Origin of the sequence: Micromonospora sp. NPDC047738 (assembly GCF_040642675.1) — a bacterium.
Taxonomy (GTDB): domain Bacteria; phylum Actinomycetota; class Actinomycetes; order Mycobacteriales; family Micromonosporaceae; genus Micromonospora.
Genome location: NZ_JBEYSO010000029.1, coordinates 1 through 57,671, shown reverse-complemented (window position 1 = coordinate 57,671; position 57,671 = coordinate 1). Strand labels below are relative to the sequence as shown.

Genomic DNA, 57,671 nt, shown 5'->3' with positions numbered 1-57,671 from the left:
GGACGTTGGGGTAGAAGGTCCCGGGTCCGTAGGACTGGCCGTATCGCAGCACCACGCCGCCGGAGCCGAGAACGGCGTCCTCGAGAGCCCGGACCGTGTTGGCACCGTTGCAGGGTGGCAGTTCCCAGGCGACGCTCTGTGCGAAGAGTCGCCCGCAGTCAGCGGCGGTGGCGGCAGCGATGAGATTGCGTGTCCCGGCGATGCGGATGTGTGGGTTGTCGGTCCGCCGTACCGGCAGTTCCTCGACGGTGTCGGGGAGCTCGGTGAGCTCGTGAAGGATGAGGTCGGGTCGGAAGTAGCTTGTGGCAGTCGTGAGCGCCGCTGCATCGTAGACATCGCACAGCACCGGCTGCGCACCGAGCGCCTGGACCAGCTCGGCCTTCGCTGCGGTACGGGTCATCCCCGCCACCGTGTGGCCGCCTGGGTGAGCAACGGTAGAAGGCGAGATCCGATCGCTCCGGTCGCGCCCGCGACGAAGACGCAGAGTCGCAGAGTCGCGGAACTTCGGAGGCAGCACTGGCCCGTTCGTCGTGCATGACGAACATCCTACCTGTCTGCCTGTCTACTTGTCTGAGGAGTTGTGTTAACGTGATGGCGTGCTGATCCCGCAGGTACTTCTCCTTCGCCGCCACGGCGGGGCCTAGTCGAACCGGCTCCCCTCCGTGGAGTCGACGAACGCGCCGGTTCACCCAACCAGGAGAAGGAACCGCAGCATGCCCACATTTCCCGGCATCAGCACGCCAGCAGGGCCGGTCCCGTCTGACGCACCCGCATGGAACCGCCAGCGCGCCTCCCAGATGCCTTCGCACCGCTACCGCGACGTCTACACGCGGGTCGAGGTCCCACTCACCGAACGCGACTGGCCCAGCCGCCGCCTGACCCAGGCGCCCTTGTGGGTCCCGGTCGACCTGCGTGACGGCAACCAGGCCCTGCCCGAGCCGATGGACCCTGCCCGCAAGCGCCGGTTCTTCGAGCTGATGGTCGCGATGGGGTACAAGGAGATCGAGATCGGCTACCCCTCGGCGTCACAAACGGACTTCGACTTCGTGCGTCTCATCGCACAGTCGGATATCGCCCCTGACGATGTCACGATCGTGGTCTTCACCCCGGCCCGCCGCGACCTGATCGAGCGGACCGTCGACTCGATTCGCGGCATCCCCAACCCGGTCGTCATCCACATGTACACCGCGACCGCTCCGACCTGGCGCGACGTTGTGCTCGACAAGGGACGCGACGAACTGCGTGAGCTGATCCTCGCCGGTGGCCGCGATGTGCTCGATCTCGCGGGTCACCTGCCGAACGTACGGTTCGAGTTCTCCCCGGAGGTCTTCAACCTCACCGAGCCCGAGTACGTCATCGAGGTCTGTGACGCCATGACCGAGCTGTGGGACGCGACTCCGGAGCGTCCGGTGATCCTCAACCTGCCGGCCACCATCGAGATCGCCACCCCCAACGTGTACGCCGACCAGATCGAGCACATACACAAGCACGTCGCCCGACGCGACGCGGTGATCCTCTCGGTCCACCCCCATAACGACCGCGGTACCGGCATCGCCTGCGCCGAGCTAGCCGTCCTCGCGGGCGCGCAGCGCGTTGAGGGATGCATCTTCGGCAACGGAGAGCGCACCGGCAACGTCGACATCGCCGCCCTGGCTCTGAACCTGCACGCCCAAGGGGTCGACCCGATGATCGACTTCTCCGACATCGACGAGATCCGCCGCACCGTCGAGTACTGCAACCGCATCGAAGTGCATTCGCGGCACCCTTACGTCGGCGACCTCGTGCACACCGCGTTCAGCGGTACCCACCAGGACGCGATCAAGAAGGGCTTCGCCGAACACCGCAACCGCGCAGCAGCCGAGAACCGCCCGGAGCGAGACATCGAGTGGCGGGTGCCCTACCTGCCCATCGACCCCGCTGACATCGGGCGGAACTACGACGCGGTCATCCGCGTCAACTCCCAGTCCGGCAAGGGCGGCATCGCCTACCTGCTGGAGACCGAGTTCGGGATCGAGCTGCCCCGCCGTCTCCAGATCGACTTCGCCCGCCGAGTTCAGGAACGTACCGACACCACCGGGCTCGAGATCGAGCCGCCACAGCTGCTCGAGCTGTTCGAATCCGTTTACCTGACCTCCGACACCGATGGGATCGAGCTGGTCGACCTCGAATCCGTGAGCCACGACGGCATGAGACGTACGACCGTCAGCCTGCGCATCGACGGAGTCGAGCACAAGGGCATCTACGACGACATCGGCCCCGTCGAAGCCACCACCCAGTTGCTCGAGGAGCAGCACATCGGCGTCGAGATCCTCTCCCTCCACCAGTCCTCGCTCACGACTGGGAGCGACAGCGAAGCGCTGACCCTCATCGAATACCGCAACAGCTGCGGCCCCCACTGGGCCGCAGGGCGAGACCGGTCGGTCCTCACCGCCAGCGTGAACGCTGTACTCCGCGCCGCGCGCTCGACCGCGGCCACCCTCGCGTCAACCTGAGCCCCGCCTGCCCGGAAGGTGCGGGCTTGGCCGACGGGTCGGCAGGCGTAGACCGGGGTCGGCCTGCAGATCGGCGAGGGTGACACCGAGGTGAGCCAGCAGCTGCCGGGCGGCGGCGACACGGGCAGGATCAGCTGTCATTGGGGACTCCGATCACCTGGGCATGCAGGTCGGCCAGCAGCCGCGCGACGGTCCTGGCCGGGTGGATCACCAGCAGGTCATGGGCGAAAAGGGCGGCGAGCAGCAGCGGCTGCCCAGGCGCGATGGCGCACATCTGCCGTGCGCTGGCCGGTAGCGGCAGCTCCCCCCGGCTGCCCACCACGTGCGGCCCGGCCAGCGCCGAGGCGACGACCAGCATCCCGGCGTGCGGATCGATGCTGATGCGGTGACCCAGGTCCAGCCCAGCGCGCGCAGCAGCCCGCGTTCGGTCACCCGGCCGGAACGGTCCGGGCAAGCCATACCGAGCAGGCGCCTACGGAGACGACATGGTGCGGGTCGGCTTCCTCCAGCATCCTGAAGCCGTCGTCGGTCAGGTGCAGGATGCAGCCCCGCGCGTCCTGCGGATCGGGCTCCTTGTCGATGAGTCCCCGGCCCTGCATGCGGGCCGCGTGGTGGGACAGCCGGCTGCGCGACCACTCCATCTTGGCGGCGAGGTCCTTGAGCGCCCACCTACGGTTTGGCTTCTCCGACAGGATGCTCAGCACCTCGTAGTCCGCCGGTGACAGCCCCGAGTCGCGGGCCAGGTCCCGGCCGAGCCGTGCCGGCAGCGCTATCAGCAGGCGCCGGAAAGACACCAGCATTTCCGGGCCCGTCGAGGGACTGAGGCTGACCGCTGCCCGACCTGACGACCTGACGACCTGGCCGAACTGCTCGTGCTCTAGCGGTGATGTTGGGTGCAGGAGGCCATCGCGAACCACACCCTCGACCTGCAGCCGCTACGGGAGACACTCGATGACCTGCTCGCATCGATGTCTGGCAGCCCGCATGACCTATTTGCGCGACCTCCTAGGCGTTTGGTTAGACGTTTGCAATACGTTCAGCAAATCGATCGGGTCAGGTCGTCTGGGCTCCTTAGGTTCGCCGTCGAAGGAAGTTGGAGTTGGCAACTGTTTTTGGCTGCTCGCGGCCGGATGGGACGAGATCCCGATGCAACCAGCTGCTGCCGTTCGTGCGCGCGGCATCACCAAGACCTTCGGCGACGTCATCGCCCTCGACGGGGTCGATCTCGACCTCCCCGAGGGGCAGATCCACGGGCTCGTCGGGCCCAACGGCGCCGGCAAGACCACTCTCCTGGGCATGCTGCTGGGCCTGGCGGTGGCCGACGGCGGCTCGCTGGAGATCCTCGGCTCACCGGTCGGGCGCATCCTGTCGGTGCCCGGCGGCGTCACGGGCTTCGTGGACGGCCCCGGTCTGTATCCCGAGCTGACGGCGCGCCAGAACCTTGCGGCCCTGGTCTCCCTGCGGAGCGGCGCCGGCCGCTCCGCCGACGTCGACGAGCTGCTCGACCGGGTCGGGCTCACCGAGGTGGCGGGTGACAGCGTCCGCGGCTTCTCGCTCGGCATGCGGCAGCGCCTCGGGCTAGCCGCCGCCCTGCTCGGCGAGCCGCGTCTGCTGGTCCTCGACGAGCCGGCCAACGGCCTCGACCCCGCCGGCAAGCGACAGGTCCACCAGGTCCTCACCGACCTCGCCGAGGCCGGCGGCACCGTGGTCCTCTCCAGCCACCGCATGGACGACCTCGCGGCGCTCTGTGACGACGTCACCCTGCTGTCCACCGGCCGGGTCGTCTTCTCGGGCCCGGTGCACAAGCTGGCCACGGAGAGCGGCGAGCTCGACTACCGGCTCGTCACGACCGACGCCGACGGCGCACGCCGGCTCGCCGACGACATCCCGGGCCTGAGCCAGGTCGCGGGCCGGAAGTCGCAGTCGCAGTACGACGACCAGTCGGTCGTCGTGCGGGGCCCGGAGCCGGCCCTCGACGACCTGGTCGCCCGGCTCGTCGGCGCGGGCATCGCGATCCGCGAGCTCGGCCCCGTCGTGCCCCCTCTGGAGGCCGCTTTCCTGGCGCTCACCGGCGCCGACACCGACCCCGGCCCAGACGCCGACATCGGCCCTGGCTCCACCCCCGACCTCCAGGAGACCTCCCGATGACCGCGGCCATCGTCGATGCCCCCGTCCGCACGCAGCCACAGCCCGTGGCGGTGAGCCGCTGCTACACGTTCGAGCTGGTCAAGCTGGTCTCGCAGTGGCGCGTCCGGCTGGTCTTCCTGGCGTGCCTGCTCGCCCCGGCCATCTACACGGCGGTGATCAGCCAGCAGACCTCCCTTCCCGCCGACGCGGTCTACGGCCGCTGGATGAACCAGTCCGGCTGGGCGGGCTCCCTGGTCATCCTCGACGTCATGGGCACGTTGGTGCTGCCCCTGCTCACCTGTCTCGTGGCCGGTGACGTCTTCGCCGTCGAGGACCGGCTCGGCACGTGGCGGCACCTGATGGTCGCGGTGCGCTCGCCGCGCCGGATCTTCGTGTCCAAGGCGATGGCCGCGCTCACTGTCACCCTGGCGCTTCTCGCCGCACTCCTCGTGTCGTCGCTGGCCGGCGGCCTGCTGGCGCTCGGCACCCAGCCGATGCCGGGACTGGACGGGCACATCATGGACTCCGGTGAGCTCACCCGGACGGTCCTCCTCGGCTGGCTGGCCATCGTCCCGCCCACGCTCGCCTTCTCCGCGGTCGGCCTGCTCGGGTCGGTCGCGCTGGGGCGCTCCCCGCTGGGCCTACTGATGCCGGTGGTCATCGCGCTCATCCTCGAAGGTGTCCAGCTGATGCCGGTCCCGGTGGCGCTCCGGGTGGCGACGCCGATGAACGCCTTCATTACCTACCGCGGCCTCTTCACGGCCCCAGGTCAGCTCGGGTCGCTGTGGATCGGGCTCGCCGTCAGCCTGGCCTGGACGGCCCTGGCCACCTACCTCGCCTACCGGCTCTTCGTGCGTCGCGACTTCACCGACCTGGCCTACGACGGCATGGGCCGCCGCTTCCTGGTCGCGGGTCTGGCCCCGCTGGCGGGCCTGGCCGCGGTCACGACCGTGGTCGTCGCCGTGACCATGGGTGCCAACGGCACGGGCATCGAGCGGCCCAAGCTCGAGGCCTCGCTGGCGACGTCGTTCTCGCACCTGTACGTCCTGCAGACCGAGCAGCTCAACCGGCGGGCGGTCACCGAGGAGCAGCTCCACGCCACGGCCAAGTGCGACAAGGCCGGGGAGCGCGTCGAGGACCACGGTCCGGGCGCCGACTGGCGCTGCGTCGTGACGTGGACCCTCCCTGGTGCGACCGCGACCGGCAACGCGATCTACCAGCTCGATGTGACCGCGGACGGACGGTATGTCGCCGACGGCGACGGGCCGAAGGAGGTCAACGGGTTCTTCCAGGTCGCCACCCCCCTGGGTGACCGACCGAACCCGCTGTGGCAGTTCGACGGAGTCGTCGACCTGCTGGCAACTACAAAGTGAAGGGAAACCAGATGAATGTAAGGCGCAACCGCGTCGTGAAGCGGCCTCGTCGTCGCCTCCTGCGCTCGTTGCCCACCGGCCTCGTGGCTGGCGGCGTGGCCCTCGCGGTCACGGTCACGGGTGGTGTTGCCTACGGTTCCACCAGGGGTTTCGGTGAGAATCTGGTCGGCGAGGAGTACACCGACGGCCTGCAGATCTCCTCCAACCAGATCATCAAGCCGCTCGGTGAGCGGCTCGTGACCAACTACGGCAAGTTCATGGGCTCCACGATCAGCCCCGACGGCCGCTTCCTGGCCGCGACCGCCAACGACCGGTCGATCTCGCTGCAGATCTTCGACCTGGAGACCTACCAGCTGATCTTCCGCGCTGGCACCGCCTCGGGCGCCAACCTGCGTCCCTCCGACAACACCGTCGGCCAGGAGAGCCCCCTCTACTCCCCCGACGGCAAGTTCCTCTTCATGCCGAACGCGACCGGCATCACCCGGTTCCCGGTCAACGCCGACGGCACCCTGGCGGCCGGCACCAAGATCGCCATCCCCAACCTTACCGGCCCCACCCGTCAGGCGCTCACCGGCGGCATGACCTTCTCGCCCGACGGCAGCACGCTGTACGCCGCCGTCAACGGCCAGAACACCGTCGTCGCGATCGACCCGGTCGCGGGCACCATCAAGGCGACCTACCCCGTCGGCATCGCGCCGCGTCAGCTGAAGTTCGTCGGCACCAAGCTCTACGTCAGCGACGAGGGCGGCCGCCTGGCTCAGCCGGGTGAGGACACCATCAAGTCCTACGGCACCAACGTCCCGGCGGACCCGGTGCTCGGCACCTCGACCACCGGTGTCCTCAGCGTCATCGACACGGCCAACGCCGCGGCGCCCATCGGCCAGATCGAGGTCGGTCTCCACCCGACCGACATGCACCTCGAGGGCAGCGCGCTCTACGTGGCCAACACCAACGACGACACCATCTCGGTGGTCGACACCACCACGGACAAGGTCGTCCAGACGATCGAGACCAAGCCCTGGCAGAGCTCGGAGGTCGGCTACGAGCCCGACGCAATCGCCGTGTACAACGGCCGTCTGCTGGTCAGCCTCGGCCGTGCCAACGCGATCGCCGTCTACAAGCTCGGCGAGAGCGCGCTCGACCCGGTCAGCTACGTCGGCCTCGTCCCGACCGACTACTACCCCGAGGACGTCTTCTCGGTCGGCGACCAGGTCGTCGTGGCTAACCGTCGCGGCATCGACGCCCGGGGACCGGCCATCACCTACAACCAGGGCTTCGGCACCACCCCGGCGACCGGTCACGGCACCCACGCCACGACCGCCTCGCTGACCCGCTTCACCCTCCCCTCCGACAGCGAGATCAGGGACACCTACACCCCGCAGGTCTTCAAGCAGAACGGCTGGGGCGGTGCGGACAGCGACGTCAAGCGCGCCGTCCGCGGCAGCAACGTGGCGCCCCTGCCCGTGCCCCGGCGCATCGGTGACCCCTCGCCGATCAAGCACGTCTTCATGCTGGTCAAGGAGAACCGCACCTACGACCAGGTCCACGGCGACATGCCCGAGGGCAACGGCGACCCGTCGCTGGCCCAGTTCGGCGAGCAGGTCACGCCCAACATCCACGCGCTCTCGCGGCAGTTCGGTCTCTACGACAACACCTACGACGTCGGCACGAACTCCGCCGAGGGTCACAACTGGCTGATGCAGGGTGACAACCCGGAGTACACCGAGTCCAGCGCGGGTGAGTACGTCCGCAGCTACGACACCCAGGAGGACGTGCTGGGCCACCAGCGCTCGGGCTTCCTGTGGACCGCCGTGATGGCCGCCGGCCACTCCGCCAAGAACTTCGGCGAGTTCGTCTACTCCTCCAGCGGCAAGCCGGCCGGCTCGACCTGGCAGCAGTACTACTGCGCCGCGCAGAACGTCGACCAGGGCGGCGACCCGGCGCAGCTGACCAGCCCCGCGCTCAGGGGCAACTACGGCTCGCCGATCCCCTCGCTCAACAACATCACCGTGCCGACCGCACCCCCGTTCGACATGCAGATCCCCGACCTGTACCGCTACCAGATCTGGAAGGACGACTTCCAGAAGAACGGTCCGGCGGAGTTCAACATGGTGTGGCTCTCCGACGACCACACCGGTGGTCCGGTGTCCCAGCGGTCGAACGTCGCCGGTGGCGACCTCGCGCTGGGCAAGATCGTCGAGACGATCTCGCACAGCCCGTACTGGAAGGACTCCGCGATCTTCGTGGTCGAGGACGACAGCCAGGCCGGCCCTGACCACGTCGACGGCCACCGGGCCCCGATCCAGGTCATCAGCCCGTACGCCGTCCACGGCAAGACGGTCTCGACCTACTACTCCCAGATCAACATGGTCCGCACCATCGAGCAGATCCTGGGTGCGGAGCCGCTCAACCAGAAGGTCGCCGCGGCCACCCCGATGTACGGCGCCTTCACGCCCAAGGCCGACCTCACGCCGTACACCGCGAAGGCCAACAACATCTCGCTGACCGAGAACATCAAGACCGCGCCCGCGTGCGGCCTCGACACGCCGACCGGCGCCAACGCGGCCGCCCTCCAGGGCCCCGTCCCGACGAGCTTCGTCTCCTACTCGGAGGCGTGGGACAAGTGGGCCTCGAAGCAGCGCCTCACCGGCAAGTGGGCGCAGGCCGACTACGCGAACCCGGAGCTGATGAACCGGTACACGTGGTACGGCGCCCACAACTGGGACCTGCCCTACCCGGGTGACGCCAAGATCTACCTGCCGAAGGACGTGCCGGGCGCAGCCCTGCCCGGCACCGACGTCGACTGACCTTGCGTCACACACGGATCCCATGACGGAGATTCAGGCGGCCCACCGGGAGATCCCCGGTGGGCCGCCGTTCCGCACGCCGGCCACCGCCCCCGGCCGGCCGGCCGAGCTCGCGCTGGTGACGGGCCCACGGTCCTCCGCCCGCCCGGGTCGCCCGTTCAGCCAGCGCACCGTGTTCACCGCGCTGGGCTGGGTGCAGCTGGTCGCCGGCGCACTGTTGTTCCCCCTCCCCGGGCCGGGCCTGCTCCTGCTCGCGCTGGGGATGGCGACGCTGGGGGCTGCCGGAAACCTATGGGCCGGTGGACTTCGACAACCCGCGACAGCTGGCGCTGCTGGACCTGCTGGGCGTGCACTCCCAGCGGGAGGTATCGCGAGCGCGGCACCGCACCATCGCGGCCAAGTAGAAGGCGCGGGCGGCGGCGATGACATGCTCGCCGGCATGCCGACCGTTGCGGCTGTTACGCCGCGATCGCGCCGTAGCGATCATTTCTTGTTTCATCGCCTCGATGTCACTGGCCGCGACGCGGTTCAGGGGCCAATCACCCCACGCGGCGGCCATGCGCTCCCAGTACGTGCCGTAGGTCCGTCTCGCACCCGGGCCCGCCGCCGCGATAACGCGCGGCAGATACTCCGCGACCGTCGGCAGCGACACCAGCACGCCGGCGTCGGACTCCAGATCGGCCAAGGTGACGCCAAGGTGGGCCAGGACCTGCCGGGCTGCGGCAACAGTGGCGAGATCAGCAGACATGGTCGCCTCCCGCCACCTCGGCGTGCAGTTCGACGAGCAGGCGAGCGACAGCGCTGATCGAGTGCACAACGATCAGGTCATGGGCGACAAGAGCGGCCAGCAGTACCGGCTGGCCGGACTCGATCCGGCACATCCGCCGTGCGGAAGCCGGAAGGGGCAGCTGCCCTCGGCTGCCCACCCCGTGCCGACCCATCGTTTGCCGAGGCGATGACGAGCACCCCTCGGTGTGGCTGGATGTCGAGGCGGTGTCCCGGCTGCCAGCCCAGCCCCTGTAGGAGGTGCTGCGCGGTCTTTCAGCAACATCCATGTCACGCCAAGGCCGCTTGCTGTCCACAGTGCGCAGCCTGATCCCGAGCCAAACTCGCAGCTCATCGGGACGGCAGGTTAAACGACAAGCTTAGCGCTCGCTGAGCGCTTGCGTCTAGCGCTTCTAGAGCGTCGTGATGGCGGCTCATCGCGAGCCACCCAGAGAGGCCGCCCCGGACACAGACCAGGTCACCTCGTCTACCGATTGCACATCGAATCCGGCCGTCGTGCTGCAGAAGACGCTGTACATCCGCCGGGCCGGCCTGGCCGGAGCAAAGGTCTGATCGCCGGACGGCGACGACGACAATGCCACGTTGACCAGGACGATCTCGGCCTCACGACGCGGTAGCCGCACCTCGCGGCCCCGCGCGCCCCTGCCGCCCCATCCAGCAACCCCAGCGGCACGTCGCCGACGGATCCCCTCGGCCGGCGACGGGCCGGCGTCGTCGGTGCGGTCGCCGCAGGTGCGACTGACGGACCGGTCTGATCGTTCAGCCCTATGTGATCGCCGCAAGCGGGAGAGTCGGGGTAGCGCCGCCTGCACTGGAGGAGGGCTCGTGCGACCAACGCACCGACGACTGCTGGCGCTGCTCGGGATCACCGCGGCGGTCCCGCTGGCCGAGGTCCTCGTGCTGGTGCTGGTCGGGTTCCTCTCAGCCGAGGGGCTGGCGCCGCAGAGCACTGCGGTCTGGCCATACGACTCCTACCACGACATGCGCTGGCTGCTCGTCTACCACAACACCTGGCTGTTGTTCGGCTCCGGCCTGCTGGGCCTGATCGCGCTGCGTGGAGTGCTGACCACGGCGATCGTCAGCCTGGCCTGGCCGGCGAACAGCCCACGGCCGCCGCGCCGGGCGCTGCTCCGGCGCAACGTCGGGGTGGCCGCGTTCGGGGCGGTCCTCGTCCTGCCGTTCGCCGCCTACGCGGTCGCCGCTTCAGTGCTCTCGCTGTCCTGGTTCCTGTTCGCCTCACTGATTCCGATGCTGATACTCGCCCCCTTCCTGCAGCGGATGTCGGTGGGCCGAAGCCTGTGGCGCGGACTGCCATCGGCCGAACTGGTCGGCTGGTCGCTACTCGACTTCGCGGTGATCACCGTTGGCGGCGGGCTGGTGTGGACCACGCCGGAAGTCTGGACGCCACTCGTCACCGCGGCCGTCGGCGCGCTCAATGGCCTGCTCTGGCGGCAAACGGTGCACGCGGCCGTCCTGCAGAAGCGCGTACGGTGGCCGCGGATGCCGGTCGTGCCGATCGTCGTGGTGCTCGCCCTGGCCGTTCCCCTGGCGTCGCAGGTGCTCTCCCAGCCCGGCAACCAGGCCAACACCTTCACACCGCCGATCTTCACCCGGCCGCTGCCGCCGCAGGTTCCCTACGCGGTGATCCTGCTGGCCGGACACGACTCCGCGTACGACGGCCGGCCCGCAGCGGACCCGAACGTCCAGCTGTTCTCATACGTCGGCCTGGACCCGCACGGCCACCCGCTGCCCTACCGGCCGAACGCCACCCACCGGTCGTTGGAGTCCAGCGCACAGCTGCTCGCCGCGCGGGTCGAGGCGGTACACCGGCGGACCGGCCGACCGATCGCCCTGATCGCACAGAGCGAGGGAGTGGTAGTGGCGCTCACCTACCTACGGAACCGGCCTGGCTCTCCGGTGCACGCGCTGGCAATGTTCAGCCCGCTAACCCGCGCCGGCCGCACCTACTATCCTCCGCCGGACGCCAGTACCGGTTGGGGGCTGGCAGCCGGGTGGCTACTGCGGGTGATGTTCCAGGTGACGAAAATCGGCAACCGGGCCAGCAGCACCCCCGACGAGCCGTTCGTCCGCTCACTGCTGGACGGGGCGCCCTTCTACCGCTTCCAGATCCTGTGCCCGATCCCGGGCGTACGCGTTGTCGCCTTCCTGCCCACCGTGGCCGCGGCCGAGGCCCCGCCCGGCCAGAAGATCAGAATTCCTGTGGTCGAGGTACCGACCTTCCACGCGGGAATCATCGGCCGGATGAGCGCCAACGCCGTCCTGATCAGCTTCCTCGCCGGCGCCGAGGTCAACCACCCCCGCCGCGAGTTCGGCCCCCTCCAGAAGCTGGGAGATGCCTGGCTTGCACCCGCCCTGGCGATCACGCTGAACCCGGTCTGGCGGCCCACCGCGCAGCCCGGCCCGCCCTTCACGATGGCCCGGTTCTGCCACCAGTGAGCGTCTCAGGCCTTCTAACTCACGGACATCGACGCGCTGAGCCGTGCCCGGGCTGCGGGGCCGAGCACGACCGGGACATCAACGCCGCCAAGAACATCCTCGCCGCCGGGCTGGCGGAGAGGTAAAACGCCTGCCGAGCTGATGTAAGACCTCAAGGGAAACCTCCCGGAAAGGCAGTCGGCGATGAAACAGGAAACCCCACGGGCAACCGTGGGAATCCCGGCCCCTTCAGGGCCGGGAGGATGTCAAGACGTCGCTCGCCCAGGTTCCCGGCAGCCACGGGAAGTCGCTGTGGCCCGCGCGGACGTCCTGAGACGACGCGTCGCCGTGACGGTGGAGGTCACCGCCACGGCGACGCTCCGGCGTCAGTCGCGGATCGACTCGCTCAGCACCCGACCCTGCGCGCCCGACGGCGGCTGGATGCCGAGCAGCGCGGCGATCGTCGGAGCGATGTCGACGTGGTGCGGGTCGACGGGGTGCACACCGGGCAGGACGCCGGCGCCGGCGAGCACCAGCGGGATGTGCAGCTCTGTCGTGGCGCCGTGACGGCCGGCGACGCCGCCCGCCGGGTCGCCGCCAATCGACCAGCCGGGCTCCGGCTCGATGACGAGCTCACCGAAGCGGGGGCTCATGTGCATCGCCTGCTGGGCGGCCTTGTCGAACACCTGGCTCACGTGCGGGGTCGCCTCGAGCGCGGCCTTGATCTTCGCGACCGCCTGCGGGTCGTTCTTCGCGGCGCCGACCAGGTGCAGGCTGCCGATGCCGCCGACGACGATGACGGCGTCGGTGTCGGGCTTGGGCGTCTTGCCGGTCCCGAGGAGCTCGGCCTTGTAGCCGGCCTTGGCGATCGCGTCGATCACCTGCGTGCCGAAGCCCTTGGTGAACGTGGTCATGCCGTGGTCGCCGGTGATGACGAAGGTGGTGCGGCCGAAGATGTCGGCGTCCTTGGTGGCCTGCACGATCCGGCCGATCTGGGCGTCGAGATCCGCCAGAGTGCCCGGGATCCGCGGGTCGTGGTCGCCACCCTCGTGGCCGATCGCGTCGAGCGCGTCGCAGTAGACCGCGATGAGGTCGGGGATCTTCGGGGCCGTGACCATGGTGGCGCCGCTCTTGACGGGCTCGCCCTTGATCACCTTAACGATGTCGTCGACGCGACGCGAGCAGTCACCGCCGGGCTGGGTGTAGATGCCCTCCGGGTCGCCGTACGCCGTCCCGTGGTTCTGCACGATGAACCACTGCGACGACATCACGGTGCCGCCCTGGGCGCGGACCGCCTCCGCGATGGTGGGCACCGCGAGATCGCGCTCCTGGCCACGGGCTGTGTGCGACGCCGGGTCGTAGACGTAGGCGGTGTTGAGGTGCCGCTCCGGCCAGGCGCCGGTCGCGACCGAGGACCAGGACGGGTTGGTGATCGACTGCATGACGCCGGTCGACTCGGTCACGCTGCCACGCTTGACGAGCCGGTCGATGTTGGGCGTCGGCACCTCGCCCAGGTAGTCGTAGTCGAAGCCGTCGAGGCCGATGAAGATCACGTGGTCGGCCGCCGGCGCCGCCTGCGCCGGTAGGGAGTCCGGCACGGCGGCGTACGCCGGCAGCGGGGTGAGCAGAGGGAGGGCGAGGGCCGCGTGACGCGGCCCAGGGTGCGGAGAGTTCGGATCATGGGGTGCACTGAATCGGGTCGGGTTGGCGCCCCCGTGAGCCCACGGTGGCGACGTCGTGAACGTGCAACGTGGTTTCGCGTCGTTCACACCTCGTCGCCCGGGAGCTTCGCCGGGCGCCCGGTCGGCAGGCCGCGGGCCTGCTTGGCCGCGCGGGCGCCGACGGCACGCTCCAGCCGGAGCCGCCCGGCGGATCAAGGACGGTGCGATCCCCGAGCAAGTCGCCGCCGGCCTCGGCATCAGCCGCTCCACGCTGTACCGAGAACTCCGCAAACACCGCGAAGGCCCCGCTACCGAAACCACCGCGGATCCGAGTCCACCGCCCTGCCGAGCGCCCGCGCGGCCTGGGCTCGCAGCAGCGGATCCTCATCGCCGGCGATCAGCAGCAACACGTCGACCGCAGCCGCCCCGCCGACTGAGCCAAGGGCTTCGAGGGCGTTCTCGCGGACGTGCCGATCGGGGTCGTGTCGCAGCCGCAGCAACGCCGGGGTTGCCTCGACCTTGCGGAGCTGGCCGAGTGCGTACGCGACCATGGACCGCACCCGCGGCACGGGGTCCGGGGCGAGGGCGGCGAGTGGCGCAACCGCGTCGGCCCGGCCGGTGTAGCCGAGCCTGCTGACAGCCGAAATGCGTACCTGATCGTCGAGGTCACGCAGCGCCATGACGAGCACCTGGAATGCTCGGTCATCGCCAGCAGGGTCGGGAATCGAGCCGATCGCCACGGACCTGACCCGCGGGTCGACGTTCGCCGCGGCTGCGGCCAGCAGTTCGACATCCTGCGCTTCGACCACGAATCCAAGCGCCCACAGTCCTGCCCGGCGTAGTTCGGGGGTGCCACCAGTGGCCAGGTCCAGCACCGTGCGACGCGCGGCTGCATTGTTCATACGCAATAGGTCGATGATCTCGCCAGTCAAGCTGTCCTGGTCGTCACCGAGATCGCGGGCCGATGCGCGCAGCAGCGCCGGGAGCGCAGCCACACCCTGGACGCCGGCCAGAATGCCGGCGATGAGGTCCCGACCGTAGAAGTTCCGCTCGTCGAGGAACCGGTCGAGCGCCTCATGTAACCGGGGCGTTCGAGGGGACGGGCTCAGCAATGATGTCGAAGCCTTCGCATCTGCAGTTGGTCGCCCGTGTCATCGAAGAGGCGATTCACGCGGCACGGATGACGGCGCCTGACGCGCTGCCCGTTCTCGTTGCGAAGGCGTTGCGCCCGGCCGGCGTCGACATGGTGCGCGTGCGGGCGGTCGACTTCGGGCAGCGGGTGCTGAGTGTCGTCGGCGCGTACACCCCGTTGAGAAGCCGCCCTCGGCGATGTTGTCGAGGATCTCCACGCCGCGTGGGCCGATCAAGCTGGGGTGCTCGACCCCTGAGGCCTCCGAGACGTTCAACAGATCGCGGCGCGGGGTCTTGATGTAGTTCGCGACACGGACTGCCTTGAGGTCCGGAGCCAGACCATGGGCGAGCCAGGGTTCTGCGTCGCAACCTCACCATCCGCCGCAGGTGTCAAGGGACATCACCGGCTGTGCCGGCGGCGAACGGCAGGCCCCGCCAGCATCAGACATGCGTGCGGTCGGCGCGTTCGGGAACCGCGAACCGCTCCGGCACCGCCTGTGCCAGGTAGCGCCAGCTCGCGAGCGCCGCGAGCAGCGAGATCGCGGCACCGGTGCCGATGGCGACCCTGGCGCCGTAGGTCTGCGACATCCACCCGATGAGTGGCCCACTAATGGGTGAGGTGCCGTTGATCGCCATGATCAGCAGTGAGACCACCCGGCCGCGCACCACCGCTTCAGACTCCAGCTGGACGAGCGAGGTCGCCAGCGCACGGAACGTGGTGGCGACGGCCCCGAGCACGAACATCGCCACCAGCGCTGCCCACGTCGAGGGTGCCAGCGAGACGACTCCCAGTGCCGCCGCGAACGCTGTCGCCGCACCTAGGAACGCCCGCGGCGCCGCGACCAGGATCCCGGCGAGGGACAGGCTGCCGGCGATCGCACCCGCACCCATCGCGGCGAAGAAGTAGCCGATCATCGCGGCGTCCGGGGAGAACTCCCGAGCCAGCAACGGCACCGCGGTGTTCCACTCGTAGGCGACAAGACCAGTGACAGTCATCAGCACCAGGGCCGTGGCGATCACCGGCGTACGACGGGCGTAGTCGACGCCCTCCCGCAGCGCGCCGCGTTCCTTCGGGCGGATGTCGCGCGGCCGGATCTCGTCGGGTCGGATCCGGGTGAGAGCCACGATCATGACGAGGAAGGAGAAGACGTTGAAGAGGAAGGTCACCGCAAGGCCGGCCGAGCCGATCGCCACGCCTGCCGCGGCCGGCCCGAGCACCTTGCCCGCGTTGAACATGGTCGCGTTCAGCGCGACCGCGTTGGTGACGTCCTCCGTCGGGACGATGTCGGCGGCGAAGGTGTGGCGCACCGGCTTGTCGAAGGCCTCGACGATGCCGATCAGCACAGCGAGCAGCATGATCGCGGGGACGGCGGCCCGGTCGAGCAGCACCAGGACACCCATGGCCGCCGCCGGCACCGCGGCCGCCCAATTGGTACAGAGCAGCATCCGTCGCCGATCGATCCGGTCGGCGATGATCCCGGCCCACGGCGTCAGGAAGAGGGTCGGGGCCTGCTGCAGGCCGACGGTGACCCCGAGCAGGGTGCCCGACCCGGTGAGTTCGAGGACCAGCCAGGCCTGGGCGACCTTCTGCGCCCAGGTCCCGACCGTCGAGACGATCTGACCGGTGAAGTACAGCCGGTAGGCCCGGTGCCGCATGGACCTGAACGTCGCCGACAGGTATCCGCTCACCGCGCAGCACCGAGCTTGGCCAGCGCACCGACGGCGTCGAAGAGCCGGTCGGCCTCGGCCGGGTCTAGCTCGGCCACCCGGTTGCGCAGGTAGTCGTTCGACCGCTCGGCGAGGCGGACCAGCAGACGGCGGCCGGCGTCGGTGATCGCGACGATGCTGCTGCGCGCGTCGAGCTCGTCGACGGTGCGGCTGACCAGGCCCTTGCTCTCCAGCGTCACTACCAGGCGGGTGACGGTCGACTTGCCGATCTGCTCGCGTCGGCCGAGCTCGCCGAGCCGGAAGGGCCCGTGCCGATCCAGCGCGAAGAGCGCCGAGAACTGCGACGGGGTGACCTCGCCAGTCCCGGCGCTCTTGCGCAGCTTGCGCTCGAGCCGGACGACCGCGAGACGGAGAGCGTCGACCTCCTCGGGTCCGTGTGATGCCATGGCGCGATAGTACGCACTGCGTACTAACTACGTTCATCGGTCTCATGGTTTAATGGTCTGACCATCACGAGGAGCGCACATGACGGATCCCGGAGTCCTGATCGTCGGAGCCAGCCAGGCTGGCGCCCAGCTCGCCGCGTCGCTGCGCGAGTTAGGAGCGACGTGTCCCATCACGCTGGTGGGCGCGGAGGAGCACCTCCCCTACCAGCGCCCGCCACTGTCGAAGTCCTACCTGTCGGGCAAGGCCGAGGCGGAGTCGCTCCTGCTCCGTTCGGCGGACTACTACGCCGACCACGGCATCGGCGTCGTCACAGGCGAGTGGATCGACCGCGTCGAGTTCGGCGCGTCCGGGGGTCGTGCGGTCAGTGCGACGGGCCGGACCTTCGACTTCGACCAGCTCGCCCTCACGGTCGGAGGCACGCCGCGCCGGCTCGACGTTCCGGGCGCCGACCTCGGCAACGTGTTCTACCTGCGCGACCTCTCCGACGCCGCGGCGCTGCGCGCCAGCCTCGACGACGCGCGACGAGTCGTCGTCGTCGGCGGCGGCTTCGTCGGACTGGAGGTCGCGGCCGTCGCCAACAGCCTCGGCAAGGAGGTGGTCGTCGTCGAGGCCCTCGAGCGGCTGATGGCACGCGCGGTCGCCCCGGTAGTCTCGCAGTTCTACCTCGACGCGCACGAGCAGCGCGGCGTACGGGTCCTCCTCGACACCGGCGTCGTCGGGTTCCTCGGCTCCGGCACCGTCTCCTCGGTCGAGCTCTCCGACGGGACCAGCCTCCCCGCCGACGTCGTGCTGGTCGGTATCGGCCTCGTCGCGCACACCGCGCTGGCCGAGCAGCTGGGCCTCGAGGTGTCATCGGGCGGCATCGTCATCGACGCCCATGCCCGCACGAGCCTGCCCGGGGTCGTGGCCGCCGGTGACTGCACCGCGCTGCGAGCAGAGAACGGGCTGCTGCGCATCGAGTCCGTCGCCAACGCGATCGCCCAGGGCCGTGCCGCCGCAGCGACCCTCGTCGGCGTCCATGACCCGCTGTCCGTCGTCCCGTGGTTCTGGTCGGACCAGGGCGACATCAAGCTCCAAATCGCCGGCCTGAGCTTCGGTTACGACGACGTGGTGCTGCGCGGCGAGCCGGAAAGCCAGCAGTTCTCCGCCCTGTACTACCGCGGCGACCGGCTCATCGCCATCGACTCGATAAACGCGCCCCGCGACTACATGGCCGTCCGCAAGATCCTCGAGGGCGGCGCCTCCGTGCCGCGCACGGTCGCCGCAGACCTCGACGTTCAGCTCAAGACGCTGATTCCCGCCCGGCGCTGAGCCTCCTGAGACATCCGCCGTGATCAGCCACTCGGGTCGACCGCTCTGATGGGAGATGAGCTGCGCGCCGCCGCTGCGACCATGAAAAAGAAAGAGGATGAGTGTCGGAATGATCGGACTCGGCGCCATGGGGCTGCCGATGTCGAGAACATGGTCCTGCGCGGGCAGGACGTCGTCGGCTTCGACCTGGCGCCGGAACGAGTGCTCACCGCCGCCGAGGTCGGCGTCACGTCCGCCGGATCGCTCGAGGCGCTGATGGCCGCGTGCGACGTCGTGCTGGCGTGCCTTCCCACCGATGAGTCGATGGTGGCGTTGGTGCACGACCTGTGCGGCGTACGCTCGGGCCGGTCAGCTCTTGGTGGTCACCGGCACTTACAGCCTGGCGTGATGTCGACCGTGGATCGGCTGTTCCACGCCGCCGGGGCGAGTGTGGTCGGTGCCCCGGTCGTCTTCGGCGGAACCAACGGCAACAACGGGACGCTTGTGTCGTTGCTCGGCGGCACTGAGGCCGACGTCGAGCGGGCCCGGTCGTCATGGGCTACAGCAAGGACGCCGAGCACGTCGGAGCGCTGGGCGCTGGTCAGATCGCGAAGGCGTGCAACAACTACCTCCACTGGGTTCACTCGGCCTCCAACGTCGAGGCCCTGGCGCTGGCCAAGCGCTACGGGGTGGACGCCGAGAAGATGCGCGAGGTACTGCTGAAGTCACCCGGCGACAATGGCACCCCGCGCAACTTCGACCGCTACCGGTTCACCTGGCACGAGAATGACATAGACCTCGTCCTGGATCTCGCCCAGGACGGCGACCTGATTCTGCCGATGGCCGCCCTGACCGACCAACTGGTCAAGCCGATCACCCAGGGCGAGGTCGTTCGATTGCTCGGCGAGGAGTCGTGCGTCTACCTCGGCCAGACGGTCGCGGCACGCGAGGCGGGACTGGATGACTGAACCAGACCCGACGGAGGCCTCGCTGCGCCGCGGCATCGCCGCCTGCAGCCGGCTGCTCGCTCGACCCCGCCCGCCTGCTCGTTCTGGACTACGACGGCAACGTGCTGGAGAGCGACGGCAAGCCGCCCTCGGAGCTCTTCATCCACGCCGAGATCTACCGTGCGCGCCCGGCGACGCAGCCGGTCGCCCACTTCCATCACGACCCGGCCACGATCTTCGCGGCGGTGCCGACCTGTCCGCTGGTCCCGGTCAAGAACCACTTCGCCCGCTGGGTCGGCGGCATCCCGGTGCACCACGACTCCTCGCACATCGACGACCCCGCCAAGGGCGAGCAGGTCGTGGCGACCCTCGACGGCCGGGACGCCCTGCTGCTGCGCGGCCATGGACAGGTGCTGGTCGCCGAGAGCGTCCGCGCGGTCTTCACCGACGCGGTGCACCTGGCCGAGAACGCCGGAGCGCTCACCCTTGCCACCCAGCTCGGCGCGGTCGAGCCGCTGACCCAGGCCGAGCTGGACCACTTCCTGGAGACGTTCGACCGGCCGAAGCACGTCGAGAAGCTGTGGAAGTACTACGCCCAGGTCGCTGCCGCGCGGGGCGTGATCCCCGCCGAGTGGATCTGAGCGGATCCGCCGCCTTCGAAGGCGGGCGAGGAGTGGGCTCCTCGCTCAGGCGAGCTCTCTCCTCACCCGCGTCCGGTTGGCTCGTGCACCGCAAGCGAGTGCGACCCGCCGCCGAGCAGGAGTACGGGCGGCGGGTCGCCGTCGCGACAACGCCTGATCAGCCGATCGGGACGAGCGCGAGCTTGTCGGCGGGCAGCTTGACGAACACCTTGGTGCCGGCCTCGATGGAGAGGTTGGGCAGCGACCGCACCCGGATCTCGAGATTGCCGACGTTGACCAGGTGGTCGACCGCGTCACCGAGGAACGCACGGGTGCCGACCGTGCCCTCGAGGACGTTCTGCAGGTCGGCCGGCCGCTGCGTGGTGAGGTCGACCGTCTCCGGACGGATGGAGACGGAGACCTCCCTGCCCGTGGGAACCTCCGCGCTGGAGGCGAGGTGGAGCTGTCCTGCGGCGGTGTCGACCACGTAGTTGTCACCGGTCCGGTTGACGACGTCACCGTGGATGAAGTTCGAGCTGCCGATGAACTCGGCCACGAACTTGCTGGTCGGGTTCTCGTAGATGTCGCGCGGCCTGCCCAGCTGCACGACCTCGCCGGCACGCATCACGGCGATGTTCGAGGAGAGCGAGAGCGCCTCGATCTGGTCGTGGGTCACGTAGATGGAGGTGATGCCGAGCTCGCGCTGGAGGCGCTTGAGCTCGTAGCGCAGCGACTCGCGCAGCTTGGCGTCGAGGTTGGACAGCGGCTCGTCGAGCAGGAGCAGCTCCGGCTCGATGACGAGGGCGCGGGCCAGCGCGAGACGCTGCTGCTGACCACCGGAGAGCTTGGTGGCCTGGCGGTCGGCGTACTGGCGCAGCTCCATGACCTCGAGCACACGGTGGACGCGCTGCTCGATGTCGGCCTTGCCCGGACGCTCGCTCCGGGGCTTGACCTGCAGCGGGAAGGCGACGTTGTCGAAGACGCTCATGTGCGGCCAGATCGCGTAGGACTGGAACACCATCCCGAGGCCGCGGCGGTTGGCGGCGACGTTCACCGTCCTGGCGCCCTTGCCGGCCTGGAACAGGGTCCGCCCCTTGACCGAGATGTGGCCGGAGTCGGGGTGCTCCAGCCCTGCGACCGAGCGCAGTGTGGTGGTCTTGCCACAACCCGACGGGCCGAGCAGGGTGAACATCTCACCCTGCTGCACCTGCAGGTTGACGTTGTTGATGGCGAAGACCCGGGCACCCTGCGAGCCGCTCTTCTTGGCCTTCTCACCAGGGTAGGACTTGATGAGGTTGCTGATCTCCAGCATGGCGATGGTCCTTATCTCTTTCTTCGAAGTCTCGCGGGGTCAGTCCTGCTGGAGGCCGACCTTGGCCCCGAGCTTGTAGGCGATGGAGACGAGCACCATGAGCACGGCGATCATCACCACGCCGAGCGCGGCCAGGACGGTGAACTTGCCGTTCTCGAACTGCTCCCAGATCAGGATCGAGAGGACCTCGTTGCCCGAGCTGTAGAGCAGGATGGAGCTCGACAGCTCGCGGAACGACACCACGAAGATGTAGATCCAGCCGGCGAGCAGGCCCGGCATCAGCAAGGGCAGCAGCACGCGACGGAAGACCTGCCACCATGTCGCCCCGCTCACGGCGGCCGACTCCTCCAGCTCGGCGGAGATCTGCTGCATCGAGGTGACGGCATACCGCATGCCGTAGGGCAGGTAGCGGGTGCAGTAGGCGACCAGCAGGATCCAGATGGTGCCGTAGATGGCGATCGGGCTCCGCAGGTAGACGAACTGGAGGGAGAGACCGAGGACCAGGCCCGGGATGACCAGTGGCGCAAAGGAGAGCAGGTCGAGGAGCTTGCGCCCACGGATGCCGGAGCGGACCACGATCCAGGCGGCGACGGCCATGAGGATCATGACCAGGGTCGCCGCGGCGGCCCCGAGGAACAGCGAGTTCTTCAGCGCGGTCGTGGCCTTGGACATGTCCAGCAGCGCGGTGTAGTTGTCCAGGGTCATCGACTTGAACGCCTTGCCCGACGGCTTCTGGTAGTAGGGCAGCAGCGAGGTGTAGACGAGCAGCAGCAGCGGCAGGATGACCGTGAGGACGAAGTAGCCGATGATGGCGGCGCCGGCCAGGGGGCGCCACTTGCCCAGCTCGATCGGGCGCGGGCGGAAGCCCTTGCCGGTCACCGTCTGATAGGCCTTGGCGCCCTTGCTCATCAGATGCTCCACGAGCATGCCCAGCGCGGCGATCGCGAAGAGGCCCAGCGCCAACGCTCCGGCGCCGTTGAAGTCCTGCGGGTAGGTCCGCAGCATGAAGTAGATCTTGCTGGTGAAGACGTAGATGCCGTTCTGCAGGCCGAGCAGCGCCGGGACCTCGAAGCTCTCGAGGGCGCGGACCGTCATGATCAGGACGCTCGCCGCGATGGCCGGGCGCAGCAGCGGCACGGTGATGCGGCGGATCACCGTCCAGCGGGAGGCGCCCGACATCAGCGCCGACTCCTCGAGCGAGGGGTCCTGGGCGCGGAACGCGGCCACCATGAAGAGGAAGGTGATCGGCGAAAGGTGGAGACCTTCGACCCAGATCATGCCCCAGACGCTGTAGATGTTGAGGACGCCCTTGCCGAAGATCGGCTCCAGCACGTAGTTGATCAGGCCGATGTCGGGGCTGGCCAGGAAGATCCACGCGACGCTGTAGAGGATGCCGGGGATGATGAGCGGCACGATCGAGCCGGCGAAGAAGAGGCTCTTGAACGGCACGTCGGTGCGGACGTTCAAGAACGCCAACGCGGTGCCGACGACCAACGAGAGCACAGCGGACCCGACGGCGAACCAGATCGAGTTCCGCATCATCTCGATGGCCTTGTCATCGGTGTACGCCCGCGTGAAGCCGTCCAACGTGAACGCGCTCGTGTTCTGGTCGAGGAAGGTGCCCTGGATCAGGAACCACAGCGGCACGATCGCCAGGTAGGCGACCACCAGCGCGACGACACCGAGGATCAGCACCTTAGGGGTGGGGACGAGACGTCGCCAGACGGCGGGCGCCGCGTCAGTGGTGGCGCGCTGGTCCTGCTCCGGCGTGGTGGTGGCGACGCTCACATCGCCTCACACAGCAGCATGTCCCTGAGGACGAGGGCGGGTGACATTCGAAGCTCCTCCAAGCGGCGGCCCGACTCTCACTGGAATAACGGTCAGACCATTAACCACAATGTGTAGCACATCACATCAGTCGAGGGGAAGCCCGTCAAGCAGGGTTTTCTTCTCGGCCCCGCCGCACTGCGAACGGTACGACAGCCGTCCCTCCGCGATTTTGTTGGAAGGGCGTGTCACCGGGAGCACAATGGCTCTGCTTGCTATACGTTTGACCGTTAGTCCAACAGTCAGCCCCTCCTACGTCTCGAGGTCTTCCATGTCCGACGCCACCGACACGGGTGCCGACCTGTTCAAGCCGGTCAGCGTCGAGCGGGTCTCGCAGGTCATCGTCGACCAGATCAAGCTCCTGGTCCGCGAGGGCAAGCTCTCCACCGGGGATCGCCTGCCCAGCGAGCGCGACCTCTGCCAGCGCTTCGGCGTCAGCCGGGTCACCGTGCGCGAGGCGCTGCGAGTCCTGGAGGCCAGCGGCCTCATCGAGATCCGGGTCGGCGCGCGCGGTGGCGCTTTCGTCTCCTCCCCCACCCGCGAGCGCCTCGGCGAGGGGCTGGCCGACCTGATGAGCCTGTCCTCGCTGACACCGGCGCACATCACCGAGGCTCGCACCATCATCGAGGTGGGCATCCTGCCGTTCGTCGTCGAGCGCGCCACCGAGGCAGACATCGCCAGGCTGCGTCGGATGGTCGAGGAGGGTCAGGAGGCGCTCGACCGCAACGCCTACACCATGAACCTGTCGGCGGCGTTCCACGTCGGCGTCTCCGTGTGCACCCACAACCCGGCCATCGAGGCGCTCGTGCAGAGCTTCCACGGGCCGATGCTGCTCTCGCTGCGCCAGGCGCAGCTGGTCGCGCCGGCCATGGGACGGCGCGGGACCGACGAGCACGCGGCTCTCGTCGACGCCATCGAGGCGCGCGACACCGAGGCCGCCATCAAGGTCATGACGACGCATCTGGAGCGGACGGCGGGCCTGGTCCGCGACATGCCGCCTGCGGGCGCCTGAGGGTCCTCGCAGCTCAGCTCGAAGCGGCGCGCGGTCGCACCCACTGCCCGATCGGCGCCGCGATCAGCGCCCCGGTGACGACCATCGCGGCGCCGATCGGCGTCACGGCGACCAGACCGGCGGTGACCAGGGGCGAGACGAAGAGCGATGCCGCCCGCCAGACGCCGGTCGCCGCGATGGCCTCGCCACGTTCCTCCGGATGCACCGAGTCGCTGGCGAGTGCCGGACCGAGCGTCTGGAGCGCTCCGGCGGCGATCCCGGAGGCCGCCAGAGCCAAGCCGGCGAGCACGCTCGACCCGGCGGCGAGACCCATCATGGCCATCGCCGCACCGGTGACCGGCGTACCCGCGCGCATGATCCGCCGGGCACGTGCATCGCCGTCGACGTGCCGCACCAGCCACGATCCGAGGATCGCGGTCGCGTTGGCGACCGCGACGAGGATGCCCACGGTCGCCGAGAGATGCCCCGCGCGGACGAGCGCGATGGGGACATAGGAGCCCAGCAGACCGCGCCAGGCACCGGCGGTGACGCCTGCGTAGCACCCCTCCCAGACGCCGGCCCTGGCCCACAGACGTCCGGGCGGCCGGTTCTGGACCTTCCGGAACGGCGGGAGCCGGTCCAGGCGCGAGGTGGGGATGAGCGAGACGATCGCAGCCGCCGCCGCGACAAGGAGCGCCGTATGGGCGTCCTCACCGATGAGGAGACCGGCGATCACGGGACCGGCGAGAAGGCCCAGGTTGCCGATCAGGTTGACCGACGCGAGGGCCTTGACCGACGAGCCCTCGCCGCGCACCACATGGGTCTGCGAACCGGTCCAGAAGTACGCCCGAGCCACGCCCTGCAGGAGCTGGGCGATGACGAAGGGCGCCAGCGCGCTGCTGATCACCACCATCGTGCTCGAGATCGCGAGCACCACGCACGCGATCGCGATGATGACCCAGTCGGGCATCACGCGCATCAGGCGGCCCAGTGACATGCGGCCGGTCATCTGGGAGATCGCCGAGATGGCGGTGAGCACACCGACCTCGACCGGCCCGTAGCCGGCGGCGACCGCCTGCAGCGGCAACGCGACAGAGGCGGCACCGAGCGCGAACGAGAAGCCGGCGTTGGCCGCGCCGACCCATGCGCCGTCGGCCTGGAACCGGAGTCGGACCTGAGGCCGTGTCACGCGAGGGGCTCCTTCGGGCGGGCACCCGACGGGGGCGCGCATGGGTGCGCCCCGGCTCGTCGGGGACCGAGCCGGGGCGCAAGGGTCATGCTGAGCGGGTCACGCTGAGAGGCTCAGCGGGATCACTTTTTAGTGACCTTGCCGCCCTCGAGGACCTTCGCGTAGAGGTCGTCCCACTTCTTCGCGTTGTGGAGCATCTCGTCCTCGTCGACCTCGATGGTCTTCAGGCCGGCCAGCGGGTCGTCGGCAGTCGGCACGGAGCCGATGCGGTAGGCGTCGGCGATGGCCTTCTGCCCGTCGGTGAGCAGGTAGTCCATGAACAGCAGCGCGGCGGCCGGGTGCTTGGCGGTGCCGAGCAGGCCGGCACCGTTGGGGCGGATGACGATCGGCTGTGCCGGCGGGTTGGCGGCGGTGCGCCATGCGATCGGGCGCCCCTGCTCGGTGCCCTTCTGGACGGAGTGCGTGTACATGGAGGTGCCGACCGCGAACTCACCAGCGGAGAGCAGCTCGGCCTGGACCGTGTGGCCCTTGACGATCTTCGCGTTCGAGGCGATCGCCTTGAACAGGTCGGTCACCTCCTGCTCGCTCTTGCCCTGCTGGAGGTAGTAGCCGTACATCGCCGAGAACCAGTCCATGTCGCCGACCTCCATCGAGACCTTGCCCTTCCACTTCGGGTCGGCGAGCTGGTCGAGAGACGTCGGGGCGTCCTTGCCCTTCACCATGCTGGTGTTGTAGGCGATGGTGAAGGCGTTGAAGCGGTCGGCGGTCCAGTCGTCCTTCTGGCCCTCGGGGCGGACCGCGTCGCGGAACTCGCTCTTGTAGGGGTAGAAGAGATCCTCGTCGCCGATGATGTTGAGCTCGCCGGAGTTGGTCTCGATGAGGTCCGCGCCCGCGAAGCCCGCCTTCGACTCCTGCAGGATGCGCTGGAGGACGGACTCCGAGTTGCCGCGGTAGACGTTGACGTCGATTTTGTACTTGTCGGTGAAGCCCTTGACGATGTCGTCCATGTCGGTGTTCGAGGTGTAGAGCGAGAGCGTGCCCTCGTCCTTGGCGGCCTTGACGAGCGCGTCGGTGCGCTCGGCGCCGGTCATTCCGTTGAACTTGTCGAAGACCTGCTTCGCGTGGTTGTCGACCTTCGGTTTGCTGTCGCCGGCCGAGCTCGCGGTCGGGCTGCCGCAGGCGCTGAGGACGGCCGTCAGGAGCGCGACCGGAATGATCAGGGCCTTCTTCTTCATGGTTTCTCCCATAGCTGATCCGCAAGGCCGGGACGACCTCGTAGGACTGATGGTTAGTCCAGCACGAGATGGATATCACAGGATGCGGACGAATGGTTAGACCTTAGTGGTCTTCTTTTCACCTTGGATCGTGCCAATCAGCGGCTGACCTGCCCAGCACCGGCTAACTCCGCCGCCAGACCGACGGCCACCGCGGTCGGAAGGGAGGGGTCCGCGAGAGCGGCGAGGGCGTGCTCGACGCGTCCCTGGCCCGCCGGTGCAGACCGGAAGGCCCGTCTGGCACGCACCACGGCGGTGGCGGGGTCCACCTGCCGCAGGCCGCGCAGTTCCCGCGTCCACGTCTCGCCCCCCGTGCCGGCGGCCGCCGGCAGGCGCACCTGCACGGGCTCCCGGGGTTCGGTTCCGAGGGCGGCCCAGACCTGGGCGGCACTGGTGGCGAGTCCTGCCCTGGTCCGCACGAGCTCGTTGAGCCTGCCTCGGAAGACGTCGGCGGCCAGGCCGTGTCGCGCCGCCCGGAACAGCTCCGCGTGCTGGGTCGGGCCCGCGACCTCGGCCAGCCCGGCCGTCTCGGCCAGACCCCGCGGGTCGACCCCGGGCACTCTCGCCAGCCGGGCGGGCCGGCGCCGGTGGTCCAGGTAGGCGTCGGCGGCGCTGCCGAGAAGGTCCCGGCAGGCGAGCTGCCCGAGCAGCTCGGCGAGCCCTTCGAAGACGCCGAGGTCGGCCCAGCATGCCGGCGCGACCAGGTTGCCGAGCCATTGGTGGGCGGCCTCGTGCGCCAGGGCGGCGACCCGTCGCGCCCGGTCGGCCGTCAGCAGTCGCTCGGAGAGCAGCACACATCCCGGGTGCTCCATGGCAAGCCACGGCGCGTCCGGCACCAACACCTGGACGTACTCGCTCCCCCACGGCGCGTCACCTCCGAAGAAGTCGAGCATCCAGTCCAGCGCAGCCCGGGTCTCGGCCAGCGGCGTGCGCAACGCCGCGTCGCAGGACCGGCGGGCGTGGATGGCCACGCCGTCGGCCGCCTCGTGGCGCCACGGCCCCACGGCGAAGCCGAGGTGGTGTCCGGCCAGCACACTCCCCGCAGCAGGGACGACGCTGACCGGAGTCGGCCCCGGGACGTCGCCGGAGACCCGCACGGTCAGCGTCGTCCGGGTCAGGTCGTCGGGACGGCCCGCCTCGCCGAGAAGGTCGGCCGCCCCTCCGAGCGCACCGCTGAACAGGACGTACGCCACGCCGTCGGAGGGGTCCACCCAGCGCGTGAGCCCCCAGGGACCGCCCGCGCGATAGTCCACTCGCCGCCGACGGCGCTCAGTGCCGAGGTCGAGGTGGACGTGCGCCGACTCGGCACCCAGGTCCACGTCGATCGTGCGCACGCGTCCCATGGTCGCTGACGCTGCGGGGGCGCTCTGCCGGGGGTCGGGCCGAGCGGTCAGCCGACCTCTGCCAGCGAGCGGTCCGGGCCGGTGTAGCGGCGTACCGGATTGTCGCGGACCAGCATGGTGGTGACGTAGCTCAGCGTAATCCCGGCACCGATCGTGAGAGCGAGCGCCGGCCCGAGGGCCCCGGCGAGGGCGCCGACGAGTGCGTCGCCCATGGCCGGACCTCCGCGGGAGGACACCTGATAGATCGACGAGACCCGGCCGCGGAGCTCGTCGGGGGTCTCGATCTGCACGGCGGCATGTCGGATCGAGGTCGCCAGGGCGTCCGCGACGCCGAGGCCGAGTGCGGCGAGGATCGCCAGCGCGAACCAGTGCGAATGCGCGAGAACCAGGCCCGCGACCGCGAAGCCGCCCGTGGCGAACAGCAGGATGCGGCCGAGCGTGCGCGAGCGGCCGAGCACCCTGACGATGCTGTAGGTCGCGAGCAGGGCACCTGCCGAGGGCGCGGCCGCCAGCACGCCGTACCCCTTCGGGCCGACCTCGAGGACGTCGAGCGCGAGGGCCGGCAGCAGCACCCGGTAGGCCCCGAAGACCATCGCGGAGAGGTCGAGCGACATCAACAGCAGGATGATCGGCCGGTGCACGACGTAGCGCGCGCCTTCGACGATCGCGCCGAAGATCGGCTTGTGCTCCCGGTCGAGATGCGCGGTCGGCGCCTTGACGAGGACGAGCAGCCCGATCATCGCGGCGTAGGTCATCGAGTCGAAGGCGTGGACGAGGCCCGGGCCGCCGAGGGCGATCATCAGGCCGGCGAGCCCCGGGCCGACCAGGACCGCGATCTCGCGACACGGGTTGACCAGCGCGAAGGCCTGCGGGAGCTGGTGCGCCGGCACCATCGACCCGATCAGCGCCGTCCGGGTCGGGTTGTCGAAGGTGGTCGCCCCCATCGACAGCAGGGAGGCCAGGACGACGTGCCACGCCTGCACGTGGTCGGTCAGGGTGAGGACCGCCAGGGCCAACGCGACCAGACCGCCGGCGCCCTGCGACAGCTGCAGCAGGCGGCGACGGTCCATCCGGTCGGCGAGCGCCCCGCCGACCGGGCTGAGCACCATCACCGCGATCCCCCCGGCGGCGCCGACGAGGCCGGTGGTCGCCAACGACCCGGTCAGGTCGTAGACCTGGTAGAGGCTCGCCGCCATCGCGCCGCGGGTCCCGATCTGGGAGAGGACTACTCCGAGGAGGTAGGTGACGAAGGAGCGGTTGCGCAGCACCTCCGCGAGGTTCATCCGGTGCTTCCGGTCACGAGAAGAGGAGCGACTTGATGACCACCGGCACGACGCCCGGCGGAGTCAACACCTCTCCGATGTCGATGAAGTCGAGGTCGTTGAGCTCGACGCCGTCCACCGAGACGACCCGGCGGTCCAGTCCCACGTCGATGCCGAGGATGCGGCCGACCAGCTGGCCGACGTCGCCGTCGATCACGAGGGTCAGGGGCTCCTCGGAGGCGCCGGCGCCGGCGGCGATCCCGACCGCCAGCTCCTCGAGTGCGGCGTACGCCGGAAGGCCGGTCCAGCCGAAGCCGAGAGCGACCGGCAGGGCCAGGTCCGCGCCGCGGATCTCGGCGCCGCGCCGGATCGCGGCTGCGACGTGCTCACGGTCGACGGTCGCTGCGTCGATGAGGCCGAGATGGACCACCGGCAGGTTGTGCACCGGCAGCACCGACTGGTCGCTGATGTGGATCGTCTTGCCGCTGACCTGCACCGTGTACTGCGACGCACCGATGACGGTGGCACGGATCCGCTGGCCGGCGTCGATCGCGGGGATGTCGGCCCGCTCGCCCAGCTGCTTGACGATCTCTCCGGCGAGGTCGCGGGCGATGTCGCCGTAGTCGCCCGCCTCGGAGCCGAAGATGTACTCGGAGACACCTCCGGAGAAGGTCAGGTAGGCCGGTGCGAGGCTGCGCTCCAGCGGACGGGTCAGCCGCAGCGCCTTGCCGAGCGCTGTCGGCTCCTCCCCGAGGATCTCGTCGACGGAGACCTCGGCGAGCCGCTCGCAGATCCGCCGGCGGACCGCCGGGTCGGCCGCCGTGGCCGGGGTCAGCTCGATGCCCAGGTCCTCGGCGACCAGCAGCGCCGAGTCGTCGATCCTGGTCCAGCCTCCGTCGGCGTCCTGGGCGAGCAGGCGGCCGCCCACCGCGTACGCGGCGACGTCGAGCACCTCCCCGCCGTCGAGCAGCGCCAGCTTGGTGGTGCCGCCGCCGATGTCGACGTGGAGGCTGGCCCCGCCGCGCTGGCCCGAGAGCCGGGTGGCTCCCGAGCCGTGCGCGGCGAGCAGGCTCTCCAGCTCGTGGCCGGCACTGGCGCAGACGAACTTGCCGGACTGGCTGGCGAAGAGCTCGTCGATCGCGCGGGCGTTGGGCCGCTTGATCGCCTCACCGGTGAGGATGACCGCGCCGCTGTCGATGTCCTTCGCGGTGAACCCGGCCGCCGCGTAGGCGTCGGCGATGAAGTGGGACAGCTCGTGCGCGTCGATCATCCCGTCCGCCCGGAACGGGGTGTGGATGATCGGCGAGGTCGACACGACCTGGCGGTCGACCACCTCGAACCTGCTCGACAGGTCGGTGCTGCGCCGTCGCAGCACCACCTTCGCGAAGAGCAGGTGGGATGTCGAGGAGCCGATGTCGATGCCGACGGTCACCAGCTCGAGGGTGTCCTGCTCCTCGATGAGCTGCTTGATGGCCGCGGCCTCGTCCTCGGTGATCCCGAGGTCGTGGTAGTGGTCGAAGTCCAGGTCGTGCACCGTTCAGACCGCCGGACCGTCGAACTGTGGGTTGCGGATGACGCCGGTCAGTTCCGACTCCGGGATCGCCAGGATCGCCGGCTCGTCGAAGACGTCGCCCATCTGCGAGGGCACACCGGTCTTGGCGCACTCCTCCAGGAACTTGCGGTGGATCCGGTTGTCCTGCTCTTCGTACTCGATCTGACGGCCGCCCTTGGAGACCGAGACCGCGCCCTGGCCCTCCGCGCTCTTGCGACGCAGCGAGATGAACGGGTAGCGCCGGCTGCCCAGGCTCATCGCGACGTAGCGGGCCGGCTGGTCGCCGGTGTTGAAGTGCTGGTGGAACATCCAGAACGGCGGGGTGTACATGATGCCGTGGCGCCACGGCAGCTCGACGAAGTCGGAGTCGCCGTCGTACCAGAGCAGTGAGTAGCCGGAGCCGTCGACCGCGTGCACGTGGGTTCCGGCGGCGTGGCGGTGGGCCTTCTTGTAGCGACCGACCGGCATCTGCGAGACGTGGGAGTGCATGGTCCCGTCCGCGAGCACGAAGTTGACGTTCATGGAGCCCTTGCCGCGGCCCTCGAACTCGTAGAGCTTGAAGCTGGTGAGGTCGTTGACGAAGTTCGTCTCCCAGATGTTCTGGACCTTCACCGAGTCCTTGTTGAAGGTGTCGAGCTTGCCCTCGCCGTCGAAGTACTTCGGGTCACCGACGCGGCCGACGAAGTCGTGCTGGTTGTCGAACACGAAGTCGAGGTCGTGGTAGAGGTTGATCGTCAGCGGGGCGTCGTTGGTGACCGAGAGGCGCACCGGCTCCGAGCCCGAGCCGTTGAAGATCTGGTACCGGCAGTTGAGCGGGATCGCGAAGAGCGCCTTCGGGCCGAACTCGAACGTCCGCTGGGCGCCGCCGGGCAGCCGGACGACGACCGATCCGTGGCCGGCGAGGACGAAGAAGAACGCTTCGTACAGGTGGCGCACGACCTCGGTGTTCTTGCGGGGCTCGATCTCCAGGACGTAGTTGGCCATGAAGTCACCCATGCCCTTGGTGTGCGCGAAGCAGCCCTTGGCGCCGTAGCGCTCCCAGAGTCCGGTCTCCAGGGTCAGCAGGTCGTGACCGAAGTCGAGGTGGATCGGGATGCCCTCGCCCTCGGCCCAGTCCTTGTACGGGTCGACCAGGTAGCCCGGCTGGGACGGGGCCTGCTCGACCTCGTGCGGCCGGGGGGCGGATGCAGTCGTCATGTGAGCCATGACCTCCTTGGGCGGTGAAGTGGATTCGGGTGTGTACGTGACGCGGGCTGGCGTCAGTGCGCGCCTGCGAGCGACGGGCGGTCCTCGCTCGAGGCTGCGTTACGACCCAGCGCCGCGGTGGTCGGGAACACCAGCGACTTGATCACCACCGGGACGGCACCGGTGGCGGCCAGCAGCGCGCCGATGTCGACGAAGTCGAACGCCTGCAGCCTGAGCCCGTCGATGGAGACCACCGGGACGGGCAGGTCGAGCTCCTCGTCGAGGTGGATGCCGATCAGTCCGCCGACGTCGCCGTCGCCGACCAGCACCAGCGGCTGGCCGTCGGCCGTCCACTCGGCCATGCCGGCGACGACACCGCGGCAGAAGGCGTCGAGCCGCCCGAAGGTGGCCGACCCCTCCCAGCGGTAGCACAGGGCGACCGGTTGGTCCTTCGGCATCGCGTCGAAGTGCTTGAGCTCGTCGCGGACCGTCGCCGCGATGAGGTCGGCGTCCAGCTCGTCCGCGCTCAGCGGCAACTGCGGCGTGAGCACCGGGACGTTGCGCAGCGGCAGCAGCGAGGTGGGCTCCACGAAGATCGTGGTGCCGCTCACCTGCACGGTGTACTGCGAGGCGCCGACGACGGTGGCACGGATGCCCTGCTCGGCGGCCTGCAGCTCCGGGCCCCAGCCGTCCACACGCCGGCGGATCGCCTCGGCCAGTCGGGGGCCGAGGTCGCCGTGGTCGCTGGTGTCGCGCCCGTAGACGTACTCCGCGACACCGCCCGAGAACGAGATCGCGTCCGGGTCCGGACCGGCCGGAAGCGGGTCCAGGCGCAGCAGGTCGGCCGTCGCCGCGGCCGGCGTACCGCTCTGCATGGCGGCGTACAGGTGGTCGGCCATCACATCGACGAGCCGCGACAGACCGTCGCGGTCGGGGACCTCGCCGATCGCCAGGGCGAGGTCGGCCTCGGCTGCGAGACGGCGGCCCGCCTCCTCGATCCGGGTGACCCTGCCTTCCGCGTCGAACGCGACGATGCGCGCCCCGACGTCGATCGCGGTGAGTGCCTCGACCTCGCCGTCGTGGCACACGGCGATCTTCGACGTGCCACCACCGATGTCGATGTTCATCGTGCGGTTGCCGTTGCGCTCGGATCTCTTCACGGCACCGGACCCGAAGGCCGAGAGCTGCGTCTCCAGCGCGTCGCCTGCGCTCACCGAGACGAACTTGCCGGCGAGCTGCGAGAACACGTCGGCGATGACGCGCGAGTTGGTACGCCGCACCGCGACGCCGGTCATGATCAGCGCGCCGGTGTCGATCTGCTCCGGCTGCACGCCCGCCAGGGCGTACTGCTGGTCGAAGAACTCCCGGAGGGCGTCACCGTCGAGGGTGTCCCCTCCGGCGTCGCCCGTGCTGTAGGGCGTGAGCAGGACCGCCGACTCGTGGGTCACCTCGCGCGAGATGACCTGGTAGCGGTTGTCCCGTCGCTCCAGCACGATCTGCGACAGCACCATGTGCGTCGTGGACGAGCCGATGTCGACGCCGACGCTGACGAGGCGGACCTGGTCGTCCTCCAGGATCAGGCTGCGGCCGCTGCTGGTGAAGATCCGGCCGCCGGCGTGGTCGAGCGGCGTGGACTCGGCCGGGTCACTGAATCCCATCGGCCATCTGCCGCTTCTCGTAGTCCCACTCGATCCCGGCGGGCTTCTCGTACCAGGTCGGGTCCATCCGCAGCTCGACGCCGTTCTCCTTCAGGAGCGCCTCGTACTCCTCGCGGACGTGCGGGTCCTCCTGCCAGTACGCGATCGCGGTGCCGCCCTCGTGCAGCTCCCGGGCCGTGTAGTCGGTGTGCTTGCTGCCGGGCGCGCCCGGGTCGCGACCCGGGTTGTGCGGACCGAACCAGGCGCTGAGGCGGAACGGCTCCTTTGAGACCGAGAAGTGCTGGTGGTACCAGCGCTGACCGCCCGGAGCGGCGGTGATAAAGCCGAACTGCTCGTAGTCCAGGCGCTGGACCTGGTCGCCGTTGCCGTCGGCCCACGGGGTTGGGCCGAGGTGCTCGGGCCAGGTGTGCGTGTAGCCCTTCCCCTTGAGGCAGATCAGGATCGCCGCGGAGGTGTGCGCGTGGGCCTTCGAGTAGCGGCCGTTCTCGTGCTGGGCGATCCAGTAGTAGAACTGGTTGTTGGTCATCATCGGCTCGACCCGGCGGTAGCCGGGCGACCGACGGTTGTCCAGGGGCAGGTCGCAGTTGACGACGTCGGGGATGAAGTTGGTACGCCGCATGGCGAGGCCGCGGACAGGGTCCGGCTCGACTTCCTCGCGGTACTTGTAGAAGTCGTCGGCACCGCTGAAGCGGTCACGGAAGATGAAGTCGTTGTTGAAGACGGCCTCGACGTTGTTGAGCTGGTTCAGCACGTTGGGGGCGGTGTTGCCGGCCATCAGCACGGCGGGCTTCGAGGTCGCGTTGACGATCCGGAACCAGGCGTTCATCGGGATCGAGAACATCGAGCCCTTCTGCCACTCGAAGACGTGCTTGTTGACGTCTCCCTCCTGCCAGACCTCGCAGGTGCCCCGCCCCTCGACGGCGAGGTAGATCTCCTCGAACATGTGCTTCTCGGGGTTGAGCGCGCCGCCGGCGGGGACCTCGACGACGAAGTGGCCCCACTTGGTCTCGGTGCCGTAGGTCTGGATGTAGCTGCCGCGGCCGCCCTTGCGCTCCCAGTCCTGCAGCGGCAGGTCGAGGACAGTGCGAACACCGAGCCCACGCCACACCGGAACGCCTTCGGACTCCATGAACGAGTCGTACGGCGTCGGCTGCTTCTTGAAGTCGCCGAACCCGGCCCGAGCGTGCCCCGTCGGCTCCCGCCAGACCTTCGCCGTCGTCTCGTCATCGGACATCAGTGAGCCTCCCGTGGGGTAGCGTGTCGCGGTATGGTCCAAAGGTTAGACCAAATAGTAGGGAGCGGCAACCGTCACCCTCAGATGACGAAGCTCTCCAGGGTCTCCGGGGCGAACAGGTCCTCCGGCCGCAACGGCTTCGGCGAGAGGCCCTGGGCGTGGTGATGGCCGAGGAACGACTCGAGCACGTGCCGGTTGGGCTCCAGCCCGTAGGACCACAGGTCGTCGCCGAGCAGCGCCCGGTCGGCCTCGGCGTGCTGGATGAGCCAGGGCGACATGAAACGCAGCGCGGAGGAGTCCAGGAACGCCTCGTAGGCCAGGCCCTTGGCCCGAGTGAACGCCTGGTGGAGCGACTGGGCGATCCAGCGGTCCGCCTCGTAGACATCCCGTCGGATGGCGACCACGTGCATGATCGGGAAGATCCCGGTGCGGGCGTAGTACGCCTTCTCGGCCGCGACGGGGTCGGCGAACAGGCGACGTACCCGACCGTCGTCGGCATAGAACGAGCTCGGGATCCGCGGACCGTAGAACGCGTCGATTTCGCCGGTGTGCAGCATCTCGGCGAGCGTGCGGTCCGCCGGGATAGCACGGACGTCGAAGGGCACGTCGATGGCGCCCTTCTCGACCCGACCGGGGGTCTCCTGACCACCGGTCAGGTAGCTGACCGAGTCGACCGGCACGCCGTGCTCGTCGGCGAGGATGCCGCGGATCCAGACGTTCGCGGTCAGCTGGAACTCGGCGTTGCCGACCCGCTTGCCGCGCAGGTCGCCGGGCTGCTCGATGCCGCTGTCGGCGTTGACGAAGATCCCGCCGTGCCGGAACATCCGCGAGGTGAAGACCGGGATCGCCACGAACGGCGACGGCTCACCGGCCGCGACAGCACGGCTCAGCGCGGCCGAGTACGAGGACAGCGACATCTCGGCCACGTCGAACTCGCGGTGCCGCACCATCCGGAAGAAGGTCTCCTCCACCGGCAGCCGCAGGTAGGTGAGGTCGATGCCGTCGGGACGCACCGAGCCCTCCCACAGCGCGCGCGTGCGGTCGTAGTCGCCGCAGGCGAGCGTCACCGGATGGCGTCGCATCGGCAGCTCCTCCTCGTCGGCAGCGGTCAGCGGCCCAGCCGCGCGGCCAGACCCGGGTAGACCCGCAGCGCATTCTCACTCATGACCTTCGCGCGGTCCGCATCACTCAGCGACGCCGCCTCGAGGTAGCGCAACGTGTCGTCCCACTCGATGCCGGTCGCCGGGTCGGCGCCTCGCACCGCACCCAGCATCTCCGAGGCGAAGAGCACGTTGTCGGCCGGGACGACGTCGAGCAGGAGGTCGATGCCCGGCTGGTGGTACACGGCGGTGTCGAGGAAGACGTTGCGCCACAGGTCCGCGGGGTCCTGCCAGCCGTTGCGCATCGCCAGACCGCGGAAGCGGCCCCAGTGATAGGGCACCGCGCCCCCACCGTGCGGGATGACCAGGCGTAGCGCCGGGAACCGCTCGAAGAGGTCGGACTGGAGCAGCTGCACGAAGACACTGACGTCGGCGTTGAGGTAATGCGCACCCAGCGTGTGGAAGTTGGGGTTGCACGCCGTGGAGACGTGGACCATCGCCGGAGCGTCGAGCTCCTCGAGCACCTCGTACACAGGGAACCACGACTCATCGGTGATCGGCTTGCCGGCCCAGGTGCCCGAGGGGTCGGGGTTGAGGTTGACCCCCACGAAGCCGAGCTCGTCGACGGTGCGGCGGATCTCGGTGACGACGCCGTCGATGTTGCCCGCCGGCGTCTGCGGCAGCTGGGCCACCGGCGCGAACGTCGTCGGGTAGAGCTCGGCGATGCGGTGCACCAGGTCGTTGGACGCGCGCGCCCATGCGGTGGCGGTGTCGGCATCGGCTACGTGGTGCTCCATGCCGGACGCCTTCGGCGAGAAGATCATGACGTCGCCGCCCCGCTCTCGCAGCACCCGGAGCTGGTTGGCCTCGACGCTCTCGCGCAGCTCGTCGTCGCTGATCGGCGACATCAGCGGAGAGACGCCACCGGATGCCAGGGCTGCCAGCTGGGCGTCGCGGAACGCCTGGAGCTGGCCGGGCGCGGTCGTGTAGTGCCCGTGGATGTCGATGATCAAGAGTCGGTCTCCTTGACCCAGTCGGCGTAGTCGACGTAGCGCGCACCGGCCCTCTTGAGCAGCGGGCGCATGTTGTTGACGTCGAGCGCGATCTCACCGGCCTCGTACCGTGACCGCGCGAGCGCCTCCTTCTCCTCGCGCGCATGGGATGCGGCGAGGACCTCCGCAGCCCGGAGCCGGGCGACGACCACGACTCCGTCGTCGTCGGCGACGATCACGTCACCGGGCGAGACGATCCGTCCGGCGATGCTGATGGGGACGTTGACGTCACCGAGCGTCCCCTTGACGGTGCCCTCGGCGGAGACCGCCTTGGACCACACCGGGAAGCCCATCTTGTTGAGGTCCGCCACGTCGCGGACGCCGGCCTCGATGATCAGTCCACGTACTCCTCGCGCCTTGAGCGAGGTGGCGAGCAGGTCTCCGAAGTAGCCCATGTCGCAGGGAGCCGTCGGCGAGACGACGAGGACGTCGCCTTCGCCGCACTGCTCGACGGCGACCCCGATCATCGTGTTGTCACCAGGAGCGACCGTCGCGGTGACCGCGTTGCCGGAGATGCGGACCCCCCGCTGGACCGGATTGATGTGCGAGCCGAGCAGGCCGGAGCGACCCTGCGCCTCGTGCACCGTGGCGACGCCGAAGCCGCCCAGCGCGTCCGCCACCGCGCGGTCGGCGCGGGGCGGGTTGGTGACGATGAGGCCGCTCAACGGACGGCTCCGCCGGGCTGGCCGATCAGGGCGGGCATCATCGAGACGTGGATGGCGTCCTCGTCGGTCTCGCCGGCGAGCACCCGGATGGCGTGGTCGACCTGATCGATGCCGTAGCGGTGCGTGGCCAGCTTCTCCAGGGGGAAGCGGTGGGAGGCCAGCTGCGCGACGGCGAGCTCGCACGCGTTGAACGAGTGGCCGCGCGCGGACTTGATCGTGATCGCCTTCTCGGTGATCTTCTTGACCGGAAAGTCGGGGAACGCCGCGAGCTCACCCTGGATGAGCAAGGTGCCCCCACGTCGCTTGAGCACGTCGACGCCGAGCAGCACGGGAGCCGTGCCCGCGCGTGAAGTGCAGTCGAGCACATGGTCGAGACCGCGACCGCCGGTGAGGTCCATGACCTTCTCCCGCGGGTCCTCGGTCATCACGTCGATGACGGCGTCGGCGCCGAGCTCCATGGCCAGCTCGAAGCGAGCCTTGTCGCGCGTGGTGCCGGAGACGATGACCTGGGCGGCACCGGCCGTCTTGGCGGCGACGAGCTGGGCGAGGCCCTGCTGACCGGGGCCCTGGATCAAGACGGTGTCGTTGTAGCCGACGCCGGCGGTGAGCAGCGCCCACTCGATGCCGTTGGACAGCGGCATCACCAGGCCGGCCTCTTCGGCGGTGATGCTGTCCGGGATCTTGTGGAGGACAGCGTTCCAGGGCAGGTACATGTACTCCGAGAAGCCGCCCCACAGGGTCCCCTCGAAGCCGGTCGAGGTGTAGCCGAAGCGGCGCGCGTCCGGGTTCGTGCGCCAGTCGGTGGCCTCGCAGTGGCGGTACTCGCCGATGCGGCACCATTCGCAGTTGAAGCACGCGACGTAATGCTCGACGAAGACGCGGTCGCCCTCCTGCAGGCCGTGGCGCTCCTTGAACCTCTCGCCGGCCTCGGCGATCACGCCGACGTTCTCGTGGCCCATGATGACCTCCCCCTGAGTCGCGGGGCTGGTCGGCGGGGTGGAGTAGAGCTTGACGTCCGTGCCGCAGATGCCGGCGACCTCCACCTCGAGCAGAGCAGACTCGGCGTCGATCCGCGGCCTGTCGAACTCGCGCATCTCGGTCGTGCCGGGTGCGGTCCGGACCGCCGCGAGCACCTTGTCGGTCATCGATTCTCCCTCGCCGCAAACCGTCATTGGCAGAATGGTCTGACCAGCATATCATCGGGTCATGAGGCGGGTCACTGACTCACCTCCAACGGCCTATCTGCCCGAGATCCGCTGCGCCGCCCGCGAGGAGCCCCATGCCCGAGCTGCTGACCCTGACCCGCCCGCAGGGCGCCAACCGAGCCCTTGTCGATGGTGAGATCGACCTTCCGGGCTACTCGTTGGCGTTCGCCGACGAGCCGGTGCTGGTCAAGGGCTTCCGCAAGATGGTCCGCGGTCTCGAGTACGACATCGCCGAGATGGCGCTCACGACGTACCTGACCGCCAAGGAGCACGGCGCCGCCTTCACCGCCCTCCCGGTCTTCCTCGTCCGCGGCTTCCACCACGGCAAGATCCAGGTGCTGCGCGACGGCTCGATCAGCACGCCGAAGGATCTGACCGGGGCCCGGGTCGGCGTCAACCGGGGCTACACCGTGACCGCAGGCGTCTGGGCGCGTGCGGCGCTCGCCGAGCACGGGCTCGACCTCGACTCGGTCACCTGGATGCTCTCGGGCGACGAGCACGTGGCGACGTACGTCCCTCCGACGAACGTCGTTCCCGCGCCCGAGGGCCGCTCGCTCGAGGAGATGCTGCTCGCCGGTGAGCTGGACGCGGTCGTCAACGCCGGGATCGAGCACCCCGACGTCGTGCCGCTCATCCCGGAGCCGACCGAGGCGGGGATGAGGATGCTTCTCGAGCGCGGGATCTTCCCGATCAACCACCTCGTGGTCGTGAAGGACTCGCTGCTCGCGGAGGACCCCGACCTCTCGGTCGCGCTCTTCGAGGCGTTCGCGGAGGCGAAGCGTCGCTACGTGCAGAAGCTGGGCCGCGGCCTCGTGGAGAGCAAGGACGACCGGCTGCTCGGCCGGATCCTGGCCGAGACGGGGGCGGACCCGCTCCCCTACGGGCTCGAGGCGAACCGAAAGGTGCTCACCGAACTGCTCGAGCATGCCCGCGCCCAGCACATCCTGACCGGCTCCCTCGCACTGGAGGACGTCTTCGTCGCCAACACGCTGCGCCTGCACGACTGACAGTCGTCAACCCGTCCGGGACAGGTCAGCAGACCCGGCGCAGGCCGCTGCCGGCCTCGTAGACGCGCGCGCTCCCGGTCGGCACCACGAGCGCCGAGGCGTCGTCGTCGCTGAGGCCTTCGAGCAGCTGGGCGAGCATGCGGAGCGCGTTGCCGTGCGAGACGACCAGGACGGTGTGGCCCGCGTCGAGGGCGGGGAACAGCTCGTCGTCGACGTACGGTCGCAACCGCTCGCGTACGTCGGACAGGCTCTCGGCCCTGCCGTCGGCGTCGACGGGCGGCCGGGCGTCGATGCCACGCCGCCAGCGGGCGACGCGAGCGGCGCCGTAGCGCTCGGCGGCCTCGGCGCGCGGCATCCCCTGCAGGGCGCCGTAGTGGCGTTCGTTGAGCCGCGCGGTGCGCAGGACCGGAGCATCGGGAACCCCGCACGCGTCCAGGATGAGGTCCGCGGAGTCGCGCGCGCGAGCCAGCAACGACGTGTGCGTGACGTTCGGCGAGATCCCCTTCGCGCGCAGCCGGACGCCGGTCGAGCGGGCCTCTTCTCGGCCGGCCTCGGTGAGCGCGACGTCGGCCCAGCCCGCGAACCGGTCGGCCGCGTTCCACGCGCTCTCACCGTGGCGGGCCAGGACGAGCATCAGTGCCGCCCGAGGAAGTCCAGCACCCGCCGCTGGGACGACTCCGGGGTCTGCTCGGCGACCGGCACGTCCCAGTACTCGTTGTCGGGCAGGCACTCCTGCAGATAGCGCGCAGCGGAGCGGGTGTGGGAGAGATCCTCACCCGGGACGATGAGCGCCGGGACGTCGAGGACCTGCAGGTCCTCGGGCTCGGGGCCGGGCACGGTGTCGCGGTCGAAGAGGAGCCGAGCCGTTCCGCTGACGATGGTGGCGTAGCGGCCGGCATCGCGCCCGGCATAGCTCGCCGCGAAGGCGTCATCGGTGCGCAGCGCCGCCGCCCACGGGCCGACCCGTGGATCCTTGCTGAAGCCGGCGTCCGTCGAGCGGGCCAGCTCGACGACGGCCTGCAACCCGTGTTCCGCGACGAAGCCGAGGTGCTGGGTGAAGCGGCGCTGTTGAGCGGCGCGGTAGGTCACCCCACCGGCCGGGGAGAACAGAACCATCGAGCGCACGCGCTGCGGGTGGGCGACCGCGAGCAGGGCGGCGGTCGAGCAGCCGACACAGCCGCCCATCGCGTGGGCGTCCTCGATGCCGAGGTGGTCGAGCAGGGCGACGGCCTGGGCGACGTACTTGTCCCAGGACAGCCGTTCGAGCCGGCCACCCGACCGCCCGGACTCGCGCCGGTCGAAGACGATGCAGGTGTAGCTCTGCGAGAGGGCGGGGATGAAGCCGAGATCCTTGTACCGGCCGAACGTCGTCCAGTTCTCGAGGCTCGAGTCGAACCCGCCGGGGCTGAACATGAGAACAGCCGGCCCGCTGCCGATGCTCTCGTAACGGGTGGGGATGCCGTCGAGGTCGACGATGGGCACGGCTGCTCCTCTGTGTCTGGTGCTCTACTTCTGTCCGCGGAGCTTCCGGGCGCCGCGGATGTCGGAGGCGCACTCGACGAGCGCGTCGTAGGCCACCTTCGCGACGTTGGCGTAGGTGTCGGGCTCCTTGTCGACGTTGCCCGCGTCGTAGCCGATCGCGGCCGTGACCATGCGGATCCGGCCGTCCAGCCAGGGGCCGCCGCCGAAGCCGCCGAGCACCGGGATGTCCACGGCATCGACCACCACCGGGCCGACGACCGGACCGGAGTTGGTGAAGTTGAGCGCAACGGCGCCGGCCGCCTCGAGCCGTTTGGCCTCGGTGACGAGCTGGTCCAGCATCTCGTCCGGGACCTGGGCGCTGCTGGCGGCGGAGTACTCGATGCCGTACTTCAGCGACGTCTGGGGCGTGATGCCGAACTGCGGGAAGACCGGGATGCCCGCACGCGTGATCGCCTCGACTGCCTCGGGGTGCTGCGAAGCGCCGTCGAGCTTCACCAGGTCGACACCGGCCTCCTTCACCAGTCGGACGGCGGCCCTGACTGCGGTCGCAGTGCCCTCCTGGAGTGGCCCGAACGGGAAGTCGGCACTGAGCAGGGCTCTCTGCACCCCGCGGCGCACCGCCTTGGCGACGACCAGCAGCTCGTCCAGCGTGATCTCGAGCGGGTGGGCATGGCCCCACAGGTTCACCCCGACCGTGTCGCCGACCGAGACGATGTCAGCGCCGGCGCGGTCGGCCAGCTGCGCCATCTGGTAGTCCCAGGCGACGAAGCAGACACTCTTCTCACCCGCGGCCTTCATCGCCCGGAGCGACGGAACGGTGACCTTCGGCGTCGTCCCCATGCTCATGCCCGGGTCGCTCGGAGCAGCTCGACGAGGTCGTCCTCCTCGGCCGGGACCAGCAGGATCCGGGCGTGGGGACGGAGGTGGAAGAGCGCCTCGCTGGTGAGGGCACCGGGTGTGACGACCAGGCCGGCCGTCATGATGCCGCGGACCTTGCAGGCGGCACCGATCGTGCCGACGGCCTCAGCGTTGGAGCCGTCCACCGACACCAGGACGACGGTGTTGCTGTCGTCGAGCGCATCGGCCAGCTCGACCGACTCTCCGGCTGTGGTGACGAGAGTCAGCCCCGGGTCGGTGACGCTGTAGAACCGGGCCTGGCCCCACTCCATCGAGGCCGTGCGACGCACGATCTCCTCGGCTGCGGGGTCGAGCGCGATGACCCTCGTGTTGCGTGTCGCCGCGAGCGGGTAGTCGATGCGGAACGCCGCCTCCTTGGCGGTGGTGGCCTCGGCGCAGGCGCTGACGCCGGCCGGGATCGAGAGCTGTTTGGCCACGGTGACTCAGACCGTGGTCTGGGGGACGCCCGGCTTGGCGATCATGGCCTCGCCGATCCCCTCGACGAAGGACTGGTCGGCGGGCAGCACGATGGCGACCGAGCGCACCTTCTGGTCCTGGGGCCGGTTCCCGACCGGCTCGGTGCCTTCCTGCAGCGCCAGCGCGGCCTTACGGAGCTTCTGACGGGCCTTGATGATGCCGGCGTCGGTGGCGACGAGGCGCTCCTTGGTCCGGTCGACGATCGGACCCATGGACTCCTGGAGCGAGGAGTCCTGCAGCGCGATGCCCTCGATGCCCGAGTACGTCTCCCCGCGGCGCTGGGCCTCCCGGTCCATCAGGTAGTCGTTGTCCTTGTTGGCGAGCGGGCGGTAGGCCGCGTCGTTGGCGCTGTGGACACCCTTGCCGGCCCGCATGGCGGCAACCTCGGTCTCGGTGAGCTCGCGGGTCGGGTGGTAGTCGAAGCTGTAGGCCCAGCAGTTCTCGTCGTCGATCGGCACCCAGAAGTGGCCGTGAACCGGGTGGTCGCCGCGCGGAGGCACCATGGTGAAGTTCGGAAGCACCCACGGCGTCACGCGCCAGTAGTAGTGCCCTTCCTCGGCGTTGCGGCGGGCGCCGATGAGCAGGCCACCCTCGGAGTCGACGACCTCGAAGAACGGCTTGAGATCACCCTTGTTGTACTCGTTGCCCTTCGACCCCTGGAAGAGCGGGTCGCTCTCCAGGTTTCCGCCGTGCAGAAACGTGACGTGGCTGGAGTCAATGCCGCCCTCTAGCGCCTGGAGCCAGTTGCACTCCTGGAGACGCTTGGACGTGAACGCCTGTCCGTCCGGGACCGTGTAGGCCTCCCACTCCGGCAGCGGGGGCTGCTTCGCGGGGTCCCCGAGGTAGGCCCAGAGCACGTCACCGCGCTTCACCATCGGGTACGACTTCAGCTTCACGTTGGCGCAGAAGTTGCTGGTCTCCGGCTCGCTGGGGACCTCGATCGCCTGACCGGTGTAGTCGTACTTCCAGCCGTGGTAGGGGCAACGCAGCCCGCCCTGCTCGTTGCGTCCGAACCATAGGGAGACGCCGCGGTGTGCGCAGAACTCGTCCATCAGCCCGTAGTTGCCGTCGGAGTCGCGGATGGCGATGAGCCGCTCCGAGAGGATCTTCACCCGGACCGGCGGGCAGTCGTTGTCCGGCAACTCCTCGGCCAGGAGCACGGGCTGCCAGTAGCGACGGAAGAGCTCACCCATCGGCGTACCGGGGCCCGTCTGGGTGAGGAGTTCGTTGATCTCGGTGCGAAGCATCGTGGGTTCCTTCCGGTCTGACGTATAACTATCAGACCATTAGACAGAAGGCAATGGGCGCGAGCCCGCCGAACAAGCGGCGCTAAAAGACGGCGGAGTCAGGGCTGCGTGGGCGGAACGTCGACCGTCAGGCCGTCCAGGTCCTCGGTGATCTCGATCTGGCAGCCGAGCCGACTGCAGTCGCGTCGGTCCTCGACGCCCAGGTCGAGCAGGTCGTCCTCGAGGTCACCGGGCCCGCCGACGGTGGCCGTGAACTCGTCGCGGACCCAGACATGACACGTGGCGCAGGAGTTGTTGCCTCCGCACTCGCCGATGATGCCGGGCACTCCGTTGCGGAGGGCCGCGCTCATGACGTTCTCACCGACCGCCGCATCGACGATCCGCGTGTCGCCGTCACTGCCCACGTACACGACCTTCGGCACCCGAAAGCTCCTTCTCAACAGCCAATGGCCTAACCATTCTACCGAGGATGCGACCTGCGTCAACCGCCACGTGCTCATCGAGCCGAAGCTGCCTGGCCAGCGCGCGCGATTGGTTCGGTGTCGGTCTGTCGGGTCATCGCCGGGGGCACCACGACGCCGTCATGCAGCGGCCTCGGCTCGGATCTGCCGACGTCGGCACGTCGCGCGGGACAGACCTCGGCAATTCAGAGTGATTCGCGCGCATCGAGGTCGGTGAGGGAAAGGTGCAGCCGACCTGCAAGGATGTGGTTGCCTAGACCGTATCCACAGTAGAATCGGATGCACCTTTCTGGTGAGCAAGCGTAGCGGATGGGACGAGCGGCTATCGGTAGCCGCCGGTGGGAAGGGCCTGGTCGGTCACGCTGGCACGGTTCTGCTGCGGCGGTGCGCGGACCGGACCGGGTTGACCAGGGCGTTGAGCGCGGTCGCGCCGAAGGGTAAGGGGCCGGGCTGGTGGGACCGGGGCGCGATCCTGGTGTCCGTGGCGGTGTCGATCGTGCTCGGCGCGACCAGCATGTCCGATATCAACCTCCTCGCCCATCAGGTCGGCGTGTTCGGTGGCCCGCCGTCGGACTCCACCGTCCGCCGCACCCTTGACGGGCTCGACGCGGCAACGCTGACCCGGATCGCCAAGGCCCGCGCAAAGGTCCGCCGCCGGGTGTGGGACCTACTTGCCAAGCGCCCGGGCGGGTTCCCGTGGCTGTGTGTGGCGGGCAAGCTGTTGACCGGATGGGTCGTCATCAACCTGGACGCCACCTTGATCACCGCGCACAGCGACATGCAGGGCGCGGCGGCGGCGACGTTCAAGAAGGGCTTCGACTTCCACCCCTTGGGGGCGTGGTGCGCCAACACGATGGAGTCCCTGGCGATGCTGCTGCGGCCGGGCAACGCCGGCTCGAACACGGTCGCCGACCATATCCGGGTGTTGGGTGAGGCCCTCGCGCAGGTCCCGCTGCACTACCGCCACAAGATCCTCATCCGGGTCGACGGGGCCGGGGCCACCCACGAACTGCTGGAACACCTGCAACAGATGAACACTGCCTGGGCGCACGGTGCGGTTCACCGTCGGGTAGACGATCACCGACACTGACGAGGCCGCGATCGCCGACCTGCCCGCCACCGCCTGGAGCGACTCGCTCGACCAGGACGGCGCCGCCTGGCCGAGGGCATCATCAGGGCGTTCGCGTGCGGGCTGTTCACGCCGCTCTGGATCGCGGCCCGCCAGCCGCTTCCCGGCCGTACGGCCGCCGCTGGCTGTCGTTCCTGGTCGTCCTGTCACAAGTCGATCAACGGAGGCAAGCGACACAGCTGGGCGCGCAGACGAGCAACCGTCGCTGCGCTGATAGATCAGTAGCCAGCCGGGTCCACTCCGCGCTGTCGAGCCCACAGATCTTGCGAGTACCCGAATCCTGCGGATCAGTCTATCGTTGATGTTCAATATAGAGATGAATGATTTGAAGGAGGTCCCGTTGCAGCACGCGGCGGAACTCGACAGCCCCGACTTGCTCGGCTGGTGGATACGACAGCCGAGCCGGCGAGGCCATCTGCGGGCACGGCGCCTGACAACACCACATCCACAGGGCATCCGGTTTGCGTTCTACGGCCGAATGTCGACCAAGGAGTTCCAGGATCGGTTGTCGTCGACGCGGTGGCAACGCGACTTCGCCGAGGACCTGGTCGATGGCCGAGGCGGGATCGTCGCTGAATTCTTCGACGTCGGCTGCTCCCGGCGGCTGCCGTGGCCGCAACGCCCACAGGCCGCGCGGCTGCTCGCCGCCCTGGCCGATCCGGATCGTGAATTCGACGCGATCGTGATCGGCGAGTACGAGCGCGCCTTCTACGGCGACCAGTTCCGCCAGCTCGCCCCAATGTTCAAATCTACGGTGTACCCCGACCGGCTGCGCGGCGCAGCCCGCGAGCTGACGAAGGCTGGGCTGCGACGGGCGGCGAAAGCCGTTGACCGCTTCGCCGCGATGCTTGGTCCCGACCCCGGAGAAGACGCGGTGCAGGCATGGGTGGACGCCTACTTGCGAGTAGACGTGGCCCTCGACCTATGTTGATGCGGATCCGAGGGGTGGCGCAACTGCAATGCCTCCCCCCGCGGCGGCTGGCTCGCCGCTGAAGACGGCCTGGCAGCAGCTTGCGAGGACGTGCAGAGCCGTGCTGGGAGCGTCGGGGTTGGATGACCTTGTGATCACAATGCAGGCGGTAATCGAGGTTCCAGCGTTCGACGCCGGATCGCCGCGACCATGGCCAGTGGCCTCGATGGCACCCTGCTCGTGGTTGGCGCTCAACGCCGGATGCACCGATGAGCAGGTCGGGATGTTCGTGGCCGCCCTCGCTGATCGGATCGATGTTCCGCCTTCTGTGGGGCGGGATGAGGTCATGGACGCGTTGCTGGCTCAGGAGTTTCTCATCGTCGCGGGTGGCTTGCAGGTGCGCGACACCGCCACCGGGATGGCGGTTGTGCCGGGCTGCTGTGCCGGGCTAGAGGAATGGCGGGAGTGGACGCAGGTCATTTCGGGTGGTTCGCCGTGGTTGGGCCATGACCCGGGCCCGGAGGCTGAGGTGGTCGGCGACAATCTTCGGGTGTGGCAGGACGGCGGCCCGAACCGGCATCGTGGCCGCTGGGCCGGGCTCCACGTCGACATGCCTCGTAGTGCGCTGCCTGAGCTGCTTGTGCGTGCACAGCGGGATCTGGCCGGCTTCCTCACCGCCCTCACCGGGTGGGCCGAGCGGGCCGGTCTGGAGCGGCGAGGGATCGACTTGGTAGAGGCAGTCGACACCAACTTCACGATCACGCCGCCACTGGACTTGGCGAGCAGCTAATGTCTCGCCGCGGAATCGTGTACGGCCTGGCAGGGCACGCCCTCGCCACCCTCGTCTTCCTGGGCGTGTTCCTGCTCGACCCCGAAGACCCGGCCGACCGCGCCGCAGCCGCGGTGGGCCTGTCGGTCCTGACGGGTGTGGTCGGGTCAGTAGTCACGCTTGGCGTCGCACTCCGCCGTTCAGTACGAGGTCACCGAGACAGGACCCTGGCGGGGATGCTCACGGCGTGGGCCGTGGGCGCAGTCATCGGAACCATTGCCGCTGGCTTCGTGCTAGTTACGACGTCGGACTGGAGCGATCATTGCCCATGCAAGGCCCCGATCTCCGTATTTTGACGAAGCTGGCGAGGCCATCCGCTTGGGAACACGGGGCACCGGGGGCCGGTCATTGGACGACGAAGCCCTGACACGAGACCTCCTTTGGCCTGGTTGCCGACCTCGTCGTGCACGTAATCCTTGATGCGAAAACTTCACCACCGCCGAGGCACGCACCTGGTGGATCGACGGCAAGTGCGCTGATCGGATCGCACCCCGACACGCCCCGCGACCTCCCACCCGTCGATGTCGACCCCATCGCGATCGCGCCGCTGGTCGCCGCTTCGGGCCTGCCCTTCGTCAGCGTGGATCTCGCTCTGCGGGCTGATGGGTGTGGCGCGTCGTCGAACTCGGCGACGGTCAGGTCAGCGACCGCCCAACCTCCGTTGACCCCACGACTTTGTCACCGCGCTACTCACCGACACCCGCTGATCCGTCCAGCCGTCCAGGCGCCGCCGCTCCCCCGTCGCTGGTCGTCTGGTACCGGCCGGCCATAACCGCGATCCGGTGATGGGCAGCGGATTGCTCGGAAATACTCCAGTTGCCTCCACCCGCGCTCACCACATAGTTTCGGATCATGGATCCGGTGCGGGGAATGGACACTCAAAGCCCCGGACCTGGTAGCGGCCCCGGCCTAGCAGCGGCATTCCCACGAGCCCTCCACGCCGACGTCACCGCCGCAATGGAGCTGATGTCGGCTGCTTCCCTCTCACCAGCAGGGTCGTTCGACGTCTCGGTCGTCAGCGAACGCGTCTGGATTCCGTACCGCCTCTACGCCGACGAACCCGCCGTTGAAGCCCAGCGCACGCTGGCGCCGTTGCAGCAGGCCGTCCTGAGCTGCCTCTACAGCCGGCATCACGACGGCTACGTCCGGCAGCGGCACATCGAGAGAATCGCGCCCCGGGCCGAGGACTGGATTGCTCCGTTCGTCGTTCACCTGATAGGCGAGTACGTGCTGGAGATCGTCCTCCGTATCAAGGACGAACTCGCCGACATTAGACTGCCAGGCACCGCCATGCACACCGTCTACGGCCGCTTCGCCGCGGCCAACGCCAACTTCATCACCCTCACCAGCCAACGCGCGGCCAGCTACTGGAACTGCTACCACCGACACCGTTACCCCAAGGTAGCCGACTACCCCGCGACGATCCTCCTCACATCGATCCGCGACGCAGCTCGATGCCCGTCACGCCCGCCCGATGACCAGCGAGATGAGCCTCTCGGACCGTGCGCGAACCTGCTCCACCGAGGTGCGCACGATCCTGGACGTTGCCGTTGCCGCCCTGCCGCCGAAGGACGCCCGAAACCTCCGCATGCAGGTCGCGGCTCTCGATGAGCTGTGATGAAGCGGCGCAGGGCATCTCGCTCGGCTCGGACGCCTCCGACCTGGTCAACCGGTCCACCGACGGACTGGGCCCGATCCTCGTCGACGGCCCGCGGACCCAACTCGACCCCCACACTGGCAGGATCGGGCAACGCTTGATCTTCGTGGCCCGTGCCTGGCTGTTCCGGCCGTTACAGTCCGCCGTCGTCCGGCCCCCGGGCGCCGTCTTGGCTACCCGCCTGGCTGCTTGGGCAGCGGCCCAGACCAACGGATTGAGAGAACACACCCCGCCATGGCCACCCGTCACGACCTCGGCGGGGCCGCTGCCTACGATGTTGCCTTACGCGTTCACAGGGAAGGCGACATGTCTGAAGGCATCAACGCGGAGAGCCTGATCGCTCTGGCTGATCGCCTGCGAGCCAAATCAGCGCAAAACCATGAACGTCTCGAGCTGGTCACCAGGTGCGAAGGCTTGCCGTGGCTTGCCCATGTCCCGGCTGCCACCGAGTCATGCATCAACATCCTCGCCCAGACTGACCCGAAGACCCGCTCGATGCCTTGCGAGCTCGGTATCTCCTCGATGGAGGTGCCCAGCGCCATGACCACCTTCCGCCGTTGGTGGCCAAAGGCGGTCATCGCCATGGGCGATCCCGGGCAGCCCGATCCGCGGAAGCCGTTGAAGCCCGGCATCGTGCAGTGGCGTTTCGACGGTGTCAACGCGTCGCCGGCGTTGGACCCGCCGAGCGCCGCTGGTTCTGCCGCTATCGCCGCTCACTTTGCCGGCCTGCCATGGGAGCCACCGCCGATGATGTATGAGGCGGCCGCTCCGCTTGGCGACATTGAGGTAGAAGACCTGCTGGCTAGCATGGTTCATCCGCCGCAGATGCCGGAAGGCCGGTGGGATCGCCTGCCAGGCTCGTGGGAACGCTACATCCAGGCGTGGTGCTGCCTGGGCCTGCTGCACCATCGACCGGAGCAACCCTGGTCTGCGTCGGCCAGACGACAAATGTTGATCGAGCTTGCCTACGGTGTCGAAGACTGGATTACCGAAGCCGCGCTCTATGCGCTGGTCACAGCGGCCTGGGTGGACCCAGCGTGCCGCTCGGACGTCGCAGGGCTGGTGGAGACCAGATATCGGATGATGCGTGAGGCGACCAAGACCAGACCACTCACGATTGGCGTCTCGGTGGCACAGCTGGTTTACATAACCCCAGGAATGCCAAGCGAAACCCTTCACCATGCAGCGGATCTGACCGCTGCATTCCAGGAGTGGCCAGGCAATGGCAGCGCCGCGCTTGGCGGATCACCTGCGCCACCGCCGCAGCGAAGGTCGCTGTTGGACAGGATTCGTCGCCGCTGAGCGGGACCTTCACCCCGAAGTCCATTCACGCTGTTCGAGAGTCGCTTGACGTTAGTTTGGTCCGGTTGAGATAGTCACGGCGAGCACACAAACAGATGAGCCGCCACGGGTTTTCCGGACAGGTGGACCAAGTAGAATTGGTCGATCTGGAGAGGAAAACAGTTGCCACGCGCGAAGAGGACTTTCTCCCCGCAGTTCCGGGAAGAAGCGGTGAAACTGGTGATCGAGGCGTCGCGTCCGATCGCCGCGGTCGCCCGTGAGCTCGGCATCGGGGAAGGCACGCTCGGGAATTGGGTCGCCGCGTATCGGCGCGAGCATGCTGGCGACGAGCCGCCGCTGAACGTCAGTGAACGGGAACGGCTGCGGCAACTGGAACGCGAGGCGCGGGAACTACGGATGGAGAACGAGTTCCTGAAAAAAGCCGCAGCGTACTTCGCCAAGGATCATCGGTGAGTGACACGTTCGAGTTCATCGACGCCGAGTACGCCGCCTCATTGTCCACGAACGACCACAGTGGTGCTCCGTCGATCATGCAGATGTGCCGGTGGCTGGACGTGTCCCGGTCCGGCTACTACGAATGGCGTGACCGGCCGGCATCGGCGACCGCGCGCCGCCGCGACGAGTTGAAGCAGCTGATCCAGCACTCGTTCGACGCCTCCGACGGCACCTACGGCCACCGGCGGGTGCACGCCGACCTGGCCGACTGGGGCGTCGCCTGCGGACCCGAGCTGGTCCGGGCCCTGATGAAGGAGCTTGGCCTGCAGCCCTGCCAGCCCCGGCCGTGGCGGCACAGCCTCACCGTGGCCAGCGACGAGCCGCGCACCATCGGGGACCTGGTGCGCCGCGACTTCACCGCCGACGTGCCCGGGCGGAAGCTTGTCGGTGACGTCACCTACATTCCCACCTGGCAGGGCTGGCTGTTCTTGGCGACGGTGATCGACTGCCACACACGGGAAGTCATCGGCTGGGCAATGGACGACAACTACCGCACCCCGCTCGTCGAATCCGCGATCCAGATGGCCGCCGCCAACCACCGGCTCGCCGACGACGTCATATTCCATTCCGACCGGGGCAGCAACTACACCTCCACCGACTTCGGGAAGACGTTGAAGCGGCTGAAGATACGGCAATCGGTTGGCCGGACCGGTATCTGCTACGACAACGCCCTGGCCGAATCGTTCTTCGCGACGCTGAAGAACGAACGCACCCACCGCACCCAGTACCCGACGCGGGAACACGCCCGCAACGACATCGCCAGATACATCGAGCTCCACTATAATTCCCGCAGACGCCACTCAGAACTCGGCTACAAAACCCCACGACAAGTTCGAGACGAGTTCGAGAACCGGCAGCTCGCCGCATGAATTAGCCACAAACGAGCCTGTCCGGAAAACGCGGGGCGGCCCACTTCAAAACGCTGGGTCACAGCCACTAAACGAGTTTTGGCACGGTACACCCAGCCACCCTGCAATAGAGGTGCCGTGGACGCCGCAGCCCACACGGCCGCAGACGGCCGCAGACGGGCGTAGAGGGGCAAGGCAGTGCCTCACCCCTCTACGCGTCTACGCGGATCGGAACCTACACCTCCAGTGCCAAGTCAATCCGCCTAGCACTACCGCTCAAGCAACTCGGTCAAGAGCGGTCCAGAGGCGAGTCAGAACTTCCTCCACCGCAGCCCGCCACCCTTCCGGGTTTTTCGTGAATCTAATCATTTCCAATTCGTTAGAAACCTCCCGGAACCGCCCGTCCAACTCGGCGGAAACGCCCTCAAGTTGATACAGCAGGCGTTCCAGTTCGGAAGCGAAGTCCTCGAGGGCAACTTGGCCACCACGGAAGGCATCAACTTGCTTTCGGATTTCTTCTCTGACAGCGTCATTCATTTCGTAATTACCGTAACCACTCGACCTTCGGGACTCACAATGACCGTCAGGGTGCCCGACGTATGCGAGATATTACCGTTGTCCTGCGGAACGCCTGTCGTGTTTCTGATGACATACTCGACATAGGTTGGCGGTACCCCCCGCCCATAGTCGTAGGATCCGCCGGTCTGCCGGATTTGCGGCATACCACCCGTGAGGCCACCCTCATCCGGCCCTGGGCGCGGTGAGTACCTCAACCCGCTCGGCTGCATACGATCGACCGCGTGGCGGGAATACAGCCGTCCATCGATCTGCGCATACCACTGCCCGTCGGCATAGACCTTTGGGTAGTTCAGCCAAGTGGTCCAATTTGAACCGCCCGACGCCCTACCACCAGCCTTTTTGGCGAGCCGTGCAGCCGTGCTGGCACCCCGCGTCAAAGCACCCCCTGCCCCACCGGCAGCCGCACCGACAGCGCTCAACATGAGGTCTTTCGCGAGCCCGCCCGCCTCGTAGCCGGCTTCGTAGTGCCTTCCCTCCTTCCAGTTCTCGTAGATGGAGCAGACGCCGGTAAGAACGCAAGTCCAACCAATACTTCCAGGACCACCAGGCGTCTTCCCGTACTTGACGTCCCAGGCTGTAGCCTCTTCGGCCATTCCTTTAAGAGAGCCGACCGGATCATCAATGAAGGCGACGATGCCGGCAGCGGCGTCCTCCTCATAGTTATTCCAGCCGGCAATCGCACCTACAACAGCCTCGCCGAGGTTGTCCCAGAAATCATGACCATCGATCTCAATAGCACTGATCGGATTGCCACCGCCGAAGCCGTACCTGTTTCCCGTCCAAGGGTTGAGGCCGAGGCGCATATCAGCCAAGGCGCCGTTGTAGTTGTCCCGAGACAGGAACCGGTTCAGGCCGGGGCTGTAGTTCCGGAACCCCATATCATACGACTCTGAGTTCTGGTCCCACCGCTTGGCATTAAACCGGTACGCGTTGTACGGCTCCTTGCTCGGGTCTTCGGCGTTCGGCTTGTCGATGCCGGTGAATTGGGCCTCGTCATTTTTGCCATAGGCGGTATAGCCGTAAGTGGCACTGGTATCACCGGCCTCGTCCGTCAATTGCTCGACGTCGGTGTGCCTGTCGTAGCCATAGTACGCACTTTCGTTGGCCCCGTCGTCCTTGTGGGTAATTTGGGACAGTCGTTGTCCCCAAGGCGAGTACTGGTACGACTTGGTGAGCTTGCCGGCGACCTCCTCGTCCAGCACCTCGCTGGAGAGGCCGAGGTAGCTGAAGGTGGTGGTCATCTCCTTGGTGCCGCCGGCGTCGGTGGTCTTGGTGGTGGTCCGATCCAGCGGATCGTATGTGTATTTGGTGGTGGAGATGGTGGTGCCGTTGTTCTTGCGGTTTTCGATGAGGTGGTCGAAGCCGTCGTAGATGTTGCGCTCGATCACCGTGCCGGCGGCAGTAACAGTGTCGAGGCGGCCGAACGGGTCGTAGTTGTACGACGCGGTAGCGCCTCCCGTACTGGCGGTGAGGAGCCGGTTGCGGTCGTAGTTGTACGTCGTCGGGGTGCCCTTGACGGTCTGGTTGATGACGTTGTTGTTCGCGTCGTGGACGTACGTCTCGCTGCCCGCTCCGTCTCCGGTCTTGACAAGGTTGGTGAGGCGGTCGCGGGGGTCGTAGGTGTAGTCGCTGGTGGTGTTGAGGTACGCCGAGTGGTTGTCGGCGTTCATCTTCTTGGCGACGTCGCGGGTGCGGTTGCCGTTGAGGTCGTAGGTGTAGGTGTGTTCCGACACCAGCGTCCCGTTGGGCTTCTTTTCGACCTGGGTGTTGAGCAGCCCGTCGAGGTAATAGGTGTACTTGACGGTGTTGCCGTTGCCCTTGGTTTCCTCCGCCCTTTCGCCGCGGTCGGTGTAGGCGAAGGTGGTGGTCTTGCTGTCGGGGTCGGTGGCGGACTTGCCGTTGATGACCTTGGACACCAGGTCGCGGGGGTCGTAGTCGTAGCTGGCGTATTGCTTGTCGTGGGTGACGGTCAGCGGTGAACTGTTCTCGTTGTAGGTGAATGTGGTGGTGTTGGTAACCGTCCCGGACTTGCTCTCGGTGACCGTCTGTACCTGGTTCAGGTCCGTGTAGTCGACCGAGTAGGTGTCCACCTGGGCACCGGGAGAGGCATCCGTGATGGTCTTCAGGTTGCCGTTTGGGTCGTAGCGGTAGCTGTAGTCCTGCTTCTCGTTGTCCGCCTCACCGGTGTTGTCGCGGACGATCTTGATCGCGTCGGCGACCACCGTTCCGGTGGCCTGGTCGGACAGCGTCACCTTTTGGGTGTTGCCTTCGGTGAAGGTGTAGGACCCGAGGCTGACCCAGGTGCCGGTGTTAGTGGTCTGGTTGACCGTCTTGACGGTGGTGCCGCCGCCGTGGTTCACCGTGTACTTGGCGTCGGTGGCGGCGCCGGTGACGGTCGGGTAGCGGGTGAACACTTCGTAGGTGCCGGCCTGTGGCACGTTGAGTTGCCAGGTGAAGGTGTTCGTGCCGGTGCCCGCTGGGCGGGTGGCGTAGTTGGTGCCGTACTTGCCGGTGGCCGTGTTCGCGGCGGTCCACGTACCGGTGGCCGACGTGTTGTTGAAGTCGGAGTTGTCGACCAGGACGACCTGCTTACCAACCGGGACGCCGTCGTCCGAGCGGGACTTGAGCTTGCCGTCGGGGAAGTAGGACCAGGTCATGGTGCGGTTCGACGATCCGCCAGCCGAGGTGACCGTGCGGCTGGTCTGGGCGCCGAGCTCGTTGTAGTCGTACGAGGTGACGATGTCCCACGGATCCGACGACGACTTCGTCCACCCGTTGTCGTAGTAGGCGTAGGTGGTGTCGTTGCGCACCGACTCACCGGCGGACGGCGGCGCTGACAGGGTGGCCAGGCGGCCGACCGCGTCGTAGGTGTAGGTGGTGACGTCCGCGGTGGTGTAGCGGCTGTCGTCCTTGTCGTACGCGGTGCGGGTCTCCTTGACCCGGTTGAGCTTGTCGAAGACCGTGACCGTGGCGAAGTCGTCCGGGTCGTCGGTGGTGGCCACACCGCGGGGGGTGATCACCTTGGTTTGGTTGCCTACCTGGTCGTACTCGAAGCGGGTAATGCGATAGGTGATGGCTCCCGAGTCGTTCTTGTGAGGGACTCTGACCTCAGTGGGCTTACCCCGATGATCAAGGCTAATGAGTGTGGTGGTGCCGAGTTCGTTTGTCGTCTCGATCACCAGCCCGTCCTTGTCGTACTTGCTGATGATGCCCTTGCCCAGCGCGTTCGTCTGCTTGACGACCCGGTGCGCCGGGTCATAGGTATACTCAGTGGTGTAGTCAGTGGTGTCCGCCGTCGCATTCTTTCGCGGATCGATGACCTTCCGGATGTTGCCGACCTCGTCGTACACATAGCTGATCTGGTGGCCCTCGGCGTTCGTAACGCTGGTCAGCTGGTAGATCGCGTCGTACGTGTTGGTGGTGACGTAGTCCCCGCCGTCCGGCGTCAGGTTGCCCTTGGGCTCGGTGGTGGTCAGCAGGTTGCCGACCTTGTCGTAGGTGAAGGACGTCTTCCGTTCGGGGTCGCCCGCGACATCGACCGTGGCCAGAGAGTACTCCAGTTGGTCGGCTTTATCGTATGAAGCGGTCGTGACGGCACCGTTCGGGGCGGTCGACTCGTAGACGTTGTCGTTGGCGTCGTACTTCGGTGCCGGGGTGGTGATCCACTCGTTGGTGGCCTGGTTCTTGGCCACCTTGTTTTCCAGCGGGCGGCCGAACGTGTCGTAGGTCTGGGTGGTGTCGTGGTTGAGTGCGTCGGTGACCTTGAGGACCTGGCCGCGCACGTCGTAGACGAACTTCGTCTGCTTGGTGTCGGCGTCGGTGATGGTCTGCGGGTAGCCGTTCGGGTCGAAGTTGCTGTTGGTGGTGACGTTGCCGTTGGCATCCTTGGCCGTCAGCATCTGACCCCACGCGTCATAGGTGTAGGACGTCTTGTAGTCCTCCGGGTCCGGCGTGGTGCTGCCGAGCGGGTCGACGACCCAGGCCAGGTCGCCGTCGGCCTCGTAGCCGAAGGTCCACTTCCGGCCTTCGGGGCTGGTCTTCTCGGTCAGGTCAGCGACGTAGCCGTTGAGCTGTCGCTGGTAGCCCAGGACCGTGCCCGGCCAGCCGTTCTTGACAGCCTCCGCGTCCTTGATCTCGGTCGGGTAGCCGGTCTTCTGGTCGTAGGTCCAGGTCGAGGCGGCACCGTTGTTCTCGGTGAGTTTGGTGACGTTGTGGTCGTCGTCCCACTCGAGCTTGGTGACCTCGTTCTTCGCGTTGGTGGTCTGCGTGGGTCGGCCGTAGCCGTCCATCTGGTACTGGGTGGCGTGGTTCTCGGCGTCGGTGACCGTGGCGTTGATGTTGTTGCCCTGCGGGCCGTCCGGGTCGACGTAGCCGAACTTGCTGAGGTAGCCGAGCCGGTCGGTGTAGGACTTCGTGGTCCAGTGGAACTTCGGGTCGTCGCCGGTCTGCGGGTAGTTGTAGACCAGGCTGGTGGGGTTGCCGCGCGGGTCGGTGACCTTGACCAGCTTGACGTTCTTGTTGCCCTGCGTCATGTCGTAGGCGAACTTGAACACCTTGGGCGCGCCCATGGTGCCGCTAGAGCCGTACCCATCGATCAGCTCACCGAGGAGACCCTTGTCGGTGTAGGTGAAGGTGAGCTTGCGTCCGGAGATGTCGGTGATCTGGGAGATGTGGTCGATGATCTTCGGGTTGGTCAGGTTGGTCGCGGACTTCCGCGTCCAGGTGGTGTCGTCGATGTAGTCGAACGCCTGGCCCTTGGCGTAGTAGTCCACGGTCAGCGTCTTCCGACCGGTCGGGTCGGTGATGTACTTCAGGAACTTCGTCGGCTTGTTGTTCGACTTCCGCTCCTCGTAGGTGAACACCATCTCGTTGCCGTTCTTGTCGACAACGCTGGAGAGGAAGCCCTCGCAGTCGTAGAAGAACTGCGTCCGGTCCGGCTTGGTGAGCAGCCAAGCCTTCCGCTCCTGGCTCTTGTTGTCGCAGACCTTGTTCTGCTGCAGGTAGAGGTGAACTCCCTTGGGGCTCTTCCACTCGTTCGCGGCCGCGTCCCAGGTGAACCAGTGACTCGTGCCGTCCCCGTCAGTGAACGTGACCTTGGTCGGGTTCGGGTTCGGGTGGAAATCCAGGGGCGTGCCGAGCCGCATCATCGAGCTGGCCTGCAGCGACCACCCGTAACCGGCGACCGTGTCGCTGGTGTCCAGGGAGTTGTAGGACATCCGCACGAACGTGGACAGCCCCCGGGAGGGGTTGCTGAGCGCGTTGTACGACCAGACGGTGTTGCCGGAGTACAGGTTGTTCATCAGGGTGCCGCCGGCGCCGGTGTTCTTGCCCGCGTACGAGTAGAACTTCTCCAGGCCGAGTTGGTCGGAGGTCGGTTCCTCGACGGCGACGTTCTGCGGCAACGGCTGGATCGCCGGAACGGTCTCCGACAGCTTTTTACCCGTCAGCTTGTTCCGCAGATCCCACTGGATGACATAGTCGGTGCGCTTGTTGCCCTCGGTCGAGGACGGCGGGGTCTTCACCTGCGCGTTGACGTCGACCGTGCCGCCGGCCGGGACGCTCTTCGGTAGCGCGGTCTTCAGTTCGAAGGTGGCGTCGGCGCCGTCGGTGGTGCCGTCGGCGCGCTTCCAGTCGTAGCCGAGTTCCCAGTCGGTCGGGTTCCAGGTGGTCAGGGTCGGGTTGGACAGGGTGACCGGTACCGTGTACGTGGCGTTCGC

The 57,671-nt window shown here is 68.1% G+C and carries 47 protein-coding genes and 2 pseudogenes (1 of these 49 running past the window's edge); 19 read left to right on the top strand and 30 right to left on the bottom strand.

All coding sequences use genetic code 11. The features are described 5' to 3' along the window. Positions 1-409: the 5' portion of an epimerase gene (locus tag ABZ783_RS30755; protein WP_357444275.1), read on the bottom strand. Its footprint begins 113 nt before the window's first position; only the first 409 of its 522 coding nucleotides appear in the window; its start codon is at positions 407-409; its stop codon lies beyond the left edge, outside the window. Between the two features lie 388 nt (positions 410-797). On the opposite strand from ABZ783_RS30755, the gene ABZ783_RS30750 reads away from it, so the two are divergent. Further along, positions 798-2,492 carry a 2-isopropylmalate synthase gene (locus ABZ783_RS30750; RefSeq protein WP_357444327.1) on the top strand — a complete coding sequence of 565 codons (1,695 nt, stop codon included), beginning with the start codon at positions 798-800 and terminating at the stop codon, positions 2,490-2,492. Positions 2,493-2,622: 130 nt separating this feature from the next. On the opposite strand, the gene ABZ783_RS30745 is transcribed toward ABZ783_RS30750, so the two are convergent. Both ABZ783_RS30745 and ABZ783_RS30740 read right to left on the bottom strand, forming a co-directional pair. Further along, positions 2,623-2,850, bottom strand: coding sequence for a hypothetical protein (locus tag ABZ783_RS30745; RefSeq protein ID WP_357444272.1), 228 nt, complete (start codon positions 2,848-2,850; stop codon positions 2,623-2,625). A gap of 70 nt (positions 2,851-2,920) precedes the next feature. Further along, positions 2,921-3,292, bottom strand: coding sequence for a MarR family winged helix-turn-helix transcriptional regulator (locus tag ABZ783_RS30740; RefSeq protein WP_357444269.1), 372 nt, complete (start codon positions 3,290-3,292; stop codon positions 2,921-2,923). Positions 3,293-3,638: 346 nt separating this feature from the next. On the opposite strand from ABZ783_RS30740, the gene ABZ783_RS30735 reads away from it, so the two are divergent. The 4 genes and pseudogenes from ABZ783_RS30735 to ABZ783_RS30720 all read left to right on the top strand — a co-directional run. Next, positions 3,639-4,640 carry an ABC transporter ATP-binding protein gene (locus ABZ783_RS30735; RefSeq protein ID WP_357444266.1) on the top strand — a complete coding sequence of 334 codons (1,002 nt, stop codon included), beginning with the start codon at positions 3,639-3,641 and terminating at the stop codon, positions 4,638-4,640. Next, entirely contained in the window at positions 4,637-5,992 is a 1,356-nt protein-coding gene (locus ABZ783_RS30730) for an ABC transporter permease (protein ID WP_357444263.1), read from the top strand. Before ABZ783_RS30735 ends, ABZ783_RS30730 begins: the two co-directional genes overlap by 4 nt. Positions 5,993-6,027: 35 nt before the next feature. After that, complete coding sequence (locus tag ABZ783_RS30725) at positions 6,028-8,799, top strand: alkaline phosphatase family protein (protein WP_357444259.1); 2,772 nt, start codon at positions 6,028-6,030, stop codon at positions 8,797-8,799. A 22-nt stretch (positions 8,800-8,821) separates the two neighbouring features. Further along, positions 8,822-9,025: pseudogene (locus ABZ783_RS30720) on the top strand (hypothetical protein); the annotation flags it as partial. A 63-nt stretch (positions 9,026-9,088) separates the two neighbouring features. On the opposite strand, the gene ABZ783_RS30715 reads toward ABZ783_RS30720, so the two are convergent. Beyond that, positions 9,089-9,547, bottom strand: a complete 459-nt coding sequence (locus ABZ783_RS30715) for an integrase (RefSeq protein ID WP_357444335.1) — start codon at positions 9,545-9,547, stop codon at positions 9,089-9,091. Here ABZ783_RS30715 and ABZ783_RS30710 point away from each other — a divergent pair. Both ABZ783_RS30710 and ABZ783_RS30705 read left to right on the top strand, forming a co-directional pair. Continuing rightward, positions 9,546-9,758, top strand: coding sequence for a hypothetical protein (locus ABZ783_RS30710; protein WP_357444333.1), 213 nt, complete (start codon positions 9,546-9,548; stop codon positions 9,756-9,758). The two genes, ABZ783_RS30715 and ABZ783_RS30710, sit on opposite strands and share 2 nt — an antisense overlap. A gap of 652 nt (positions 9,759-10,410) precedes the next feature. Further along, on the top strand, positions 10,411-12,042 hold the full coding sequence (locus ABZ783_RS30705; RefSeq protein WP_357444256.1) for a hypothetical protein: 1,632 nt from the start codon (positions 10,411-10,413) through the stop codon (positions 12,040-12,042). A 365-nt stretch (positions 12,043-12,407) separates the two neighbouring features. Here the strand turns inward: ABZ783_RS30705 and ABZ783_RS30700 are convergent, their stop codons facing one another. From ABZ783_RS30700 to ABZ783_RS30685, 4 genes are all read right to left on the bottom strand, one after another. Continuing rightward, positions 12,408-13,619, bottom strand: coding sequence for an alkaline phosphatase family protein (locus ABZ783_RS30700; protein WP_357444253.1), 1,212 nt, complete (start codon positions 13,617-13,619; stop codon positions 12,408-12,410). 371 nt (positions 13,620-13,990) lie between these two features. Beyond that, positions 13,991-14,794 (bottom strand): HEAT repeat domain-containing protein, encoded by an 804-nt coding sequence (locus tag ABZ783_RS30695; RefSeq protein ID WP_357444250.1) that lies wholly within the window; start codon positions 14,792-14,794, stop codon positions 13,991-13,993. Between the two features lie 460 nt (positions 14,795-15,254). Next, a complete protein-coding gene (locus ABZ783_RS30690) occupies positions 15,255-16,502 on the bottom strand; it encodes an MFS transporter (protein WP_357444247.1) in 1,248 nt (415 codons plus the stop codon). Beyond that, positions 16,499-16,927, bottom strand: coding sequence for a MarR family transcriptional regulator (locus ABZ783_RS30685; RefSeq protein WP_357444244.1), 429 nt, complete (start codon positions 16,925-16,927; stop codon positions 16,499-16,501). The genes ABZ783_RS30690 and ABZ783_RS30685 overlap by 4 nt, the downstream gene beginning before the upstream one ends. Before the next feature lie 79 nt (positions 16,928-17,006). Here ABZ783_RS30685 and ABZ783_RS30680 point away from each other — a divergent pair, with 79 nt between their 5' ends. From ABZ783_RS30680 to ABZ783_RS30665, 4 genes and pseudogenes are all read left to right on the top strand, one after another. Beyond that, the gene (locus ABZ783_RS30680) at positions 17,007-18,239 is read left to right on the top strand and encodes an FAD-dependent oxidoreductase (RefSeq protein ID WP_357444241.1); all 1,233 of its coding nucleotides are present in this window, start codon (positions 17,007-17,009) and stop codon (positions 18,237-18,239) included. Between the two features lie 48 nt (positions 18,240-18,287). After that, positions 18,288-18,755: pseudogene (locus tag ABZ783_RS30675) on the top strand (NAD(P)-binding domain-containing protein); the annotation flags it as partial. A 17-nt stretch (positions 18,756-18,772) separates the two neighbouring features. Next, on the top strand, positions 18,773-19,186 hold the full coding sequence (locus ABZ783_RS30670) for an NAD-binding protein (protein WP_357444238.1): 414 nt from the start codon (positions 18,773-18,775) through the stop codon (positions 19,184-19,186). Then, positions 19,183-19,806, top strand: a complete 624-nt coding sequence (locus ABZ783_RS30665; protein ID WP_357444324.1) for a class II aldolase/adducin family protein — start codon at positions 19,183-19,185, stop codon at positions 19,804-19,806. Before ABZ783_RS30670 ends, ABZ783_RS30665 begins: the two co-directional genes overlap by 4 nt. A 157-nt stretch (positions 19,807-19,963) precedes the next feature. Here ABZ783_RS30665 and ABZ783_RS30660 read toward each other — a convergent pair whose 3' ends face one another. Together ABZ783_RS30660 and ABZ783_RS30655 are read right to left on the bottom strand one after the other, a co-directional pair. Next, positions 19,964-21,097 carry an ABC transporter ATP-binding protein gene (locus tag ABZ783_RS30660; RefSeq protein WP_357444235.1) on the bottom strand — a complete coding sequence of 378 codons (1,134 nt, stop codon included), beginning with the start codon at positions 21,095-21,097 and terminating at the stop codon, positions 19,964-19,966. A gap of 39 nt (positions 21,098-21,136) precedes the next feature. Then, positions 21,137-22,885 (bottom strand): iron ABC transporter permease, encoded by a 1,749-nt coding sequence (locus ABZ783_RS30655; protein ID WP_357444232.1) that lies wholly within the window; start codon positions 22,883-22,885, stop codon positions 21,137-21,139. Positions 22,886-23,195: 310 nt separating this feature from the next. Here ABZ783_RS30655 and ABZ783_RS30650 point away from each other — a divergent pair, with 310 nt between their 5' ends. Then, positions 23,196-23,936 carry a FadR/GntR family transcriptional regulator gene (locus ABZ783_RS30650; RefSeq protein WP_357444229.1) on the top strand — a complete coding sequence of 247 codons (741 nt, stop codon included), beginning with the start codon at positions 23,196-23,198 and terminating at the stop codon, positions 23,934-23,936. 13 nt (positions 23,937-23,949) lie between these two features. Here ABZ783_RS30650 and ABZ783_RS30645 read toward each other — a convergent pair whose 3' ends face one another. The 12 genes from ABZ783_RS30645 to ABZ783_RS30590 all read right to left on the bottom strand — a co-directional run bounded on the left by ABZ783_RS30645 (position 23,950) and on the right by ABZ783_RS30590 (position 38,574). After that, a complete protein-coding gene (locus ABZ783_RS30645) occupies positions 23,950-25,146 on the bottom strand; it encodes an MFS transporter (RefSeq protein WP_357444226.1) in 1,197 nt (398 codons plus the stop codon). 80 nt (positions 25,147-25,226) lie between these two features. After that, positions 25,227-26,339: an extracellular solute-binding protein gene (locus ABZ783_RS30640; RefSeq protein ID WP_357444223.1), complete on the bottom strand. Its 1,113-nt coding sequence runs from the start codon at positions 26,337-26,339 to the stop codon at positions 25,227-25,229. A 137-nt stretch (positions 26,340-26,476) separates the two neighbouring features. Continuing rightward, a complete protein-coding gene (locus tag ABZ783_RS30635) occupies positions 26,477-27,712 on the bottom strand; it encodes a M1 family aminopeptidase (RefSeq protein WP_357444220.1) in 1,236 nt (411 codons plus the stop codon). A gap of 56 nt (positions 27,713-27,768) precedes the next feature. After that, complete coding sequence (locus ABZ783_RS30630) at positions 27,769-29,004, bottom strand: MFS transporter (protein WP_357444217.1); 1,236 nt, start codon at positions 29,002-29,004, stop codon at positions 27,769-27,771. 13 nt (positions 29,005-29,017) lie between these two features. Then, positions 29,018-30,517 (bottom strand): ethanolamine ammonia-lyase reactivating factor EutA, encoded by a 1,500-nt coding sequence (locus ABZ783_RS30625; RefSeq protein WP_357444215.1) that lies wholly within the window; start codon positions 30,515-30,517, stop codon positions 29,018-29,020. Between the two features lie 3 nt (positions 30,518-30,520). Beyond that, the gene (locus ABZ783_RS30620; protein WP_357444213.1) at positions 30,521-31,732 is read right to left on the bottom strand and encodes a hypothetical protein; all 1,212 of its coding nucleotides are present in this window, start codon (positions 31,730-31,732) and stop codon (positions 30,521-30,523) included. A gap of 62 nt (positions 31,733-31,794) precedes the next feature. Further along, positions 31,795-33,378 carry an ethanolamine ammonia-lyase reactivating factor EutA gene (locus ABZ783_RS30615; RefSeq protein WP_357444211.1) on the bottom strand — a complete coding sequence of 528 codons (1,584 nt, stop codon included), beginning with the start codon at positions 33,376-33,378 and terminating at the stop codon, positions 31,795-31,797. Further along, entirely contained in the window at positions 33,365-34,612 is a 1,248-nt protein-coding gene (locus ABZ783_RS30610; RefSeq protein WP_357444209.1) for a hypothetical protein, read from the bottom strand. Before ABZ783_RS30610 ends, ABZ783_RS30615 begins: the two co-directional genes overlap by 14 nt. Positions 34,613-34,692: 80 nt before the next feature. Continuing rightward, positions 34,693-35,694 (bottom strand): ABC transporter substrate-binding protein, encoded by a 1,002-nt coding sequence (locus ABZ783_RS30605; protein ID WP_357444208.1) that lies wholly within the window; start codon positions 35,692-35,694, stop codon positions 34,693-34,695. Positions 35,695-35,720: 26 nt separating this feature from the next. Next, positions 35,721-36,725, bottom strand: a complete 1,005-nt coding sequence (locus ABZ783_RS30600) for an amidohydrolase family protein (RefSeq protein WP_357444206.1) — start codon at positions 36,723-36,725, stop codon at positions 35,721-35,723. Next, positions 36,722-37,429, bottom strand: a complete 708-nt coding sequence (locus tag ABZ783_RS30595; RefSeq protein WP_357444204.1) for a 4-carboxy-4-hydroxy-2-oxoadipate aldolase/oxaloacetate decarboxylase — start codon at positions 37,427-37,429, stop codon at positions 36,722-36,724. Before ABZ783_RS30595 ends, ABZ783_RS30600 begins: the two co-directional genes overlap by 4 nt. Then, the gene (locus ABZ783_RS30590; RefSeq protein WP_357112278.1) at positions 37,426-38,574 is read right to left on the bottom strand and encodes an alcohol dehydrogenase catalytic domain-containing protein; all 1,149 of its coding nucleotides are present in this window, start codon (positions 38,572-38,574) and stop codon (positions 37,426-37,428) included. The genes ABZ783_RS30595 and ABZ783_RS30590 overlap by 4 nt, the downstream gene beginning before the upstream one ends. A 134-nt stretch (positions 38,575-38,708) precedes the next feature. Here ABZ783_RS30590 and ABZ783_RS30585 point away from each other — a divergent pair, with 134 nt between their 5' ends. Next, a complete protein-coding gene (locus ABZ783_RS30585; protein ID WP_357444202.1) occupies positions 38,709-39,641 on the top strand; it encodes an ABC transporter substrate-binding protein in 933 nt (310 codons plus the stop codon). 25 nt (positions 39,642-39,666) lie between these two features. On the opposite strand, the gene ABZ783_RS30580 is transcribed toward ABZ783_RS30585, so the two are convergent. From ABZ783_RS30580 to ABZ783_RS30555, 6 genes are all read right to left on the bottom strand, one after another. Further along, a complete protein-coding gene (locus ABZ783_RS30580; RefSeq protein ID WP_357444200.1) occupies positions 39,667-40,275 on the bottom strand; it encodes a 2,3-diphosphoglycerate-dependent phosphoglycerate mutase in 609 nt (202 codons plus the stop codon). Continuing rightward, positions 40,275-41,123: an alpha/beta hydrolase gene (locus ABZ783_RS30575; RefSeq protein WP_357444198.1), complete on the bottom strand. Its 849-nt coding sequence runs from the start codon at positions 41,121-41,123 to the stop codon at positions 40,275-40,277. The genes ABZ783_RS30580 and ABZ783_RS30575 overlap by 1 nt, the downstream gene beginning before the upstream one ends. A gap of 24 nt (positions 41,124-41,147) precedes the next feature. Beyond that, positions 41,148-41,969: a 3-methyl-2-oxobutanoate hydroxymethyltransferase gene (locus ABZ783_RS30570; RefSeq protein WP_357444196.1), complete on the bottom strand. Its 822-nt coding sequence runs from the start codon at positions 41,967-41,969 to the stop codon at positions 41,148-41,150. Further along, positions 41,966-42,457: a hypothetical protein gene (locus tag ABZ783_RS30565; RefSeq protein WP_357444194.1), complete on the bottom strand. Its 492-nt coding sequence runs from the start codon at positions 42,455-42,457 to the stop codon at positions 41,966-41,968. Before ABZ783_RS30565 ends, ABZ783_RS30570 begins: the two co-directional genes overlap by 4 nt. Before the next feature lie 6 nt (positions 42,458-42,463). Continuing rightward, positions 42,464-43,744 carry a Rieske 2Fe-2S domain-containing protein gene (locus ABZ783_RS30560; protein ID WP_357444192.1) on the bottom strand — a complete coding sequence of 427 codons (1,281 nt, stop codon included), beginning with the start codon at positions 43,742-43,744 and terminating at the stop codon, positions 42,464-42,466. Positions 43,745-43,842: 98 nt separating this feature from the next. Beyond that, on the bottom strand, positions 43,843-44,166 hold the full coding sequence (locus ABZ783_RS30555) for a 2Fe-2S iron-sulfur cluster-binding protein (protein WP_357444190.1): 324 nt from the start codon (positions 44,164-44,166) through the stop codon (positions 43,843-43,845). A gap of 331 nt (positions 44,167-44,497) precedes the next feature. On the opposite strand from ABZ783_RS30555, the gene ABZ783_RS30550 reads away from it, so the two are divergent. The 6 genes from ABZ783_RS30550 (at position 44,498) to ABZ783_RS30525 (ending at position 51,396) form a co-directional block, all read left to right on the top strand. Further along, positions 44,498-45,295, top strand: a complete 798-nt coding sequence (locus tag ABZ783_RS30550; RefSeq protein ID WP_357444188.1) for a transposase — start codon at positions 44,498-44,500, stop codon at positions 45,293-45,295. 340 nt (positions 45,296-45,635) lie between these two features. Continuing rightward, positions 45,636-46,265 carry a hypothetical protein gene (locus ABZ783_RS30545; protein ID WP_357444330.1) on the top strand — a complete coding sequence of 210 codons (630 nt, stop codon included), beginning with the start codon at positions 45,636-45,638 and terminating at the stop codon, positions 46,263-46,265. Positions 46,266-46,488: 223 nt separating this feature from the next. Next, positions 46,489-47,034, top strand: coding sequence for a hypothetical protein (locus ABZ783_RS30540; protein ID WP_357444186.1), 546 nt, complete (start codon positions 46,489-46,491; stop codon positions 47,032-47,034). Positions 47,035-48,030: 996 nt separating this feature from the next. Next, positions 48,031-48,684: a hypothetical protein gene (locus tag ABZ783_RS30535; RefSeq protein ID WP_357444184.1), complete on the top strand. Its 654-nt coding sequence runs from the start codon at positions 48,031-48,033 to the stop codon at positions 48,682-48,684. Positions 48,685-49,036: 352 nt separating this feature from the next. Continuing rightward, positions 49,037-50,032 (top strand): hypothetical protein, encoded by a 996-nt coding sequence (locus ABZ783_RS30530; protein WP_357444182.1) that lies wholly within the window; start codon positions 49,037-49,039, stop codon positions 50,030-50,032. Between the two features lie 162 nt (positions 50,033-50,194). After that, positions 50,195-51,396 (top strand): IS3 family transposase gene (locus ABZ783_RS30525; RefSeq protein WP_357444180.1). Its coding sequence is split into 2 segments (ribosomal slippage): positions 50,195-50,459 and positions 50,459-51,396, totalling 1,203 coding nucleotides; the frame shifts between segments, so codons are not numbered across the junction. Between the two features lie 255 nt (positions 51,397-51,651). Here the strand turns inward: ABZ783_RS30525 and ABZ783_RS30520 are convergent. Further along, positions 51,652-51,912 carry a hypothetical protein gene (locus tag ABZ783_RS30520; protein WP_357444178.1) on the bottom strand — a complete coding sequence of 87 codons (261 nt, stop codon included), beginning with the start codon at positions 51,910-51,912 and terminating at the stop codon, positions 51,652-51,654. Continuing rightward, positions 51,909-57,671 (bottom strand): RHS repeat-associated core domain-containing protein (locus tag ABZ783_RS30515; protein WP_357444176.1); only part of this gene is annotated, 5,763 nt, incomplete at its 5' end. The genes ABZ783_RS30515 and ABZ783_RS30520, both read right to left, overlap by 4 nt.

Bases quoted from the DNA above. Each gene is read 5' to 3' on its own strand.
- ABZ783_RS30750 (WP_357444327.1), top strand. From the start codon at position 798: ATGCCTTCGCACCGCTACCGCGACGTCTACACGCGGGTCGAGGTCCCA.
- ABZ783_RS30745 (WP_357444272.1), bottom strand. From the start codon at position 2,850: ATGCTGGTCGTCGCCTCGGCGCTGGCCGGGCCGCACGTGGTGGGCAGC.
- ABZ783_RS30740 (WP_357444269.1), bottom strand. From the start codon at position 3,292: ATGCTGGTGTCTTTCCGGCGCCTGCTGATAGCGCTGCCGGCACGGCTC.
- ABZ783_RS30735 (WP_357444266.1), top strand. From the start codon at position 3,639: ATGCAACCAGCTGCTGCCGTTCGTGCGCGCGGCATCACCAAGACCTTC.
- ABZ783_RS30730 (WP_357444263.1), top strand. From the start codon at position 4,637: ATGACCGCGGCCATCGTCGATGCCCCCGTCCGCACGCAGCCACAGCCC.
- ABZ783_RS30710 (WP_357444333.1), top strand. From the start codon at position 9,546: ATGGTCGCCTCCCGCCACCTCGGCGTGCAGTTCGACGAGCAGGCGAGC.
- ABZ783_RS30715 (WP_357444335.1), bottom strand. From the start codon at position 9,547: ATGTCTGCTGATCTCGCCACTGTTGCCGCAGCCCGGCAGGTCCTGGCC.
- ABZ783_RS30685 (WP_357444244.1), bottom strand. From the start codon at position 16,927: ATGGCATCACACGGACCCGAGGAGGTCGACGCTCTCCGTCTCGCGGTC.
- ABZ783_RS30680 (WP_357444241.1), top strand. From the start codon at position 17,007: ATGACGGATCCCGGAGTCCTGATCGTCGGAGCCAGCCAGGCTGGCGCC.
- ABZ783_RS30670 (WP_357444238.1), top strand. From the start codon at position 18,773: ATGGGCTACAGCAAGGACGCCGAGCACGTCGGAGCGCTGGGCGCTGGT.
- ABZ783_RS30660 (WP_357444235.1), bottom strand. From the start codon at position 21,097: ATGCTGGAGATCAGCAACCTCATCAAGTCCTACCCTGGTGAGAAGGCC.
- ABZ783_RS30650 (WP_357444229.1), top strand. From the start codon at position 23,196: ATGTCCGACGCCACCGACACGGGTGCCGACCTGTTCAAGCCGGTCAGC.
- ABZ783_RS30645 (WP_357444226.1), bottom strand. From the start codon at position 25,146: ATGCGCGCCCCCGTCGGGTGCCCGCCCGAAGGAGCCCCTCGCGTGACA.
- ABZ783_RS30640 (WP_357444223.1), bottom strand. From the start codon at position 26,339: ATGAAGAAGAAGGCCCTGATCATTCCGGTCGCGCTCCTGACGGCCGTC.
- ABZ783_RS30630 (WP_357444217.1), bottom strand. From the start codon at position 29,004: ATGAACCTCGCGGAGGTGCTGCGCAACCGCTCCTTCGTCACCTACCTC.
- ABZ783_RS30620 (WP_357444213.1), bottom strand. From the start codon at position 31,732: ATGACGACTGCATCCGCCCCCCGGCCGCACGAGGTCGAGCAGGCCCCG.
- ABZ783_RS30615 (WP_357444211.1), bottom strand. From the start codon at position 33,378: ATGGGATTCAGTGACCCGGCCGAGTCCACGCCGCTCGACCACGCCGGC.
- ABZ783_RS30610 (WP_357444209.1), bottom strand. From the start codon at position 34,612: ATGTCCGATGACGAGACGACGGCGAAGGTCTGGCGGGAGCCGACGGGG.
- ABZ783_RS30605 (WP_357444208.1), bottom strand. From the start codon at position 35,694: ATGCGACGCCATCCGGTGACGCTCGCCTGCGGCGACTACGACCGCACG.
- ABZ783_RS30590 (WP_357112278.1), bottom strand. From the start codon at position 38,574: ATGACCGACAAGGTGCTCGCGGCGGTCCGGACCGCACCCGGCACGACC.
- ABZ783_RS30585 (WP_357444202.1), top strand. From the start codon at position 38,709: ATGCCCGAGCTGCTGACCCTGACCCGCCCGCAGGGCGCCAACCGAGCC.
- ABZ783_RS30580 (WP_357444200.1), bottom strand. From the start codon at position 40,275: ATGCTCGTCCTGGCCCGCCACGGTGAGAGCGCGTGGAACGCGGCCGAC.
- ABZ783_RS30570 (WP_357444196.1), bottom strand. From the start codon at position 41,969: ATGAGCATGGGGACGACGCCGAAGGTCACCGTTCCGTCGCTCCGGGCG.
- ABZ783_RS30560 (WP_357444192.1), bottom strand. From the start codon at position 43,744: ATGCTTCGCACCGAGATCAACGAACTCCTCACCCAGACGGGCCCCGGT.
- ABZ783_RS30545 (WP_357444330.1), top strand. From the start codon at position 45,636: ATGTTCAATATAGAGATGAATGATTTGAAGGAGGTCCCGTTGCAGCAC.
- ABZ783_RS30535 (WP_357444184.1), top strand. From the start codon at position 48,031: ATGGAGCTGATGTCGGCTGCTTCCCTCTCACCAGCAGGGTCGTTCGAC.
- ABZ783_RS30530 (WP_357444182.1), top strand. From the start codon at position 49,037: ATGTCTGAAGGCATCAACGCGGAGAGCCTGATCGCTCTGGCTGATCGC.
- ABZ783_RS30520 (WP_357444178.1), bottom strand. From the start codon at position 51,912: ATGAATGACGCTGTCAGAGAAGAAATCCGAAAGCAAGTTGATGCCTTC.